This window comes from Kingella denitrificans ATCC 33394, from assembly GCF_000190695.1.
Taxonomy (GTDB): Bacteria; Pseudomonadota; Gammaproteobacteria; order Burkholderiales; family Neisseriaceae; genus Kingella_A; species Kingella_A denitrificans.
Window position 1 is genome coordinate 163,243 of record NZ_GL870929.1, and the last position, 45,160, is coordinate 208,402.

The 45,160-nt window shown below is 53.6% G+C and carries 46 protein-coding genes; 32 read left to right on the top strand and 14 right to left on the bottom strand.

What is annotated here, in order from left to right:
- The first annotated feature begins 371 nt into the window (after positions 1-371).
- From HMPREF9098_RS00780 to HMPREF9098_RS00820, 9 genes are all read left to right on the top strand, one after another.
- Positions 372-692 (top strand): DUF485 domain-containing protein, encoded by a 321-nt coding sequence (locus tag HMPREF9098_RS00780; RefSeq protein WP_003781017.1) that lies wholly within the window; start codon positions 372-374, stop codon positions 690-692.
- A complete protein-coding gene (locus tag HMPREF9098_RS00785; protein WP_003781019.1) occupies positions 689-2,377 on the top strand; it encodes a cation acetate symporter in 1,689 nt (562 codons plus the stop codon). Before HMPREF9098_RS00780 ends, HMPREF9098_RS00785 begins: the two co-directional genes overlap by 4 nt.
- Positions 2,378-2,778: 401 nt before the next feature.
- Positions 2,779-3,213, top strand: coding sequence for a nucleoside-diphosphate kinase (gene ndk / locus HMPREF9098_RS00790; RefSeq protein WP_003781021.1), 435 nt, complete (start codon positions 2,779-2,781; stop codon positions 3,211-3,213).
- 5 nt (positions 3,214-3,218) lie between these two features.
- A complete protein-coding gene (locus tag HMPREF9098_RS00795; protein ID WP_081457140.1) occupies positions 3,219-4,019 on the top strand; it encodes a substrate-binding periplasmic protein in 801 nt (266 codons plus the stop codon).
- A 104-nt stretch (positions 4,020-4,123) separates the two neighbouring features.
- Positions 4,124-5,218 carry a dual-specificity RNA methyltransferase RlmN gene (gene rlmN, locus HMPREF9098_RS00800; RefSeq protein WP_003781023.1) on the top strand — a complete coding sequence of 365 codons (1,095 nt, stop codon included), beginning with the start codon at positions 4,124-4,126 and terminating at the stop codon, positions 5,216-5,218.
- Positions 5,215-6,021 (top strand): type IV pilus biogenesis/stability protein PilW, encoded by an 807-nt coding sequence (gene pilW, locus HMPREF9098_RS00805; protein ID WP_003781024.1) that lies wholly within the window; start codon positions 5,215-5,217, stop codon positions 6,019-6,021. The genes rlmN and pilW overlap by 4 nt, the downstream gene beginning before the upstream one ends.
- On the top strand, positions 6,018-6,836 hold the full coding sequence (locus HMPREF9098_RS00810; protein ID WP_003781025.1) for a helix-turn-helix domain-containing protein: 819 nt from the start codon (positions 6,018-6,020) through the stop codon (positions 6,834-6,836). Before pilW ends, HMPREF9098_RS00810 begins: the two co-directional genes overlap by 4 nt.
- A gap of 94 nt (positions 6,837-6,930) precedes the next feature.
- A complete protein-coding gene (gene ispG, locus HMPREF9098_RS00815; RefSeq protein WP_003781026.1) occupies positions 6,931-8,196 on the top strand; it encodes a flavodoxin-dependent (E)-4-hydroxy-3-methylbut-2-enyl-diphosphate synthase in 1,266 nt (421 codons plus the stop codon).
- A 32-nt stretch (positions 8,197-8,228) separates the two neighbouring features.
- Positions 8,229-8,636: a hypothetical protein gene (locus HMPREF9098_RS00820; protein WP_003781027.1), complete on the top strand. Its 408-nt coding sequence runs from the start codon at positions 8,229-8,231 to the stop codon at positions 8,634-8,636.
- A gap of 52 nt (positions 8,637-8,688) precedes the next feature.
- On the opposite strand, the gene HMPREF9098_RS00825 is transcribed toward HMPREF9098_RS00820, so the two are convergent.
- Positions 8,689-9,609 (bottom strand): pseudouridine synthase, encoded by a 921-nt coding sequence (locus HMPREF9098_RS00825; protein WP_040564548.1) that lies wholly within the window; start codon positions 9,607-9,609, stop codon positions 8,689-8,691.
- Positions 9,610-9,710: 101 nt separating this feature from the next.
- Between HMPREF9098_RS00825 and HMPREF9098_RS00830 the strand changes: the two genes are divergently transcribed.
- The 5 genes from HMPREF9098_RS00830 to der all read left to right on the top strand — a co-directional run bounded on the left by HMPREF9098_RS00830 (position 9,711) and on the right by der (position 15,135).
- Complete coding sequence (locus tag HMPREF9098_RS00830; protein WP_115324730.1) at positions 9,711-10,427, top strand: DUF6585 family protein; 717 nt, start codon at positions 9,711-9,713, stop codon at positions 10,425-10,427.
- Between the two features lie 120 nt (positions 10,428-10,547).
- Positions 10,548-11,840, top strand: coding sequence for a histidine--tRNA ligase (gene hisS, locus HMPREF9098_RS00835; protein ID WP_003781030.1), 1,293 nt, complete (start codon positions 10,548-10,550; stop codon positions 11,838-11,840).
- Positions 11,841-12,434, top strand: coding sequence for a YfgM family protein (locus tag HMPREF9098_RS00840; protein ID WP_003781033.1), 594 nt, complete (start codon positions 11,841-11,843; stop codon positions 12,432-12,434).
- A 57-nt stretch (positions 12,435-12,491) separates the two neighbouring features.
- Positions 12,492-13,523, top strand: coding sequence for a hypothetical protein (locus tag HMPREF9098_RS00845; protein WP_050781208.1), 1,032 nt, complete (start codon positions 12,492-12,494; stop codon positions 13,521-13,523).
- Positions 13,524-13,665: 142 nt separating this feature from the next.
- Positions 13,666-15,135 (top strand): ribosome biogenesis GTPase Der, encoded by a 1,470-nt coding sequence (gene der / locus HMPREF9098_RS00850; protein ID WP_003781036.1) that lies wholly within the window; start codon positions 13,666-13,668, stop codon positions 15,133-15,135.
- A 75-nt stretch (positions 15,136-15,210) separates the two neighbouring features.
- Here der and HMPREF9098_RS00855 read toward each other — a convergent pair whose 3' ends face one another.
- Complete coding sequence (locus HMPREF9098_RS00855) at positions 15,211-15,552, bottom strand: YkvA family protein (protein WP_040564131.1); 342 nt, start codon at positions 15,550-15,552, stop codon at positions 15,211-15,213.
- A gap of 124 nt (positions 15,553-15,676) precedes the next feature.
- Between HMPREF9098_RS00855 and HMPREF9098_RS00860 the strand changes: the two genes are divergently transcribed.
- The gene (locus tag HMPREF9098_RS00860; protein WP_003781038.1) at positions 15,677-16,075 is read left to right on the top strand and encodes a helix-turn-helix domain-containing protein; all 399 of its coding nucleotides are present in this window, start codon (positions 15,677-15,679) and stop codon (positions 16,073-16,075) included.
- 136 nt (positions 16,076-16,211) lie between these two features.
- A complete protein-coding gene (locus HMPREF9098_RS11265; RefSeq protein ID WP_232618033.1) occupies positions 16,212-16,355 on the top strand; it encodes an MAPEG family protein in 144 nt (47 codons plus the stop codon).
- A gap of 32 nt (positions 16,356-16,387) precedes the next feature.
- Here the strand turns inward: HMPREF9098_RS11265 and HMPREF9098_RS11110 are convergent, their stop codons facing one another.
- A complete protein-coding gene (locus HMPREF9098_RS11110) occupies positions 16,388-16,672 on the bottom strand; it encodes an HNH endonuclease family protein (RefSeq protein ID WP_050781209.1) in 285 nt (94 codons plus the stop codon).
- Between the two features lie 223 nt (positions 16,673-16,895).
- Between HMPREF9098_RS11110 and HMPREF9098_RS00875 the strand changes: the two genes are divergently transcribed.
- Positions 16,896-17,279, top strand: coding sequence for an MAPEG family protein (locus tag HMPREF9098_RS00875; protein ID WP_003781041.1), 384 nt, complete (start codon positions 16,896-16,898; stop codon positions 17,277-17,279).
- A 279-nt stretch (positions 17,280-17,558) separates the two neighbouring features.
- On the opposite strand, the gene tyrS is transcribed toward HMPREF9098_RS00875, so the two are convergent.
- The 4 genes from tyrS to yihA form a co-directional block, all read right to left on the bottom strand.
- Entirely contained in the window at positions 17,559-18,857 is a 1,299-nt protein-coding gene (gene tyrS, locus HMPREF9098_RS00880; RefSeq protein ID WP_003781047.1) for a tyrosine--tRNA ligase, read from the bottom strand.
- Positions 18,858-19,023: 166 nt separating this feature from the next.
- Positions 19,024-19,686: a hypothetical protein gene (locus HMPREF9098_RS00885; protein ID WP_003781049.1), complete on the bottom strand. Its 663-nt coding sequence runs from the start codon at positions 19,684-19,686 to the stop codon at positions 19,024-19,026.
- A gap of 95 nt (positions 19,687-19,781) precedes the next feature.
- A complete protein-coding gene (locus HMPREF9098_RS00890) occupies positions 19,782-20,252 on the bottom strand; it encodes a hypothetical protein (RefSeq protein ID WP_003781050.1) in 471 nt (156 codons plus the stop codon).
- A gap of 134 nt (positions 20,253-20,386) precedes the next feature.
- Complete coding sequence (yihA, locus tag HMPREF9098_RS00895; RefSeq protein WP_003781053.1) at positions 20,387-21,049, bottom strand: ribosome biogenesis GTP-binding protein YihA/YsxC; 663 nt, start codon at positions 21,047-21,049, stop codon at positions 20,387-20,389.
- Positions 21,050-21,180: 131 nt separating this feature from the next.
- Here yihA and HMPREF9098_RS00900 point away from each other — a divergent pair, with 131 nt between their 5' ends.
- The 9 genes from HMPREF9098_RS00900 to HMPREF9098_RS00940 all read left to right on the top strand — a co-directional run bounded on the left by HMPREF9098_RS00900 (position 21,181) and on the right by HMPREF9098_RS00940 (position 29,425).
- Entirely contained in the window at positions 21,181-21,807 is a 627-nt protein-coding gene (locus HMPREF9098_RS00900; RefSeq protein WP_040564134.1) for a c-type cytochrome, read from the top strand.
- 74 nt (positions 21,808-21,881) lie between these two features.
- Complete coding sequence (locus HMPREF9098_RS00905) at positions 21,882-22,196, top strand: hypothetical protein (protein ID WP_003781062.1); 315 nt, start codon at positions 21,882-21,884, stop codon at positions 22,194-22,196.
- A 128-nt stretch (positions 22,197-22,324) separates the two neighbouring features.
- Positions 22,325-23,659, top strand: coding sequence for a phosphoglucosamine mutase (gene glmM / locus HMPREF9098_RS00910; protein WP_003781063.1), 1,335 nt, complete (start codon positions 22,325-22,327; stop codon positions 23,657-23,659).
- A 42-nt stretch (positions 23,660-23,701) separates the two neighbouring features.
- Positions 23,702-24,364 (top strand): DedA family protein, encoded by a 663-nt coding sequence (locus HMPREF9098_RS00915; RefSeq protein WP_003781065.1) that lies wholly within the window; start codon positions 23,702-23,704, stop codon positions 24,362-24,364.
- Between the two features lie 144 nt (positions 24,365-24,508).
- Positions 24,509-25,090, top strand: a complete 582-nt coding sequence (locus tag HMPREF9098_RS00920) for a dual specificity protein phosphatase family protein (protein WP_003781067.1) — start codon at positions 24,509-24,511, stop codon at positions 25,088-25,090.
- A gap of 178 nt (positions 25,091-25,268) precedes the next feature.
- Positions 25,269-27,182, top strand: coding sequence for a threonine--tRNA ligase (gene thrS, locus HMPREF9098_RS00925; protein ID WP_003781068.1), 1,914 nt, complete (start codon positions 25,269-25,271; stop codon positions 27,180-27,182).
- 95 nt (positions 27,183-27,277) lie between these two features.
- Positions 27,278-28,129 carry a hypothetical protein gene (locus tag HMPREF9098_RS00930; RefSeq protein ID WP_003781069.1) on the top strand — a complete coding sequence of 284 codons (852 nt, stop codon included), beginning with the start codon at positions 27,278-27,280 and terminating at the stop codon, positions 28,127-28,129.
- 86 nt (positions 28,130-28,215) lie between these two features.
- Positions 28,216-28,860, top strand: a complete 645-nt coding sequence (locus HMPREF9098_RS00935) for a hypothetical protein (RefSeq protein WP_003781070.1) — start codon at positions 28,216-28,218, stop codon at positions 28,858-28,860.
- 58 nt (positions 28,861-28,918) lie between these two features.
- Positions 28,919-29,425, top strand: coding sequence for a hypothetical protein (locus tag HMPREF9098_RS00940; RefSeq protein WP_040564135.1), 507 nt, complete (start codon positions 28,919-28,921; stop codon positions 29,423-29,425).
- A gap of 62 nt (positions 29,426-29,487) precedes the next feature.
- On the opposite strand, the gene HMPREF9098_RS00945 is transcribed toward HMPREF9098_RS00940, so the two are convergent.
- The 4 genes from HMPREF9098_RS00945 to HMPREF9098_RS00960 all read right to left on the bottom strand — a co-directional run bounded on the left by HMPREF9098_RS00945 (position 29,488) and on the right by HMPREF9098_RS00960 (position 35,691).
- The gene (locus tag HMPREF9098_RS00945) at positions 29,488-29,925 is read right to left on the bottom strand and encodes a MarR family winged helix-turn-helix transcriptional regulator (RefSeq protein ID WP_169309619.1); all 438 of its coding nucleotides are present in this window, start codon (positions 29,923-29,925) and stop codon (positions 29,488-29,490) included.
- A 55-nt stretch (positions 29,926-29,980) separates the two neighbouring features.
- Positions 29,981-33,085: an efflux RND transporter permease subunit gene (locus tag HMPREF9098_RS00950; protein WP_003781074.1), complete on the bottom strand. Its 3,105-nt coding sequence runs from the start codon at positions 33,083-33,085 to the stop codon at positions 29,981-29,983.
- A gap of 79 nt (positions 33,086-33,164) precedes the next feature.
- Positions 33,165-34,295: an efflux RND transporter periplasmic adaptor subunit gene (locus HMPREF9098_RS00955; protein WP_003781076.1), complete on the bottom strand. Its 1,131-nt coding sequence runs from the start codon at positions 34,293-34,295 to the stop codon at positions 33,165-33,167.
- A 139-nt stretch (positions 34,296-34,434) separates the two neighbouring features.
- Complete coding sequence (locus HMPREF9098_RS00960) at positions 34,435-35,691, bottom strand: D-amino acid dehydrogenase (RefSeq protein ID WP_040564136.1); 1,257 nt, start codon at positions 35,689-35,691, stop codon at positions 34,435-34,437.
- Positions 35,692-35,995: 304 nt separating this feature from the next.
- On the opposite strand from HMPREF9098_RS00960, the gene HMPREF9098_RS12160 reads away from it, so the two are divergent.
- Positions 35,996-36,121, top strand: a complete 126-nt coding sequence (locus tag HMPREF9098_RS12160; protein ID WP_257004549.1) for a hypothetical protein — start codon at positions 35,996-35,998, stop codon at positions 36,119-36,121.
- Between the two features lie 55 nt (positions 36,122-36,176).
- Here the strand turns inward: HMPREF9098_RS12160 and lpdA are convergent, their stop codons facing one another.
- The 3 genes from lpdA to HMPREF9098_RS00980 form a co-directional block, all read right to left on the bottom strand.
- Entirely contained in the window at positions 36,177-37,976 is a 1,800-nt protein-coding gene (gene lpdA / locus HMPREF9098_RS00970; RefSeq protein ID WP_040564138.1) for a dihydrolipoyl dehydrogenase, read from the bottom strand.
- A gap of 105 nt (positions 37,977-38,081) precedes the next feature.
- The gene (gene folP / locus HMPREF9098_RS00975; protein WP_003781083.1) at positions 38,082-38,921 is read right to left on the bottom strand and encodes a dihydropteroate synthase; all 840 of its coding nucleotides are present in this window, start codon (positions 38,919-38,921) and stop codon (positions 38,082-38,084) included.
- 175 nt (positions 38,922-39,096) lie between these two features.
- Positions 39,097-39,903: an outer membrane protein assembly factor BamD gene (locus tag HMPREF9098_RS00980; RefSeq protein WP_003781085.1), complete on the bottom strand. Its 807-nt coding sequence runs from the start codon at positions 39,901-39,903 to the stop codon at positions 39,097-39,099.
- A 365-nt stretch (positions 39,904-40,268) separates the two neighbouring features.
- Between HMPREF9098_RS00980 and HMPREF9098_RS00985 the strand changes: the two genes are divergently transcribed.
- The 5 genes from HMPREF9098_RS00985 (at position 40,269) to HMPREF9098_RS01005 (ending at position 44,867) form a co-directional block, all read left to right on the top strand.
- Positions 40,269-40,469, top strand: coding sequence for a hypothetical protein (locus tag HMPREF9098_RS00985; protein ID WP_003781086.1), 201 nt, complete (start codon positions 40,269-40,271; stop codon positions 40,467-40,469).
- A gap of 133 nt (positions 40,470-40,602) precedes the next feature.
- Positions 40,603-41,802: a tryptophan synthase subunit beta gene (gene trpB, locus HMPREF9098_RS00990; protein WP_003781089.1), complete on the top strand. Its 1,200-nt coding sequence runs from the start codon at positions 40,603-40,605 to the stop codon at positions 41,800-41,802.
- Positions 41,803-41,874: 72 nt separating this feature from the next.
- Positions 41,875-42,210: a hypothetical protein gene (locus HMPREF9098_RS00995; RefSeq protein ID WP_147285365.1), complete on the top strand. Its 336-nt coding sequence runs from the start codon at positions 41,875-41,877 to the stop codon at positions 42,208-42,210.
- Between the two features lie 233 nt (positions 42,211-42,443).
- Positions 42,444-43,634 carry a hypothetical protein gene (locus HMPREF9098_RS01000; RefSeq protein ID WP_003781094.1) on the top strand — a complete coding sequence of 397 codons (1,191 nt, stop codon included), beginning with the start codon at positions 42,444-42,446 and terminating at the stop codon, positions 43,632-43,634.
- A gap of 54 nt (positions 43,635-43,688) precedes the next feature.
- Positions 43,689-44,867: a hypothetical protein gene (locus HMPREF9098_RS01005; RefSeq protein ID WP_003781096.1), complete on the top strand. Its 1,179-nt coding sequence runs from the start codon at positions 43,689-43,691 to the stop codon at positions 44,865-44,867.
- Positions 44,868-45,160 lie beyond the last annotated feature (293 nt).

Here is a 45,160-nt window from a genome sequence, read left to right on the forward strand (position 1 = left end):
TGCTTTTAATTGAGTGGGCAAAAATGGGTGTGTAGATACAATATACGTCGTTGCTCTAAAAAACAGTTCAACAGAAAGTATTAAATATTTCATTTTTTATGGATTATGTTGTTATTTTTAAAATAAAATTTAAAAAGATGATATTTTTTTGCGAGGTTGCGACAATACGCAATTTAGCATAATTTTTTATCAGAATAGCTATTCGAATAAAGAAATATATGCAAGCCAAAATCATAACACATGTTATTCATTAAGCAGGCTGATGATGTTCATCTGAAAATAAAATTAGCCAAAATGGCCTCTGGGATTTTAAATTTCTCCATACCGGTTTGCCGGCTGAACACAAACACAAAGTAAGAGGAGATTGAAAAATGGATAAGCAGACGACGTCCAAAGTACTGTCGCATCCCAAGTTCCAAACCATGGCCAAACAGAAATCGATTTTGGGCTGGACGTTTTCCGCCGTGATGTTTGCGGTGTATACGTTGTTTGTCGCCTATCTCGGCATCGATCCACAGGCGTTTGCCACGCCCGTGTCCGAGGGCGGGATAACGACTTGGGGGATTTATATCGGCCTGGCCGTGATTATATTTGCGGTGGCGATTACCGGCATTTATGTTTATGTTGCCAACGGCCGTTTTGAAGAAACCACCCGCGAAGTGGTGCGCGAAGTAACGGAGGGGAAAAAATGAAAAAGATGAATAAATTTTATTTTGCCTTTGCAGCCTGCTTGGCCGCCAACGCAGCATGGGCGGCAGACGCTATTTCCGGCGAGGTGCAACAGCGTCCGCTGAATGTTCCTGCGGTGGTGATGTTTTTTATTTTCGTCGGCGCCACGCTGTTTATCACCAAGTGGGCGGCAAAGAAAAACAAATCGTCCAAGGATTTTTACACGGCGGGCGGCGGAATTTCGGGGTTTCAAAACGGTTTGGCGATTGCGGGCGACTTTATGTCGGCAGCGTCTTTCCTCGGCATTTCCGCCATGGTGTTCACGCGCGGGTATGACGGTTTGATTTATTCCACCGGCTTTTTGGTCGGTTGGCCGCTGGTGTTGTTCTTGGTGGCCGAACGGCTGCGGAATTTGGGCAAATTTACCTTTTCCGACGTGGTGGCCTACCGTTTGCAGCAAACGCCGGTTCGCCTTTTGGCTGCTTCCGGTTCGATTCTGGTGGTGATGCTGTACCTGATTGCGCAGATTGTTGGTGCAGGCAAACTGATTCAGTTGTTGTTCGGCATGAATTATCTGTCGGCCGTGGTCATTGTCGGCGTTTTGATGGTGGCGTATGTGTTGTTCGGCGGAATGTTGGCGACCACTTGGGTACAGATGATTAAAGCGGTGCTGCTATTGTCGGGCGCAAGTTTCATGGCTTTCGTCATTTTGAAGGCATCGGGTTTCAGCATGGAGCAGATGTTTGCCAAAGCGGTGTCCATTCATGAAAAAGGCAGCAAAATTTTGGAGCCGGGCGGTTTGGTGAAAGACCCGATTGATGCGTTGTCGCTCGGATTGGCTTTAATGTTCGGTACGGCCGGCCTGCCGCACATCCTGATGAGGTTTTTCACCGTGCCGGACGCGAAGGAAGCGCGTAAATCGGTGTTTGTCGCCACGGGCTTTATCGGCTACTTCTACATCCTGACTTTTATTATCGGTTTCGGCGCCATTATTTTTGTGACCAAGGACAATCCGAATTTCTTCGCGGAAATGGTGAAAGACGGCAAAACCGTTTATGAGATGATAGGCGGCAGCAATATGGCGGCGGTGCATTTGTCCGAAGCTTTGGGCGGCAATATGTTCTTAGGCTTTATTTCGGCGGTGGCATTCGCAACTATTTTGGCCGTGGTGGCGGGTTTGACCCTGTCGGGTGCTTCAGCGGTAAGCCATGACATCTATGCGTCGGTAATCCGCAAAGGAAAGGCCACTTCCCATGAGGAAATGCGGGTTTCACGCGCTACCGTGCTGATTTTGGGTGTTTTGTCGATTATTTTCGGCTTGATTTTTGAAAATCAAAACGTTGCCTTCATGGTCGGCTTGGCTTTTGCCGTGGCGGCTTCGGCCAATTTTCCGATTTTGGCACTGTCGATGTTTTGGAAAGGATTGACCACACGCGGTGCGGTTGTCGGCGGTTATACCGGCCTGCTATTGTCGCTGGTGATGATTATTTTGGGGCCGAGTGTGTGGGTTAGCGTGTTTCATTTCGAATCGCCCGTCTTCCCCTACGGTTCACCCGCCATTTTCAGCATCCCCGCTGCCTTTATTGCGGCTTGGCTGGCTTCAATAACCGACAAATCTGCCCGTGCCGAAGAAGACAAGGCCGGTTATGAAGAGCAGTATGTCCGTTCGATGACCGGTATCGGGGCGGAAAAGGCTTCCGACCATTGATGATGTTGTGCAAAGGCCGTCTGAAAACCGGGATTCAGGGTTTTCAGACGGTATTTTTGTGTAACCGCGATTTAATATAGGTATCTGTAAAGTTGCTTTACTTGTTGTGCAGGCTGAAAAAGGAGAGAGGACGGCATCTGGTGGTGATTCCTGCCTATATTGGAAACTTTGCTAGTGAAGAAGGGGCGTGTGGTTGACATTTTTATTAGTTTTAATTTTTTATATCCTGCCAGAGTGAGCGAAAAAATTCCACCAATTTCGCAAGTTGAGTTCCTGTACCGGAGGATCTATTCCAATCGGTGTATAAGGTTTGAAAATAGCTATTACAGCAGTTAAAATTTTGATAGAATAACTGCCATTTATCTCTAAAACTCTCTCGATAAGTCCCTGAAAGGATTTTTATGGCGATTGAACGCACCGTTTCCATTATTAAGCCCGATGCGGTAAGCAAAAATGTTATCGGCAAAATTTATGACCGATTTGAAAGTAACGGCTTGAAAATCGTGGCGGCAAAAATGAAACATTTGACACGCGAAGAGGCCGAAGCGTTTTATGCCGTTCATAAAGAACGCCCGTTTTTCAACGATTTGGTTGCGTTCATGGTGAGCGGGCCGGTAATGGTTCAGGTGCTGGAAGGCGAAAATGCGGTGGCTAAAAATCGTGAGATTATGGGGGCGACCAACCCGGAAAATGCTGCTGAGGGAACGATTCGTAAAGATTTTGCCCATAATACGAGAGAAAATGCGGTGCATGGTTCCGATAGTCTGGAAAATGCAAAAATTGAAATTGACTTCTTCTTTAATCCGGAAGAGGTTTATGTACGCACAATAGGTTGATTCAAATGACGTTGAGATTAGTATTGTCTGCTTGCGCGTGTGTGGCACTGTTGGCCGCTTGTGATTCATCGAAACCTGCGGCCGAAACGGCTGCACCGGCTGCAAAAAACGGCAAAGTTTACCGTGTGGTAACCGAAAGGGTGAAACCGCCGATGGTGGCGTATGTTGACGGCAAAATTACAGGTTTCGAGTACGATTTGCTGCAGGCGATTGCTGCCAAGAAGGGCATTTCTTTTGAATATCAGGTGGTGGATTCCAAGAAGGATTTGTTGCCTGCGTTGGAATCTGGCAAGGCGGATATTGCAGCAGGTGCGATTACCATCAATGACGAACGCCGTCAGAAAGTGAATTTTTCAGAGCCTATTCTGGATTATTCGGCGGCTGTGCTGGTCGATAAATCTTTGGCAGATGCCAAGAGTTTCGCTGATTTAAAAGGTAAATCGGTGGCGGTGGGGCGTGGCACGGTGTATGACAAGATGGCGGCCGATTATTTGGCTTCCGGCGATGGTAAAAACATAGTGTATTACGATACGGTGTGGGAACAGGTGAAAAATCTGCTCAACCATCAAACGCAGGTGGTGCTGGGTGACAGCCTGATTTTGGAATATTATTTGCAGCAGAACGGCAGCCATCAGGCGGTTTTTGTGCAAAACATTTCGTTCCCAAAAGAGAACTATGGTTTTGCGCTGGCCAAAAATAACACGGAATTGCAGCAGGAAATCAATGACGGCTTGGAAAAAATCCGTGAGGATGGAACGTATGCCAAGATTTATCAAACTTATTGGCAGAAAAACGAACAGCGTTAAAATTGCTTGATAAACAACAAAATAATTATATCTAAAATTTAAAATGACCAACCCTACCAAAGTGCAGGCTGCTTTTGTCTGCCTTTTTTCCAGCGCGGACTATAATGAAAACCAACCTGCTCAATTTTGATTTAAACGCACTCACCGAACACTTCGCGCAAATGGGCGAAAAACCCTTCCGCGCCAAACAGGTAATGCGTTGGATACATCAGGGCGGAGCGGAAAGTTTTGATGAGATGACCGACTTGGCCAAATCCCTGCGTGCCAAATTGCAGGAAAAAGCCGTAGTCGGTATTCCTGTGTTGATGGCGGCCCAAGAAAGCAGGGACGGCACGCGCAAATGGCTGCTGGATGTCGGCACGGGCAACGGCGTGGAAACCGTGTTCATTCCCGAGACCGAACGCGGCACGCTGTGCATTTCATCCCAAGTGGGCTGTGCGCTGGAATGCACGTTCTGTTCCACCGGGCGGCAGGGCTTCAACCGCAACCTCACCGCTGCCGAAATCATCGGCCAGCTTTGGTGGGCGAACAAGGCATTGGGCGTGACGCCGAAAAACGAACGTGTGATTTCCAACGTCGTGATGATGGGCATGGGCGAGCCGATGGCCAATTACGACAACGTGGTTACCGCGCTGTCCATTATGCTGGACGACCACGGCTACGGTTTGAGCCGCCGCCGCGTAACCGTGTCCACGTCGGGCATGGTGCCGCAGATGGACAGGCTGAAAGAAGATATGCCCGTCGCGTTGGCGGTGTCGCTGCACGCCTCAAACGACAAGGTGCGGGACGAAATCGTGCCGCTGAACAAAAAATATCCGCTCAAAGAGCTGATGGCAGCCTGCAACCGCTATTTGACCAAAGCACCGCGCGATTTCATCACATTTGAGTATGTGATGCTGGACGGCGTGAACGACAAACCCGAACACGCGCACGAATTGGTGCAGCTGGTAAAAGACACGCCGTGCAAATTCAACCTTATCCCGTTCAATCCCTTCCCAAATTCGGGGTACGAGCGTTCGAGTAACAAAAATATTAATATTTTCAAAGAAATTTTAATGGAAGCCGGCTTGGTAACCACCGTCCGCAAAACGCGCGGCGACGATATTGACGCAGCGTGCGGACAACTGGCCGGCCAGGTGCAAGACAAAACGAAACGCCAGGAAAAATGGCAGCAGATTTATTTGGAGACAAAACCATGATGAAAAATTTCTTCATCAAGAAACATTGGATTATTGCAGGCTGCATTATCGGCTTGCTGTCCGGTTGCGTTACCGAAGGTCCGGGCGCAACGTTGACCAAGTTCCGCAGTAGGACCAGCCGGGAAAAAAATGACGAGGCGGTGCGCATTAAGACGCAGCTGGCCGTGGAATATATGAATGCGCGTGATTACCGTGCGGCAACCGTGGCGATTGAAGACGCGCTGAAGACCAACAGCCGCTACGATATCGCTTGGTTGATTCGGGCGCAGATTTACCAGTTCCTGAAAGTGTACGACAAGGCGGAAGAGAGCTTCCAGCGGGCATTGTCGCTCAGTCCGAACGGTGCGGAAATCAACAATAACTACGGTTGGTATATTTGCTCAATTAAGAATAATCCGAATGCCGCGATTCCTTATTTTGACCGCGCGCTGGCCGACCCGACTTATCCGACACCTGAAATGGCGTATTTGAACAAAGGGATATGTTCCGCTAAAATGGGGCAGTTTTCTTTGGCAGATGCCTATTTCGAGCGCGCTTTGGGCATGAACCCTGACTTTATCCCCGTGTTTAAAGAACGCGCCAGGGCGAAGTTGCAAAGCGGCGATTTGAGCGATGCCGGTCGTTATTTCCGCATTTATCAAAGCAGGGTCGATCAGTTGGATGCCGATGCTTTGTTGCTGGGTTGGCGCTTATCGAAAGCCGAAGGGCAAACGCAGGCTGCTTTTGAATATGAAGCGCAACTGCGTGCCAATTATCCTTATTCAGACGAATTACACTCAATAAGTTCAGGAAGTACCGAATGACGCAACCACAAACAACAGAACAACCAGTCATCCAAACGCCCCAAGAGTTGGGCATGCAGTTGCGCATGCACCGCGAAAAGAAAGGATTGTCGATTGGCGAAGTGTCCGAGCGTTTGAAATTGCCGACCCGCCAAATCGAAGCGTTGGAAACGGGTGATTACGACTTGCTGCCGGAAACGGTATTCGTGCGCGGATTTTTGCGCAGCTACGGCCGTTTCTTGGACGTGGACGATCAGCTTTTGACGCAGGCGGTGGATAATATTGCCCCGCAAAAACAGGCGCGCTATGCCCCGCAAAATATCTCGTTGGCCGATCGCAAAGAAGGCAAATCTTTCCCGACTTGGATTTTCGGCGTGCTGGCGGCCATCGGCATCGGTTACGGCGTGTTTGTTTGGCAGAACAAATCGCAAACGGAACACAGTAAGCAGGAAGCGGAAAGCACGGTATTGGCGGCAAGCAATCCTTTGGCTGCTTCATCGGCCAGCATCAAAAATGCCAATGTGATTGTTAAGCCGATGGAGGCGAGCACGGCCGAATCGGCATCTGCGGCCAGCGCAACGGGCGTTGCCGGCGAATTGGTGATTAACACGCGTTACAGAACCATGTTGACCGTGACCAATGCTAAAGGCGAAGTGTTGATTAACCAAATCGTGCCGAGCCGCAGCGAACACCGCTTTACCGAAGGCGCGCCGTTTGAAGTGCGCATCGGTTATGCCAGCGGTGCCACCGCCGCGTTCAACGGGCAGGAAATCAACGTGAATGCCGCGCGCAAAGGTGGCAAAACCGCCGTATTTACTGCCGGCGAAATGCCTTAACCGTATCTGACCAGAGTGCAGGCTGCTTTTTGATTCCGCGATTCAAAGCAGCCTGCACTTAATATCATTATCCATCTTCATCACAACACAAACCATGTCCCACATCACCCGCCGCAAAACCCACCAAGTCCAAATCGACCATATTACCGTCGGTTCGGAATATCCGGTCGTCATCCAGTCGATGACCAACACCGACACCGCCGATGCCGCCGCCACCGCCGCCCAAGTCAAAGCGCTGGCGGATGCGGGCTCGGAAATGGTGCGGATTACCGTGAACACGCCCGAAGCCGCGTCCCAAGTGGCCGAAATCCGCCGCCGTTTGGACGATATGGACTGCGCTGTACCACTGGTGGGCGATTTCCATTTCAACGGCGAACGCCTGCTGGCCGAATTTCCCGACTGCGCCAAAGCCTTGTCCAAATACCGCATCAACCCGGGTAATGTGGGCAAAGGTGCGAAGGGCGACGAAAAATTCGCCTACATGATTCGGACGGCCGCCGAACATGATAAAGCCGTCCGCATCGGCGTGAACTGGGGCTCGCTGGACCAAAGCTTGGCCAAAAAGATGATGGACGCGAACGCGGCGGCTGGCAATCCGAAAACGCCCGAGGAAATCATGAAGGAAGCGCTGATTGTGTCCGCGTTGGAATCGGCGCAGAAAGCGGTGGATTTGGGCCTGCCGGAAAATAAAATCATCCTGTCGTGCAAAGTGTCCAACGTGCAGGATTTGATTACCGTGTACCGCGATTTGGGCAGCCGTTGCGCTTATCCGCTGCATTTGGGTCTGACCGAGGCGGGCATGGGCAGCAAGGGCATTGTTGCCAGTACCGCCGCCTTGTCCGTGCTGTTGCAGCAGGGCATCGGCGATACCATCCGCATTTCGCTCACGCCCGAGCCGAACGCATCGCGCACGCAGGAAGTGATTGTGGCGCAAGAGATTTTGCAGACTATGGGTTTGCGCTCGTTCACGCCGATGGTCACCGCCTGTCCAGGCTGCGGCCGCACCAGCAGCACTGTTTTCCAAGAATTGGCGCGCGATATCCAACAATATTTGCGCGAACAGATGAGCGTGTGGCGCTGGCAGTATCCCGGCGTGGAAAACCTGAACGTGGCCGTGATGGGCTGCGTGGTGAACGGGCCGGGCGAAAGCAAATTGGCCGACATCGGCATCAGCCTGCCGGGCACGGGCGAAACGCCGGTGGCGCCGGTATATGTGGACGGCGAGCGCAAGGTCACGCTCAAAGGCGACAATATGGCACAGGAATTTCTTGCCATTGTGCAGGAATATGTGAAAACCAATTACGGCGAAGGCGGCAAAAAACGCGCCAAAGCCAAAGTTATCCCGATACATGCGAAATAACGGATTCAACCGATTGACAAAGAAGGCCGAAAATGGAAGCAGGACAGGAAGATATTCAAAACGATTTGCGCGCATTGCTGCTGAAACTGTATTTGAAAAACAATCCGCAGATTGAACACAAGATTTTTATTTACAGCTATCACGGCGTGGTGGACGTGCAGACGAACCCGTTCCATTTCATCGGCGGCGATTTGTCCCGCGATGTGAAGAAGAGCCTGGTGCTGCAAAACCTGCCTTCCGGCGAGATGATGCAGGCGTTTATCAGCTCGGTCAAAATCGACAAACAGGAAAGTTTTCAGATTGAAAACACGGTGTTGTATGGCAACAAGGCGGGTGTGATTACCGAAATTTCGCTGAAGGGCGAGAAAATCGCCAAAACCGAAAAATACCGCCAATTCTTGCAGTTGGCCAAAAGCCTGTTGCGCCAGTTCAAGGACTGACGGACGATAAAAAGCAGCCTGCACTTTGAAACAACCAAGGTGCAGGCTGCTTTTATAGTGCCTGCCTGCTCTCAAACACGCGTTCTTCGCCCGAAATCGGGTCGATAAACCCAATGCTTTTCGCCAGCAGTTTCAGCGGTTTGGCATAATCTTCCGTGCCGGCGGGCAGCACGTCGGGATACAGCGCGTCATTCAGCAGCGGCATGCCCAGCTTCATCATGTGCACGCGAAGCTGGTGTTTTTTGCCCGTCAGCGGCTTTAATTCGTACAGGCTCACATCTCCGTGCATTTCCAGCAAACGAATTTCGGTTTGCGCGTTGGGCGTGCCGTCCACTTCCTGCGTCAGGAAAAACGATTCGCCGCGCACCAATCGGGATTGCACCGTCAGCGGATAAGGCAAATCTAGCCGTGTCGGGGCGAGCGCGTGGTAGGTCTTTTGCACGGTTTTTTCGGCAAACATCTGCTGGTACGCCGCGCGCGACGCCGGATTGTGCGACAACAGCATCACGCCGGCCGTGTCTTTGTCCAGGCGGTGCACCGGAGTGATGTCCGCCACGTTCAAATGCTGCAAATCCGCACGCAGGCGCAGGCGCGTCAGCAGGGTTTCGCGCAAAAAGCGGCCGCTGGGGATGACGGGCAGGAAATGCGGTTTGTCCACCACAATCAGGTGCTGGTCGATGTGCAGGATGTGCTCGTCAAACGGAATACGCGGCTCGCTTTCACGGCTGGTTTCGCGATAATAAAAAATGGTTTCGCCGGGCTGGAAGGACGCGTGTTCGTTGATGGGGCGGCCGTGCTGATTGACCACCATGCCGCTGTTCAGCCGCGCCTTCCATGCGGCTTCGCCCACGAACGGGAAGCGGGCGCACAAAAAATGCAGCAGCGGCTGGCCGTAGAACTGTTTGTCGTGCGGCAGCACCAGATAGCTCGGCTTCACGCCGTGGAGGAGGGGCAGGGGATTTTTCGCTTTCATGCCGCTCATTTTACAGAAAAAAGGCGGCAATATATAATCACGTTTTCTGTGGTGCAGGCTGCTTTTGAAGTGCAGGCTGCTTTTTTATTAAAAGGATGTTTATGGCGTCGCATTTGGGCGAATACCAATTTTCCATGCGCAAGGGCTATGGCCTGGTGGTGTTCTGGTTCCTGTTTTTCGGATTTCCCAATATTTTCCTGCTGGGCAGCTGGCTGGACGGCAATACCGATGCCCTGTTGTTTGCGCTGCTGCTGTGGTCGCCCGCGTTTTATCTGCTGGCCGACCGCATCCGTTCCCGCGTTCATGTGTATTCGCAGGGCTTGGTGCATCAGTCGCTGTTCACGCGCAAGGTCATTAAATTCACGCCCGCGCTGAAAATGTATATCCGGCGGATTCATGAGACGATATATGGCGTGAATGCGGCGCGGCACGTTTCCGTGCGGCTGGTGCAGAATAAAGTGGAAATGAAAATTCCGTCTTCGTTCCTGCATATGGAAGAGATGGTGCAGGTGCTGTTGGATTATCAGCAGGCATTCATGCTGCCTGCAATGGTGCAGGCGTTTAACGAAGGCAAAACGTTGAATTTCGGCGCGGTGAAGCTCAATCGGAACATGATTGCGGTGAACAACAAAAAATTCCCCTTCGATTTGCTGCGCAGCATTGAAATTGAAAACGGCGTGCTGCGCGTGTATTCCTATACCGATTCCGGCGGCTTGTTTCAAAAAGGCGCGATGTCTGCGGAGCTGTCGCAAATCGCCAATTTCGACATTCTGAATTATCTGATGACACCGCCCGAAGACGGTGTGAAAGTATATTGACCATGCGCAGGCAGCCTGCACACGGAAAACACGGTTGAACCGCCCGTATTCAGCCGTGTTTTCCGTTTCAGGCGGCGGAAAATCGGCTATAATCCGCCTATCGAATTTGGAAATACAAAAATGGGACACAAAATCCAATCCGTCAAAGGCATGAACGACCTTCTGCCCGTTGAACAAAAAGACTTCAAACTCACCGCCGCCTATTGGCAGGCCTTTGACAACGCCGTCCAAGCATGGACGCGCCGCTTCGGCTACGCCCAAATCCGCACCCCGATTGTGGAGCAGACCGGCCTGTTCGTGCGCTCCATCGGCGAAGAAACCGACGTGGTCGGCAAAGAAATGTACACCTTCTCCGACAGCAACGACACACTCAGCCTGTCCCTGCGCCCCGAAGGCACCGCAAGCTGCCTGCGCGCCGTGGTGGAACACAGCCTGCTGCACGCCGCACCGCAAAAACTCTGGTACATGGGCCCCATGTTCCGCCGCGAACGCCCGCAAAAAGGACGCTACCGCCAGTTCCACCAAGTCGGCATCGAAGCGCTCGGTTTTGCCGAACCCGATATTGACGCGGAAATTATTGCCATGTGCGCCGATTTGTGGCGCGAACTCGGCATTGCCGAACACCTCACCTTGGAAATCAACAGCTTGGGCAACCGCGAAGAGCGCGCCGCCCACCGCACCGCACTGGTGGCCTATTTAACGCAACATGAAGACAAACTGGACGAAGACAGCAAACGCAGGCTGCATACCAACCCCCTGCGCGTGCTGGACAGCAAAAATCCCGATTTGCAGGCCATCTGCAACGCCGCCCCGCGCCTGACCGACTACTTGGGCGAAGAATCGCGCCGGCATTACGATACCGTCAAATCGCTGCTGGACGGCTTGGGCATCCGATACACCGAAAACCCGCGGCTGGTGCGCGGCTTGGACTATTACAACCAAACCGTGTTCGAATGGACGACCGACAAACTCGGCGCGCAGGCCACCGTGTGCGGCGGCGGACGCTATGATGGGCTGATTGAAGAGTTGGGCGGCAAACCCGCCGCGTCCATCGGCTTTGCCATGGGCATCGAACGCCTGCTGCTGCTGGTGCGCGATTACGGCAGCCTGCACGCCGACAACGCGCCCGACGTATTCGTGATGCAGCAGGGCGAAGGCAGCACGCTGGCCGCCATGCAGTATGCCGCTGCGCTGCGCCAAGCGGGATTTAACGTTGCCCAGTTTTTGGGCAGCACCAAATTGAAAAACCAGTTCAAACGCGCGGACGACAGCGGCGCAAAATTCGCGCTGATTATCGCCGAGAGCGAGCTGGAAAACCGCCAGGTTACCCTGAAAGATTTACGCGGCGGCAAAGGGCAGGTTACCGTGCCCGCCGCCGAACTGATTACGCAATTAACACAATGGAGTGCATAAATGTCCGCGCATCATGACGAACAACAAGAATTGGAAAATGCCAAACACCTTTGGAGGAGGGGCGGCAAATGGGTTTTCGCCCTGCTGGTGGCGGCGGCGCTGGCGTATTTGGGCAACTCGATGTACCAAAGCCACCTGCGCGGTAAAAACGAAGAAGCCGCAACGGAGGGGATGAAGGTTCAGGGCGATTATGCCAAGCTGACCGAATTGCAAAACCGCTTCAAAGACAGCCCTGCGGCCGCACAAAGCAGCCTGCAAACCGCCTTGGCGCTGTTTAACGCCGGCAAACTGGACGAGGCGGCAAAAGCCTACCAATGGGTGCTGGACACGCAGAAAGAGCCGGTGCTCCAAGTGTCCGCCGCGCAGAATTTGGCGAATGTGCTGGTGGAACAGAAAAAATTTGACGATGCCTTGAAAGTGCTGAATCTGACCGTGCCTGCCGAATTTGAGCCGCTGCTGAACGAGAGCAAGGGCGACGTGTTGGCCGCGCAGGGCAAAAAGCAGGAAGCGGCGGCGGCCTATAAGGCGGCGCTGGACAAGCTGCCCGAAGATTCGCTGAGCCGAGAGCTGGTCGAAGCAAAATTGAGCCAGTAATGCATGTGCAGGCTGCTTTCGATGTCCGAAAAGCAGCCTGCACTTCAAAGGAAGATGATGGATAAAGCCAAACCTTTTTCACCGGACGAAGTGGCCAACATTGCCGATGCCAGCCGCAGGATGCGCGTCACCGTCGATGCGTTCAATCAGGCCATGAACACGGAAGATTTCGATACGGGGCGCGAAATTGCCGAATTTGTGCTGGGCGATGAAATGCCGAACCGGCTGTTCAAAATCGGCTTCCAATGGCATTGCCTGAATTGGCTCACGAATTATTACCGCAACAGCTATGTCCAAAGCGAGGAAGATTCGCCCGAAGCGGACGCGGCGTTGCGCCATTTGCTGAACACGGCATGGAAATACAAATGGGTCGTGCCGAAGCTGCCGTACGACACCACCGTGTCGCGCGAGGAAATCGAGCAGGCCAACCAAGCCATGCGCCAGCTTTACGACGACTTCCAATGCAGCCGCGAGTCGGTGGAAAAAGCATTGACCGAGCAAAGCATCCTGATGGGCGATGTGGCGGCGGCGCGCGAGCATTTCGCCCTTTGGCAGGCTGCCGAAGCCGATGATTTGAGCGACTGTCCCGCCTGCGAACAGGATTCTTTGGTGCAGTATTACCATTTCATCGGCGATTATGCGCAAGTGCTGTCCTGCGCCGAACCGATTTTGTCGGGCGAATTGAGCTGCGCCGAAGTGCCGCACATCACGTATCAATACGTGGTGGACGCGCTGATACGCACCGGCCATCCCGAACAGGCGGAAGAATTGTTGGAGGAAGCCTTTGCGCTGATTACCGAATCGGACGAAGACAACGTGCGCCTGCTGCCGCCGCTGATTTTGGCCGCTTCGCAGTTGGGCAGGCTGGATTGGGCGGAAGACTGGCTGGATGAATACAGCGACGATATTTTCGCTACCATTTCCAACAACGATTTGCCGTATTTCGACTATATTACCTGCATCGTGCCGCTGAAAGACGACGCTTTGGAAAATGCGCAGCAAGTGGCGCAAGAGCTCGACCAGCGCAACGGCAACAGCTATTATCAAGACAAATTGACATTGCTTTTCCAAAAAACGATGTTGCATTAAACCCGAGTGCAGGCTGCTTTTGGCAACTTGAAAAAGCAGCCTGCACCCTCTTTTTTATCAACCCCGTGTTTCCAAAGACAACCGAAACACCTGCTCGCCGCCCGAACCCGCGTTCAGGCAGCCTGACACAGAAAGAACCCCTATGAAACCCACCATCGCCCTAGTTGGCCGCCCCAATGTGGGCAAATCCACCCTGTTCAACCGCCTCACGCGCACCAAAGACGCGCTGGTGCACGACCTGCCCGGCCTCACGCGCGACCGCCACTACGGCCACGGCAAAGTCGGCAGCAAGCCCTATCTGGTAGTGGACACCGGCGGCTTCGAGCCCGTGGTGGATAGTGGCATTTTGCACGAAATGGCGCGCCAAACCTTGCAGGCGATAGACGAAGCCGATGCCGTGATTTTTCTGGTGGATGCGCGCACCGGTCTCACGCCGCAAGACAAAATCATCGCCGACCGCCTACGCCAATCGCCGCGCCCCGTGTATCTGGCCGTGAACAAAGGCGAGGGCGGCCGCCGCGACGTGCTGGCCGCCGAATTTTACGAGCTTGCCTTGGGCGAGCCGCACGTCATTTCCGGCGCGCACGGCGACGGCGTGTATTACCTGATGGAAGAAGTGCTGGAAAACTTCCCCGAAGCCGAAGAAGAGCAGCCGGAAAACAAACACCCCGTGTTTGCCGTCATCGGCCGCCCGAATGTGGGCAAATCCACGCTGGTGAATGCCATTTTGGGTGAAGAGCGCGTGATTGCCTTCGACATGGCGGGCACCACACGCGACAGTATTCACATCGACTTTGAGCGCGAAGGCAAGCCTTTCACGATTATCGACACCGCAGGCGTGCGGCGGCGCGGCAAAGTGGACGAAGCGGTGGAAAAATTTTCCGTGATTAAAGCCATGCAAGCGGTGGAGGCGGCGAACGTGGCCGTACTGGTGCTGGACGCGCAGCAGGACATTGCCGACCAAGACGCGACCATCGCAGGCTTTGCGCTGGAAGCCGGCCGTGCGCTGGTGATTGCCGTGAACAAATGGGATGGCATTTCCGAAGAGCGGCGCAACGACATCAAACGCGACATTGCCCGCAAACTCTATTTCTTGGATTTTGCCAAGTTCCACTACATTTCCGCGCTGAAAGAACGCGGCATAGACGGCCTGTTCGACAGTATTCAGGCGGCTTATGACGCGGCTTTCATCAAAATGCCCACGCCCAAAATCACGCGCGTTCTGCAATCGGCCATCGAACGTCAAGCCCCGCCGCGCGCAGGGCTGGTGCGCCCCAAAATGCGCTATGCCCACCAAGGTGGCATGAACCCGCCCGTGATTGTGATTCACGGCAATTCGCTGTCCGCCATTTCCGACAGCTACACGCGTTACCTCACACAGACCTTCCGCAAAGCCTTCAACCTGCAAGGCACGCCGCTGCGGATTCAGTACAACGTGGGCGAAAATCCGTATGAAGAGACCGCTGAGAAAACCAAAAACAAACCCCTGCGCCGCGCCACGCTGAGCAACCGCATCGCCAAACGCGAAAACCGCAAAGACGAAAAAGTACGCAACAGCGGCGGCAAGAAGAAACAGCGACAGGTGAGCGTGAAGAAACGGCATCAGTCGTGAAGTAGTAGCGATAAAAGGCAGCCTGAAACGGTTTTCAGGCTGCCTCTGTGTTAATGTGTAGCATAAGATTATTATTCAATCAAACCACTGCTTTAATTTTTCTTGTGCAAATTCCTTATGTTCAGGTTTGATATATAAGGACACTGCTGCCAATGCAGCTACTAGTACTCCAACATCATCTGTATAACCTACCGCTGGGATAACATCGGGAATTACATCAACAGGTAAAATAAAATAACCTAATGCGCTATAAATAGTTGTTTTTACCCATGTAGGTATAGGATTTTTAGAATCCTCAGCACAAGCATACAAAGTTAATACAGGACTAAGAACACTCTCCCCTATTGTTTTTGAATATTCTTTTATCTTATTCCACAAACCTTGTTCTGAATATTCGTTTTGATATTGTTCAGACATTTTTAATTCCTTGAAATCAATGATTAAAGGATTATTATAAAAATAAAACAGTACACAATCCATCATCATATGGTTTACAATTTACCCAATTTGTGTATTTTCACCACCACGAAAGAATAAAGAAATGAAAACCTACGAAAAAATCCGTCTAATCCGAGAAATCAAACAATGGTCGCAAGAACAAATGGCGGAAAAATTAGAAATGTCTGCCAATGGTTATGCAAAAATTGAACGAGGCGAAACGAAACTCACTTTGCCACGTTTACAAAAAATCGCTGATATTTTTGAAATGAATTTAAACGAATTGGCTCAGGAAAATGAGCAAAGTTTTATGGTTGTCATTGGTGAAAACAGCACTTATTGCACTAATATTCACACTAGTATAAGTAGTGGAAAAATTAACGAGCTCATTATAGAAATTGAAAAACTTAAACTTATGCTTGCTCACAAAGACGAACTGCTCGCTCAAAAAGAGCGCGAGCTGATTGCCAAAGAAGAAATCATTGCGTTGCTCAAACAATAGTTTTATCCAGTTTAATAGAGATATCAAATTTTCAGGCTGCCTCTGCATCACGCCAAAGGCAGCCTGAAAACTATCCGCGCGCAATATCGGGCGTGCCCACGCGCACGTCGGCGTTTTGGGCGCGATGGCGCAGGGCGTGGTTAATTTCTGGGCGGCGGTGTTTATTCTGTCGCGCGCTGCGTTTGTTTGGTGCTATGTACAGGATAAGGCCACGCTGCGCTCGCTGGTGTGGGGCGTGGGCTTTTTGAGCATTATCGGATTGTTTGTGGCGGCGTTTTAATCGGCCGAAAAAAGCAGCCTGCACTTTATATTTCAAAGTGCAGGCTGCTTTTGGTAAGTGTATTCTGGGATTTTGCTCCTTCCGCTTTGAATCGCTTTTAGCTGCTCAGGCGAGAATTGTGAACGGCTAATTTTTCCAGAATTGATTTGTTCGCGCAAATCCCGCGTTGCCATCCGCATCTGTCCTATGCGGTCAGTTGCATAAAACACTTTCTGATTAAGGCGGGTATCGTGTTTGGCAATATCGTCAAAAATGGGGAATCCTTTATGGTCAAAAACCACGCCGCTATCAGGATGTTTTCTGCCTGCATATCTCACATTGGGTGCAAATGCTTGGATTTCCCGTTGTTATTGCTGTCTTTTTTTGCAGCCTGCGCTGTCGTTACCACGCGCTGCCTGCTAGGTTATCGCGTAATGCACATTCAGGCCGATGAAGTTTGAATGATAATGGCAGGATTTTGTGTTATGCTGGTTGCGTGTACGGATAATAGCGTGCAGGCAGCCTGCACTTTTTTATGTTGATATTTTAAGGAGATATATCATGACTTTTGCGTATTTCAGCATTTTGCTGCTGGTGTTTTTGAACCTGTTTTGCGCGGCGTATGCCAAAAAACGGGCGGGATTCCGCGGTAAGGACAACCATAATCCGCGCGAATTTCTGGCGCAGGTGTCGGGCAAGGCGGCACGGGCAAATGCGGCGCAGCAGAACGGCTACGAAATCTTTGCGCCATACGCGGCGGCGGTCATCATTGCACATGCAACGGGCGGCGCTTCGCAGGGCGTGATCAATTTCTGGGCGGCGGTGTTTATTCTGTCGCGCGTCGCGTTTGTTTGGTGCTATGTACAGGACAAAGCTGCGCTGCGCTCGCTGGTGTGGGGCGTGGGCTTTTTGAGCATTATCGGATTGTTTGTAGCGGCGTTTTAATCGGCCGAAAAAAGCAGCCTGCACTTCAAAACGAAGAAGTGCAGGCTGCTTTTATTTGGGCAGAACACGGTGGAATAGTTATAGTGAATTAAAATCGCAATGATACGGCGTTGGCTCGCCTTGACGTACTACTTGTACGCCTTGCGGCTCGCCGCCTTGTCTCATTTTTATTTTAATCCACTATATTTGCTTGCAATGTGGCATCACAGAAAAGTGCAGGCTGCTTTAAACATACGCCAAAAGCAGCCTGCACTTTCTATCTTTTTGAAATAACGTTGATTATTCCCACACCAGCAATGCGTGATTGCGTTTGCCGCGTTTGATAATCGTGTATTTGCCGAAGCGTTTGTGTGCGTCGGTCAGCGCGTATTTGTCGTCGGGTTTTTCGGGCGCAAAGTCCGGATTGTTTTCCACTGCGGCTTCGCCGTTCAGCAGCACCGCGCCGCTTTGCACGAATCCGCGCGCTTCTTTGTTGGACTGCGCCAAACCGGCTTTCACCAGCACTTCCACCACGTTCGGCGAACCGGAAACTGTGATGCAGGGCAGACCGTCCAGCGCGAGTTGGGCGTAATCCTGTTCGGTCAGGCTGCTTTCGTCGCCGGAAAACAGGCTGTGCGTGATGCGTTGCGCGGCTTCCAGCGCGGCTTCGCCGTGAATCAGGCGCGTCATTTCTTCGGCGAGGATGCGTTGCGCTTCGGGTTTTTTGCCGCTGGCTTTGTCGTCCGCTTCAATCTGGACGATTTGCTCGATGCTCAGGAAGGTGAAGTATTTCAGGAATTTATACACATCGGCATCGGCCACTTTGAGCCAGAATTGGTAGAACTGGTAGGGCGAGGTTTTTTTCGCGTCCAGCCACACTGCGCCGCCTTCGGTTTTGCCGAATTTGGTGCCGTCCGATTTGGTGACCAGCGGCAGCGTCATGCCGTGCACGGTTTTGCCGTTGAGGCGGCGGGTGGTTTCCGTGCCCCAGGTAATGTTGCCCCATTGGTCGGAACCGCCGATTTCCAGTTGCACGTTGTGGCGTTTGTTTAATTCGGCAAAATCATAGCCTTGCAGCAGGGCATAGGAAAATTCGGTGAACGAGATGCCTTGGTCTTCGCGTTCAATGCGCTGCTTCACAGATTCTTTGGCGAGCATGGCGTTCACGGAAAAATGTTTGCCGATGTCGCGCAGAAAGTCCAAGCAGTTCATGCTGCCGAACCAATTGGCGTTGTTTTCCATAATGGCAGGGTTTTCGCCGTCAAATTTCAGGAAGGGTTTGAGCTGGTTGCGGATGCTTTCCACCCAGCCTGCCACGGTTTCGGGTGTGTTCAGGCTGCGTTCGGCGGCTTTGAAGCTGGGGTCGCCAATCATGCCGGTGGCACCGCCCACCAGGGCAACGGGGGTGTGGCCTGCGTTTTGGAAGCGGCGCAGCACCAGCACGGGCAGCAGATGGCCGATGTGCAGGCTGTCTGCGGTGGGGTCGAAGCCGCAATAGAGGGTGATGCGTTCTTGGTCTAATAATTGGGAGAGTTCTTGGATATCGGTGCTTTGCGCGATGAGGCCGCGCGCTTGGAGGTCTTGTAATAATGCGTTCATCGGATACTTTCTGTAAAACGGATAAGGCAGCCTGAACAGCAGAATGTCCGTTGCAGGCTGCCTGAATCATCAAACGGACGGATTTTAGCGGATTTTGAAGTGGCAGGATAGTTTGTGCGGAGTGCAGGCTGACTGCAACGGTTTTACCGCATGGTCGTCTTGGAAATTAGGGTTTTGTTGTTGGCGCGCTGGCATCAAGCTGGTTGTGGTTTAATAATCGGCATTTATCAGTTGTTCCTTGAGACCACTTCCAGCCTATACTAGGAGAAAAAAGATACCCCTGCCCACCGCAACATGCCGTACGGGATAAATGATTGAGCGTTGGGCAGGATTGATGGTGAACAAATGACATATTTGGCAATGTTTCCTTATCCGGCGCATTCTTCAGGTTTAAAAGGTCCAAATAGTTTCGTTCGACCACATCGATTCCGTCAATGCCGTAATCAATAAAAGAATTTTTGCTGTTATTATAAAACAGCAGATTATCGGATACGGACACTTCTATACCTGAAAGGGGCGCCGTGGTCGAGCGATAAAAAATCCTTTCCCTGTCGTTGATTCTGGCAATCACGTTTCTGTTTTGTAAAATGAAAATTTCATTGTCTTTCGCATACAATATTTGAAAACCATTGACATCGACCACCTTCGCCTGCGCCATCGCTTGTTTGGTCTCCTCATCGGCAATCAGGTTGACCATCGATTCAAAATCGGCAATTGTTTTTTGCAATTCCGTTTCTTTGAGGAGGTTGCTGTCTCTAATCTGAACCTGATGCGCGCATGATGCGAGAAGAAAGATGGCAGTTATCAAAAATAGTCGCTTCGGATTCATATTATCCGCCTCCCAATTAAGCCAATTTCATTAGATTGCCTATGCGCTTGCCGATAGCCGCCTGTCGCTTCATGTGAAAGCAGCCTGCAACGGTGCTACTGCATGGTCAGCTCGAAAATCAAGGCTTGGGGGTTGGCACACGAGGTTAGGTCAATGATGCGCGAAAAATACCGATTTTGCTGGCGAACGCGCAGTGAGAACCCTCTTCTGTCCTTTGCTTCGCTAAATGTGCATTCGCTAAGGTCAAACCTCTGCCGCACCCGCCCGAATGCGCCGTACAGAATCAAAGAGTTCGGCGTGGTTTTGGCGAAGGTACGCGTGGTTAGCCCGAACCAATAGTACTCGGTCATCCACAACCAAAACAGGATAAGCGGTATTGAAATCAGCATCTGCCGCACACTGCTCGCATTCGAAAACGACGGTAATAAAATTAGGATAAATCCCATTACGGTAACGACTGTCAGCACGTAAATCGTCATGATTACCGTACCGAATCCGGAAACGCTATAAAACGTACTGTCGCCCTGCACTCGCACACCGCCGAGCTGCATGAGAGCAGCCTGCATAATATCATCAGTGGAGCTGTGGACGGGTTTCGGGGAGTGTGCGGTTTTGCGCAGCTGACGACGGGAACTGGATTTCAGATGATTCATGGCAAATGGAGCGGTAAAAAACGGATTGCGTTGCAACATGCAGATAATTATACGCGATTCGCCGCGCTTTCAGGTTCGGGCGGGCAATCGGATTCGCCCTCTTGCACGGAAGCGGCATGGTCGAACCATGATTGGACAATGTGTTCCACTTCTTCGATGCCTTGTTTTTTCAGGCTGGAGAAAAGCTGCACGGTAACGGTTTGCCGCTCGGTAAAAGGTTTTAATGCTTTTTTGACGGACGACAAGGTTTTGATTTGTTCATTCTTGGATAATTTGTCTGCTTTAGAGAGTAGGATGTGCACGGGGCGTTCGGTTTGGGCGAAAAAGTCCAGCATTTGAATGTCCAGCGGTTTGAGCGGATGGCGGATGTCCATAATCAGCACCAAGCCGAGCAGGGAAGGGCGTGTTTGCAGATAGTCGCCCAGCAGTTTGACCCAGTGCGCGCGGATGGCTTCAGGCACTTGCGCGTAGCCGTAGCCGGGCAAATCGACCATGAAATGCCCGTTGCTCAGCTCGAAAAAATTGATGTGCTGCGTGCGGCCGGGTGTTTTGGAAACATAGGCCAGGCGGACATGGTTGCATAATGCGTTGATTGCGCTGGATTTTCCCGCATTGCTTCGGCCGACAAAGGCAATTTCGGCGGCGGTGTCGGGCAAATCTTTCAGATGATTGACGGTGGTAAAAAATTTTGCGTTGTGAAATAAGTTCATGGCTGGTAAAGTTATGTGAATTTGGTATAGAATACCACGTTTATTCGATTTTCGGTTTATCCGGTTGCGAAACCGGTCAATATAACAATAAAAGCAGTGCAGGCTGCTTTGCTAATTTGGGGGCATTTTCCATGAAACTTTCTCTTATTCTTGCTGCTTTGACATTGGCAGGCGCGGCATCGGCTGCTCCTGTGGATTTGGCAAAAGGCAAACAAATCGCCGAAAGCATCTGCGTGGGCTGCCATGCGGCCGACGGCAACAGCAATATCGCCATGTATCCGCGCGTGGCAGGCCAGCACGCGGCATATATCTTCAAGCAAACGGTGGATATTAAAGCCGGCACGCGCACAACCGGCGCATCTGCCGCCATGGCGCCAATGGTACAAAGCTTGAGCGATGACGACATCCGCAACGTTGCCGCGTATTATGCGCGCCAACAAGCGAAACCGGGCGAAGCGAATCCGAAAGAAAACATTCCTTTGGGCACCCGCATTTACCGCGGCGGTTTGGCACAAAAAGGCGTTCCGGCCTGTATGTCCTGCCACGGCCCGACCGGTTCCGGCACACCGGGCGGCGGTACTGATGTGGCGGCGTATCCGCGTTTGGGCGGACAACACGGCACTTATGTGGCCGACCAGTTGCGCGCATACGCCCAAGGCAAGCGCACCAGCCCGAACAGCATGATGGAAGATATTGCCAAACGCATGAACGAAGATGAAATCAAAGCGGTCAGCAATTTCATTCAAGGCTTGAAATAATTGGAAACATAACGTGCAGGCTGCTTTTGTATATCGCAAAAAGCAGCCTGCACTTTTGTCGGACGGGTTTTATCATGACCACCAAATACCACAACGCGCGCATTTTGAGCATTCAGCATTTGCCCGAGCAGGACAAACTCCTGGTGCGCTTTGCCGACCACGACGACTGGGAAATCGACAGCGTGGTCGATTTTTCTTTCAACGGGTTTTATCCACAAAATATCCTGTTTCATGTAACCGAATACCGCCTGGCCGACCTGCCGGCCAAGATTGCCGCCGAATTCCCCGTGTTGTCCTATTATTTGCACAGCGGCGAAGAATGGCAGATTTTCCATTTGTCGCCGCAGGCCGGGTTGGGCGGCATCATCGTGTGCGCCACATTGGGCTGATGGATCCGGGCGTGGCGGAAAATATAAAAAACAGTAAAGTCGCCCGTAGGAATATGGCGTAAAACGCCGCTTTTCTTTACAATATCCTTATTATTTCCGTTATCACATAACAACAAGGAGCGCAGCGCATGGCAAGAAAATATTTTGGCACAGACGGTATCCGTGGTGAGGTGGGTCAATTCCCCATCACGCCCGATTTCGTGATGAAACTGGGCTGCGCTTTCGGCCGTGCGCTGGTAAAAGCGGATGCCGGCCACACGCCGACCGTGATTATCGGCAAAGACACGCGCATTTCTGGCTATATGCTGGAAACTGCGTTGGTGGCCGGCTTCACGGCGGCCGGCGTGAGCGTGGTGCAGACCGGCCCGCTGCCCACGCCGGGCATTGCCTATCTGACCCGCGCCCTGCGTTTGGACGGCGGCGTGATGATTTCCGCATCGCACAACGCATTTTCCGATAACGGCATCAAATTTTTTGCCGAAGGCGGCGTGAAATTGAGCGACGAAATGGAGCTGGCGATTGAAGCCGAGCTGGACAAGGAAATGCAGACGCTGCCTTCGCGCCAATTGGGACGTGCCAAACGCATCAGCGGCGCGGACGACCGCTATATTGAATTCTGCAAATCCACTTTCCCCGCCAACATGAATCTGCGCGGCCTGAAACTGGTGGTCGATACCGCCAACGGCGCAGGCTACCACACGGCGCCGAAAGTGTTTCACGAGCTGGGCGCGGAAGTCATTTCCATCGGCAGCGAGCCAAACGGCTACAATATCAACGACAAAATCGGCGCGACCTATCCCAAAACCTTGCAGGCTGCCGTGCTGCAACACGATGCCGATTACGGAATCGCGCTGGACGGCGACGGCGACCGACTGATGATGGTCGATAAAAACGGCGTGGTGTATGACGGCGACAAACTGATTTATGTGATTGCCAAAGCCCATGCGGCGCAAGGTTTGGCGTTTGGCGGCGTGGTCGGCACGGTGATGAGCAACCTGGCCATGGAAAAAGCATTGCGCGCCAGAGGCATTGAATTTGCGCGCGCCAAAGTGGGCGACCGCTATGTACTGGAACAGCTTTTCCAACGGCAATGGCTGATTGGCGGCGAGGCTTCGGGACATATCCTGTGCCTGGACAAGCACAACACGGGCGACGGCACGATTTCCGCCTTGCAGGTGTTGGCGTCGCTCAAAATATTGAAGCAAGATTTGCACGAAGCGATTGACTGGCAGCCGTATCCGCAAACCATGATTAACGTCCGCATTGAAAAAGGCCAAGGTTGGCAAACGGCATCGCAGGCTGCTTTGCAGGCGGTGGAACAGGAATTGGGCGAACGCGGCCGCGTGGTGTTGCGCGCATCGGGCACGGAACCCGTGGTGCGCGTGATGGTGGAGGCGGAATCCGCCATATTGGCAGAGAAGGGCGCGGAACGCATTGCGCAGGCCATCCGCGCAGGCAGCTAATCCGCACGTTATCTTCAAACAGATTAAGAACATACACACATTATGCTGGGTTTATTAGAAACTTTTTTCCAACAATTCGGTTATTTTGCGGTCTTTTGGGTATTGGTATTGTGCGGTTTCGGCATTCCGATTCCGGAAGACGTGACGCTGGTGGCCGGCGGTGTGATTTCCGGCTTGGGCTATACCAACGTGCACATTATGTTTGCCGTGGGCATGGCGGGCGTGTTGGTGGGCGACGGGCTGATGTTCCTGCTCGGCCGGCATTACGGCGAACGCATTTTGCGCTCCAAAATCGGCACGCGCCTGATGCCGCCCAAACGCTATGCCCAAGTACAGAAAAAATTCGACCAATACGGCAACCGCGTGTTGTTCGTGGCCCGTTTCCTGCCCGGCCTGCGCAGCCCCATTTTCCTTACCGCCGGCATGAGCGGCCGCATTTCCTTTTGGCAGTGGCTGCAAATGGACGGCTTTGCCGCGCTGATTTCCGTGCCGCTTTGGATTTATCTGGGCAGCTACGGCGCAGAAAACAAAGACTGGCTGATGTTGCAGGTGCACCGTTTCCAGCACGGGTTGTTCGCCGTGTTGGGCGTGGCAGCCGTGTTTTTGATATGGCATTTCTGGCGCAAACGCGGCCAGTTGCTGGAACGCAAACGCGCATTGCTGGAAAAGCGACGCCAACGTAAAGAAAAACGCCGCCAGAAATAAACCCCAAAAAGCAGCCTGCACCTTGTCGAATTCGAGTGCAGGCTGCTTTAACGGTTGATGCGGCAATGCTGACCCGATACGCTGCCCAACTGTCCAAAGCAGCCTGCACTTTTTCCATTTCATAGAAAATATAGAAAGCACCTCATGAAACACACACTCATTTTAAGCCTGATGCTGGTCGGCATGACCGCCTGCACCGCCGCGCCCACGCCCCAAACCTCGCGCCCGGCGCATTGGGCGCAAAGCGTGAAAGCCGATGCCAACCTGCACCGCGTGGACGACAAACTATACCGCAGCGAGCAGCCGATTGCCGACGATATTGCCGCCATCAACGCCGCGCAAATCCGCACCATTGTCAATCTGCGCTATTTTAATCGGAACAGGAACAACGACCTTTTCGCCCAAAATCCGCACATCCGCCTGGTGAACCAGCCACTGCTGACCTGGCGTGTCCGTCCCAAAGATTTGGCCGCCGCCCTGTATCAAATCGAGCAGGGGCAGAAACACGGCGCGGTGCTGGTGCATTGCTACCATGGTGCCGACCGCACCGGCATCGTGATTGCGTTTTACCGCATGATTTACCAAAACTGGACGCTGGCCGATGCCAAAGCGGAAATGCTGCAAGGCGGCTTCGGCTATCACAGCGTGTGGAAGAATCTGGAAAACCTGTTCACCGAAGAAACGCTGGCTGAGGTGAAAACCGAATTGGCCGCATTGCGCCGATAAACAAAGTGCAGGCTGCTTTTGGGCGACAGAAAAGCAGCCTGCACCTGTATTTGCGCGCATCTTTCTTGAAAATACCCCTTGTTTTCCCTATAATTTCGCCTATTCTTTTTCAGACAAACGCAGGCTGCCTGAAACCATTTCGGGCGGCCTGTTCAAATATTCATTTAAAGGACACGATATGCTCAATATTACCCTGCCCGACGGCAGCATCCGCCAATACGAATCCCCCGTCACCGTTGCACAAATCGCCGCATCCATCGGCTCCGGATTGGCCAAAGCCACCGTGGCGGGCAAAGTGAACGGCGTATTGCGCGATGCCTGCGACCCGATTACCGAAGATGCCGCCGTGCAAATCATCACGCCCAAAGACCCGGAAGGTGTGGAAATCATCCGCCACTCCTGTGCGCACTTGGTGGGACATGCCGTCAAACAGTTGTTCCCCAACGCGAAAATGGTCATCGGCCCCGTGATTGAAGACGGCTTTTATTACGACATCGCCGCCGAAAAACCGTTCACGCCTGAAGACATGAAGGCGATTGAAGAGCGCATGAAGCAGCTCATCAACCAAGATTACGATGTGATTAAAAAAATGCTGCCGCGCGCCGAAGTGATTGAAATCTTTAAGCAGCGCGGCGAAGACTACAAACTGCGGCTGGTGGACGACATGCCCGAAGTTACCGAAATGGGCATGTATTTCCATCAGGAATATGTGGACATGTGTCGCGGCCCACACGTGCCCAACACACGGTTTCTAAAGAACTTCAAGCTGACCAAAATGTCCGGCGCATACTGGCGCGGCGACAGCAACAACGAACAGCTGCAGCGCATTTACGGCACGGCTTGGGCCAGCAAAGACGAACTGAAAGCCTACATCACGCGCATTGAAGAAGCCGAAAAACGCGACCACCGCAAACTCGGCCGCCAGCTCGACCTGTTCCACCTGCAAGACGAAGCACCCGGCATGGTGTTCTGGCATCCGCGTGGCTGGACGCTGTGGCAGGTCATCGAGCAGCACATGCGCCGCGAATTGGACGCGGCGGGCTACCGCGAAGTGAAAACGCCGCAAATCATGGACAAAACGTTTTGGGAAAAATCCGGCCACTGGGCGAACTACAAAGACAATATGTTCCTCACCGCCTCCGAAAAACGCGAATACGCCGTGAAACCGATGAACTGCCCCGGCCACGTGCAGATTTTCAACAACACACTGCGTTCCTACCGCGACCTGCCCATGCGTTTGGCGGAATTCGGCTCATGCCACCGCAACGAACCTTCCGGCGCGCTGCACGGCCTGATGCGCGTGCGCGGCTTCGTGCAGGACGACGCGCACATTTTCTGTACCGAAGACCAAATCGCCGAAGAAACACGCAAATTCAACCTGTTGGTGATGAAAATCTATCAGCAGTTCGGCTTCGAACATGTCAGCGTCAAACTCTCGCTGCGCCCCGAACAGCGCGCCGGTTCGGACGAAATTTGGGATAAGGCCGAACAAGGCCTGCGCGACGCGCTCACCGCCTGCGGTGTTGAATGGCAGGAATTGCCTGGCGAAGGCGCGTTCTACGGCCCGAAAGTGGAATACCACATCAAAGACGCGCTCGGCCGCTCCTGGCAGTGCGGCACCATCCAGCTCGACTTCGTGCTGCCCGAACGCTTGGACGCGGAATACGTGGCCGAAGACAACAGCAAAAAACGCCCTGTGATGCTGCACCGCGCCATTTTGGGCTCGCTGGAGCGCTTCATCGGCATCTTGATTGAAGAACACGCCGGCTCCTTCCCGCTGTGGCTCGCGCCCGTGCAGATGGTGGTGATGAACATCACCGAAAAACAGGCGGATTACTGCCGCGAAGTGGTGGAAAAACTCAAAGCCGCCGGCTTCCGCGCCGAAGCGGATTTGCGCAACGAAAAAATCGGCTACAAAATCCGCGACAACAGCCAAATGCGCTATCCCTACCAAATCGTGGTGGGCGATAAGGAAATGGAAAATGGCCAAGTCGCCGTGCGCCGCAAAGGCGAGGATTTGGGCAGCATGAAAGTGGAAGATTTTATCGCGCTGCTGCAAAAAGAGATTGCGGACACGATTGGGAAAGTCTGATTTTGGTTTGATGTTTTCAGGCAGCCTGCACTTGGATGATTCTGGGTGCAGGCTGCCTGAAAACCGATTGGCCGCCGTATAGTTAAGGAGATTGGATGATGAACAGACTATTCATGGGATTGTGCGTTTATGCCGCACTGGCCGGCTGCCACCGGTCGGAAACCCTGCCTGAAAAGGCGGGCGGGACAGCCGTTGCCGAAAAGGCGGAAGAACGCATCCCATCCGATGTGCCGCCCACGCCAAAATCGCTCGGCATCGCATATCCCGAATTTCCCTCCGAAATCACGCTGAGCACTGCCGAAACCTACCGAAGCAGCCTGCAATACCAAAAGACAGACAGGCGCGAAACCGTTTATTTCACACGAAACGGACAGGCGGCAGACAGGCCGCAGCCGAACGGTTACTACCGCGAAGTGTTGGGTAAAACCACAGATGGACGCACGGTGGCAGCAGATTATTACCAAGAGGGAAAAACCTTGCGGATTGCACCGTTTGTCATCCGTGCCAAGGGAGGAATCCTCCGATTCGCGCCGAAGGGCAATGCCGACAGTATGATTGTGCGGTTTGGCAAAAACGGTAGATTGGCGGATATTGAAGAATACCGCGACGGCGTACCCGTTTCGCCGATTGCCTCCTACCATAGCGGCAGGCTGGTGGCGCAGACGAAAGACAAAATACTGACGGCGTATTACGAAGACGGCAAAACAGTGGCAATGGTGTACGATATGGCAGGAGGGGGTGGGCAAGGCGGTAAAATCACCTATTTCCGGCCGGATGGTTCGGCTATCGGCATGATCGAACTGGTGCAAAACGTGCCGGAAATCCGCTTTTCATGGGATGCATCCGGAAGGAAGACCAATCCGGAATCCGTTGCCGCCGAAGCCCGCGCGGCGGAAAAACGTTATGTCGAAGTGGGGCAGCTGGTTCGTGCTTCAATAGAAGAGTGAGAAAGTGCAGGCTGCTTTTCGGGGCGGCAAAACCGCAAAAGCAGCCTACATTGCCGCATGGCAAACCGTATGAAGGATAGCCAACAATGGAAGTCATGATTATCCTGCTCAGCATCCTGCCGTTTGTTCTTGCGCTATGCAGCCTTTGGGTGGTGTGGTGGCGAAACGAGCAGATTGCGCCAACCGACGCAAGCAGGCTGCAAAGGTTTTTGGCAATTTTTTGGGCTGCGGCATCGGCATATCTGTTTTGCCCCGCACTATACAGCACTTTGGCCACCGCCTCGCACCACCCGGGATACAATTCCCATATTAACGAAATCCGTGGGTTTCTCGGCGGATGGCTGTCTGTTCTGCCGTTTGCCGCCTTGCTGCCCGGTGTTCTGGCATTGCAGAATCGTTGGCACGGCGGCCAGGTTTTTGGCAAGCTGGCTGCGCTGTATGCGTGCACGGTCATGCTTGTCATTACTTTTATCACGGGGACGAATATGGGCGGACTGTTGATATCGCAGCTGCTGCCGTCATTATGGGGCTGGTGGGAAATGTTGTTTGAGCAGCACGGCTGGGGTGGGACAATATACGATTTGGAGCATTGCGATTACAGCTTTGGATCTACTGTGCTGTGGATGGCATGGATAGGCATCGTCAGCACCGCCTTGCTGGCCGCATGGTTTTTGTGCGTTTTCCGTGCCAGAATTTCGCGGCTGGTGCAGTGGTTGAAGCAGCGCGGTTAAAGGTTGAAATTAGGGTGCAGGCTGCTTTTGCCCATGCCGGACTGTGAAAGGAAGAACGATGAAAATATATTTAACGGCAGCATTGCTGCTTTTATCTGCCTGCCGCAGCGGAGAGCCGCCGCTGGTGAAGCATGAGCTGTCGCTGCCGGAAGCCGTGCAGGGGCAGGGTTATTATGCGGAAGTGAAGTTGCCGTTTTCCCATTTGGATAAGCGGTGGACGGTGCCGTTGAACAGCGGTTTTGCGCTGTCTTCGTTGAATTCGGGCGGTGGCACGCGCATCGCCCTGAGCCACAGCGGCACGCAGCCGTATCACGAATTGGAAGAGCGGCTGACGCTGAACGGCAGCACAGGCGGCGGCAGCCTGTATGAACGCCATCAAGCGGAGTTGTATGTGAAAGTGCATCGCGCGGACGACCCGGAGTTGCAGCATTGCACGCCGCTGCGCCCCAAACCGAATGTGCTGATGTACGATTGCAGCGCGCAAAACCGCCGCTACGCACAGGCGCGGCAGGACGGCACGCTGTGCGAAAAATACCCAGACCAATGCCGTTTGAAGGTCGATTAAAGCGCCAAAAGCAGCCTGCACTTGGATTGTTCCGTGTGCAGGCTGCTTTTTTGCGTTTGGCTTCACGCGCGCATATTGTCCGCCAACAGGTTGAGCAATATACGGATTTGGCGAATCAGCTCCGTGCAGTTTTCCTTGCCGAACTGCTGTGCGGTCTGCGCCTCAATCGCGCTTAATTTTTCCACCATCGGCAGGGTAACGCTTTTGCCGTGCGCCGTCAGCGAGAGGCGCTTCTCTCGGCGGTCTGCCGCGCCCGGGCTGTGTTGCAGCAAACCTTTGGTGTGCAGCTGCTTGCAAACGGCGGACACGGTCTGCTTGGGCAGCGACCATTCTTCGGCAATCTCTTGCTGCGTGCTGCCGCTGCGCATGCTCAAATAATAAAGCACATAAAATTCGTTGGCGGAAAACCCGTTTTGCTTGGCCCATTGGGCATACAGGTTCTGGCCGAGGGTGCACAGCTCGCAGAGTTCGTCAAATTCGGATATCGGGGATTTGTTCATAAGTGTTTGTGTTTCCATATTGTTTTAAAGTGCAGGCTGCTTTTGCCGTGCACAATCATCGGTCGGGTAATTCCGCCGCATCGCGGTCTTGCTGTGTGACGCTGGTAAGCCGTCCCAGCTTCGGCGCCATCCAGCCGCGCAAATCGTCCATCAGCGTATAAACCACGGGCACGAATACCAGGCTCAGCAGCGTGGACGCAATCAGCCCGGAAATCACGGTAATCGCCATCACGGCGCGGAAGCCGTCGCCCGAACCACCGGCAAACACCGCGGGCACCATGCCGGCCACCATCGCCAGCGTGGTCATGATAATCGGGCGCGAGCGCTCTTTGCCCGCCTGCAACAAGGCTTCCTGCCGCGCAATGCCGTGCCGGCGTTTTTCAATCACAAAATCCACCAGCAAAATGGAGTTTTTGGTCACAATCCCCATCAGCATGAGGATGCCGATGACGGAAGCCAAGTCCAGCGCGCTGCCCGTGAGCAGCAGCCCAGCCACCGCGCCGCCGATGGACAGCGGCAGGGCGACCAGAATCGTGAGCGGTTGCAGGAAATCGGCAAACAGCAAAATCAGCACCACCAGCACCATCATAATGCCGAAGCCCATGGCTAGCGCGAATTGCTCGAACATTTCCGTCATAAATTCCGCGTCGCCCGTTTCGGCTTTGCGCACGCCGGCGGGCAGGCTTTTCCACACGGGCAGCGTGTCGATTTCGGCCAGCACTTCGCCGATGGTGCGGCCGGGCGCCAAATCGGCTTCCACGGCAATGCGGCGGGCGCGGTCGAAACGCTCCAAGCTGGCCGAGCCTTGCGACAGGGTAATGTCTGCCACGCTGGCCAAAGGAACGCTGCCGCCCTGCGCGGTAGGCACGGCAAGGCGTTTGATGGCTTCGATGTCGTTTTTGGCCATATCGTTCAGCAGCACGCGGATGGGGATTTGGCGGTCGGGCAGGTTGAACTTGGCGGAGGCGGATTCCAAATCGCCCACGGTGGCAATCCGCAGCAAATTGCCCACCGATGCGGGCGTGATGCCCAGCCGTGCGGCTTCTTCCTGCCGCAGTTTCACTTGCAGTTCGGGTTTTTGCAGCGGTTCGTTCAGTTGCACGTTGGCAATGCTGCCGATTTTCTGCATTTGCGCTTTCAAGGTATGTGCAGCCTGCGTTAAGGCTTTGGGGTCGGAACCCGTCAGCACGATGGACACGTCGCGTTGTGCGAAATCGTTTTGGAACGAGAAGCGTATGTCGGCAAACTGTGCCAAATCCTGCCGCATTTTCGCTTCCATTTCTTTTTGGCTCAATTCGCGTTCTTTGGCGGGCACCAGCGATACCAGCAGCGTGCCTTTATACACTTCGCCGCTGCTGCCGGCTTCGGAATATACGTTCACCACTTCCTTGTGCCGGCGCAGCCGGGCGGCGATTTGCTGCAATTTTTCATCGGTCTGGTTCAGCGTGCTGCTGGGGGGCAGGGTGATGGACACCGTGCTTTTGCCGATGTCGCTTTGCGGCACGAAGCCGGTGGGCAGCAGCGGCACCATCAGCGCGGAAAGCAGCAGCACGCCCAATCCGGCGGCCAGCGTGGTTTTGCGCCAATGCAGGGCGGTGTCCAGCAGTTTCAAATAAAGCGACAGGAATTTGCCGTTTGCTTGGGCGGGGGCTTCATGTGCAGGCTGCTTTTGGGTGTGCGGCAGCGGTTTGAGGATGTAGGCCGCCAACAGGGGTGTGGCCATGCGCGCCACCAGCAGGGAAGCCGCCACCGCCGCCGACACGGTAACGCCGAATTGGCTGAAATACTGACCCACCACGCCGCTGATAAAGCTTACCGGCAGGAATACGGCGATAATCGTGCCGCTGATGGCCACCACCGCCAAACCGATGGCGTCCGAAGCGTCAATCGCCGCCTGAAACGGGCGTTTGCCCATGTGCAGGTGCTGCTCGATATTTTCAATTTCCACAATCGCATCGTCCACCAGAATGCCGATGACCAGCATAATCGCCAGCAGGGTGATGCTGTTGAGCGTGTAGCCCAGCAGCTGCATGACGAAAAAGGTGGGGAGCACGGAAAGGGGCAGGGCAAGCGCGGCCACCAGCGTGGCACGCCAGTTGCGCAGAAACAGCATCACCACCAGCACGGTGAGCAGTGCGCCTTCCAGCAGCGTGTTCATGGTAACGCGGTAATTTTCGCGCGTGTTTTCCACCGAATTGTGGACGATGGAGATTTTGACGTCGGGGTTTTCCGCCGCCAGTTTCGCCACCGCCTGTTCCACGCCTTCGGCCACCACCGTGTCGCTCGAACCTTTGCTGCGCAATACGTTGAAGCCGATGACTTCTTTGCCGTTCAAACGGGCGCGGTCACGAACCTGCTCGCTGCTGTCGCGCACGGCGGCCAATTCGGACAATTTGACGAACCGTCCGCCGCCCAGCGAAATCGGTGTGTCGGCAAGCTGTTGCAGGGTTTGTGCGCTGTTCAGCACGCGGATGGATTGTTCCTGCGCGTTGGAAATGGTGCGGCCGGCGGGAATATTGGCGTTGGTTTGCGCCAGTTGCGCGTTCACTTGTTCGGCGGTAATGCCCAGCGCGTTCAGGCGTTCGGGTTTCAGGGCGACGTGGATTTCGCGTTTCGCACCGCCGATGCGCGTTACCTGTTGCACGCCGCGCACGGCCAACAGTTCGCGGCTCACCGTGTCGTCAATAAACCATGACAGTTCGGCCGGACTCATGTTCGGTGCTTGGACGACATAGTTAATCAGCGCGCCGCCTTCGGTATCCAGCCGCTCCACCACGGGCTCGGTAATGCTTTGCGGCAGGTTGCTGCGGATTTGGGCGATGGTGTTGCGCACGTCGTTCACGGATTTGTCGATGTCGGTGCCGAGCGCAAATTCCACGGTGGTGGAAGACGCGCCGTCGGTAATCGTGGAGGTGATGTGGCGCACGCCGGTCATGCCTGCCAATGCGTTTTCAATCCGCGTGGTCACGGATTTTTCCATTTCGTCGGGCGATGCGCCGGACTGTGCCACGGAAACGGTAACAATCGGGAAGCTGACGCTTGGGTCGGCGTTGATGGGCAGCCGTTGGAAGGAGAGGGTGCCGATAACGGTCAGCACGATGAACAGCACGATGGTAAATATCGGCTTGCGGATGGCCCATGAGGAAATTTTGAAATTCATGTGAAACCTGTGTTGTGTTGGCAATGTGGATTGGGCGGTGTGCAGGCTGCTTTTGGGAAGGATGAAAAGCAGCCTGCACTTATTTCTGCGGCTCGGTAACGGGAATAATCAAATCGCCATCGCTTACAAACGCCGCTGCATTTCTCACCACACGCGCACCGGCATTCACGCCCGATACGATTTCCACCCATTCCGCGTTCTGCCGCCCTATGTTCACCGCCTGCCGCTTCACGCGGTTGTCCGCGCCCACCAGCATCACAAACGCCTGTCCGTCGTCGGCAAACGACACGGCCTGAACGGGCAGTGCGGCGGCGGATTCCTGCGTCGGCAGTTGCACTTCGGCTTCGCCATACGCGCCGTTTTGCAGTGCAGGCTGCTTTTCCAACGCAATCCGCACCGTGCCCAAGCGCGTGCCGCTGTCCATTTGCGGCGAAATCAGGCGGATGCTACCCGAAAGCGGTTCATGCTGCCCGCGCACGCGCACTTTGGCCGGCATACCCGTTTTCAGCACCGACAATTCGTCTGCCGTGGCATTGGCCGCCAGTTCCATTTCGCCGTCTTGGATGATGTGGAACAGCGCGTCGCTGCCCGTCAATGCGCCGGCCTCTGCCGCACGCTGGCTGATAATGCCCGACACGGGGGCGGTGATTTCCGCTTTCGCGCGCTGGTGGCGGCTGTCGGTGAGCTGCGATTGCAGCTGTGCAATTTCCGCGCGGGCAGCCTGCACATTCGCCTGCGCCGATTCCAAACGCAAACGCTGCTGGTCAAGTTCCTGCGGCGTGACTGCGCCTTCGTTGGCCAGTGGACGGTAGCGGTTGAACGTGGCTTGAGCCTCACGCCATTCCGCCTGCCGCGCATTCAGGTTCGAGCGCGCCTTGGCCAGCGCCATTTCGCTTTGCCGCAAAGCAGCCTGCACATTCACGCTGTCCAGACGCGCCAGCACTTGCCCTTTTTCCACGCGCTGCCCGACATCGGCATTCACTTCCAAAATCTTCAAGCCGCTCAAAGCCGTGCCGACTGCCACGTCTTCTTTGGCGGCCACTGTGCCCGTCAAGTGCAGGGTCGGTGTCGCCGTCTGTTTGCCCACGGCCACCACGTTCACGCGCATGGCGGCATCGGGCGTGGAGGCTTGGGTATTATCTGCTTCGGGTTGTGAGCAGGCGGATAATCCGAAAATGGCGCATAAAATCAAAGGATAAATGGGTTTCATTGTGTCGTCTGCATAAAAATAGTCCAATAAGCGACCGATTATAGTCGTTTATTGGACTATTAACAAGCCGGCAAAAAGTGCAGGCTGCTTTTCAATAACGCAAAAAGCAGCCTGCACTTTTGTCCGCGTGTTCAACGCATCAGCAGGAATACCGCGCCATGCTCAAATCATCGGTGCGGATTTCGGCTTTGCCCGAATGCAGCAAATCGACGGTGGTTTTGCCCGAACCGAGCGACATGGTCCAGCCCAGCGTGCCGTGCCCCGTGTTGGTGAACAGGTTTTCAAAGCGGGTGGCGCCGATAATGGGCGTGCTGTCGGGCGTGACGGGGCGCAGGCCGCTCCAATATTCGGCTTCTTGCAGGCTGCCGCTGCCGGGGAAAAGTTCGTTGGTCACCTGCATCAGCGTTTCGCGGTGGACTTGCGGCAGGCGGATTTCATAGCCCGACAACTCGGCCATGCCGCCCACGCGGATGCGCTTGTCGAAGCGGGTGAGGGCGACTTTGTAGGTTTCGTCCAGCACGGTGGATTGCGGGGCTTTGCTTTCGTCGGTGATGGGGATGGTCAGCGAGTAGCCTTTGATGGGGTAAATCGGCAGTTTTAGCCCCAGTTGCGCCAGCATCGGGCGGCTGAAGCTGCCCAGCGCGCAGACAAAAGCGTCGGCGGTGTGGGTTTCGGTGCGTGTTTGCACGCTGGTAATGCGGTTGCCGCTGGTGTTGAAGCCGACAATGGTGCGGTTGAATAGGAAGTTCACGCCGCGCTCTTGGCACAGCTGCGCGAGTTTTTGTGTGAACAGGCGGCAGTCGCCCGTGCTGTCGTTGGGCAGCTGGAAGGCACCGGCAATTTGGTGGCGGATGTGGGCGAGCGCGGGTTCGAACTGTATCGCGCCGTCCGCATCGAGCTCTTGGTAGGGAACGTTGAAGCTGTCGAGCACGCCCATTTGTTTTTGGTGTTGGGTAAACAGTTCTTTGTCGCGGAACAGGTGCAGCGTGCCTTTGTGCCGTTGTTCGAAATTCAGGCCTTCTTCGGCTTCGAATTGGTGCAGCAGGTGGCGGCTGTATTCGGAAATCCGCATCATGCGCGATTGGTTGCGGGCATAGGCCGCGCTGGTGCAGTTGGCGGTCATTTTGGCGAGCCATTCCAGTTGGAACAGGCTGCCGTCGGGTTTGATAATCAGCGGAGAATGCTCTTTGCCCAGCCATTTGAGTGCTTTCATCGGCACATTGGGGGCGGCCCAAGGCGTGGTGTAGCCGAACGATAACTGTCCGGCATTGCCGTAGCTGGTTTCGTCGGCAACGCCTTGTGTGCGGTCAATCACGGTAACTTGGTGGCCCAGTTTGTTGAGATAGTAGGCGGTGGCGGTGCCCACGACACCTGCGCCTAATACGATAACGTGCATGACGGTCTCCTTGTTGGGTAGTGATGGCAATGTGCAGCGTGCAGGCTGCTTCGAGTGATTGGAAAGAGCAAAAAAAACAACGGGGAAAACAGGAGTTGCGATGTGCAGGCTGCTTTTTGTCATGCAGCACGAATAGTCAGATATAGTGGATTAAAATGGCAATGATACGGCGTTGGCTCGCCTTGACGTACCACCTGTACGCCTTGCGGCTCGCCGCCTTGTCTCATTTTTATTTTAATCCACTATATTGGGATAAGAATAGTGTCAAGATAACCAATTTGCCGGGATTTGGCAAGCTGTTTTCATGTTCGGGCGCGTCAATGCTGAAATCGCGCAAATGGTGCTTGCCCGACAAAACGTGCAGGCTGCTTTTGGCTTGCGGAAAAAGCAGCCTGCACGTTCCGAATGCGGCATAAATAAGGCTGCTTGAAAATATCCTGAACATTCAGCATATTCCAAGCAGCCTGCATTAAATGCGGATTACATTATTTCTTTTTCTTTTGCGGCGGCAAGTCGGTGCAAGTGCCGTTGGCCACTTCCGCCGCCATGCCGATGCTTTCGCCCAAGGTCGGGTGCGGATGGATGGTTTTGCCGATGTCTTCCGCATCGCAGCCCATCTCAATCGCCAGGCAGATTTCGCCAATCATATCGCCCGCGTGCGTGCCGACGATACCGCCGCCGATGATACGGCCTGTTTCCGCATCAAAAATCAGCTTGGTGAAGCCTTCGTCGCGGCCGTTGGCGATGGCGCGGCCGCTGGCAGCCCACGGGAATACGGCTTTGGTGATTTTGATGCCGTCGCGTTTGGCGATTTCTTCGGTAACGCCCACCCAAGCCACTTCGGGGTCGGTGTAGGCCACGCCCGGAATCACGCGCGCGTCGAAGTAGGCTTTGTGGCCGGCGCAGTTTTCGGCAGCCACATGGCCTTCGTGCACGGCTTTGTGCGCCAGCATGGGTTGGCCGATCACGTCGCCGATGGCGTAGATGTGCGGCACGTTGGTGCGCATTTGTTTGTCCACTTCAATAAAGCCGCGCTCGGTAACGGCCACGCCGGCTTTTTCGGCGGAGCAGAGTTTACCATTCGGCGCACGGCCGGCAGCCACCAGCACCAAGTCGTAGCGTTGCGGCTCTTTCGGCGCTTTTTCGCCTTCAAAGGTGACGTAGATGCCGTCTGCTTTGGCTTCCACGGCCACGGTTTTGGTGTTGGTCATGATGTTGTCGAAGCGGTGGGCGTTCATTTTCTCCCACACTTTCACCAAGTCACGGTCGGCACCCTGCATCAGGCCGTCCATCATTTCCACTACATCCAAGCGTGCGCCCAGCGTGCTGTACACGGTGCCCATTTCCAGGCCGATGATGCCGCCGCCGATAACCAGCATTTTTTCCGGCAGTTTGCCGCCGTTTTGGCGCAGTTCCAGCGCACCGGTGCTGTCCACAATGCGTGGGTCTTCGGGGATGAAGGGCAGTTTCACCACGCGGCTGCCGACGGCGATGATACAGTTTTTGAAGGCGACAGTTTTTTTCGCGCCGGTTTCTTTGGCTTGTTCGTATTGTGCGGATTCGGTGAGCGATACTTCGATGTGGTTTGCGCCCACGAATTGGCCGTTACCTTGGATGATGTCCACTTTGCGGGCTTTGGCCATGCCTGCCAGGCCGCCGGTGAGTTTGGCGATGACTTTTTCTTTATAACCGCGCAGTTCGTCCACATTGATTTCGGGTTCGCCGAATTTGATGCCGTTTTTCACCAAGTGTTTCACTTCGTCAATCACGGCGGCGTTGTGCAGCAGTGCTTTGGACGGGATGCAGCCCACGTTCAGGCACACGCCGCCCAAGGTGCTGTATTGCTCGATGATGGCGGTTTTCAAACCTTCGTCGGCTGCGGCGAAGGCAGCGGAATAGCCGCCGGGGCCGCCGCCCAATACCACCACGTCGTATTCGGCATCGGCAGAACCGGCAAATTGTGCAGCCTGCGGTGCGGGCGCAGCGGCTTTAGGGGCTTCTTGGGCAGGTGCTGCGGCAGCTTTCGGCGCTTCGGCAGCGGCAGACGCACCGGCGGCTTCGATTACGGCAATCACGCCGCCTTCGGAAATTTTGTCACCCACTTTTACTTTCACTTCTTTCACCACGCCTGCGGCTTCGGCCGGCACGTCCATGGTGGCTTTGTCGGTTTCCAATGTAATCAGCGTGTCGTCGATGGCGATGGTGTCGCCTGCTTTGATTTCTACGGCAATAATATCGACATTTTCATGCCCGCCGATATCGGGTACTTTCAATTCAATGGTCATGGGGTAAACCTTTCTGGCTTTATCAATAGAAATTATGCGGACAAAAGCAGCCTGCACTGAACAAAATGGCAGTATTATAGCCCTGATTTGCCGCTTTGACTAATCTTATGCAGCAGGCGCGAGCGTTTGCCACACTTTAAGCGCGTCTGCCGTTTCGCGGACATCGTGCACGCGCACAATAGCGGCGCCCTGCGTGTAAGCGAACAGGGCGGCGGCCACACTGCCGGACACGCGCTCCATCGGGTCGGTGCGGCCGGTGATTTCGCCAATCATGCGTTTGCGCGACACGCCGGCCAGCACGGGATATTCGTCGACAAATTCGCGCAGGTGCCGCATGAGCTGGAGATTGTGCGGCAAATCTTTAGCAAAGCCGAAGCCCATGTCCCACACGATGCGTTCGCGCTCAATACCGGCCTGCGTGCAGATTTCGGTGCGCTCGCGCAGGTATTGCTTCACTTCGGCAACGGTGTCGCGGTATTGCGCGTGGGATTGCATATTGTGGGGCCGGCCTTTCATGTGCATCAGGCAGATGCCGGTATCGGCAGACTGTGCGAGCAGGGCCACCGCGCCTTCGTCTTCCAGCGCCTGCACATCGTTCACGATGTCGATATAGCCGTGTTCCAAAGCAGCCTGCATCACGGAAGTGTGGCGCGTGTCTAAGCTGACGGGCACGTTCCAGCGCGATACTTCCGCCAGCACGCCGCGCACGCGCTGCCATTCGTCTTCGGGCGACACGGGCGCGCTGCCCGGGCGGGTGGATTCGCCGCCGATGTCCAAAATATCCGCACCGTCGCGTAGCAGCTGCTCGGCGTGGGCGCAGGCAGCCTGCACATTTTGGTTATAGCGGCCGCCGTCCGAAAAAGAATCCGGCGTTACATTAACAATGCCCATTATTTTGGGCGTGCTCAAATCGATGGGAAAGCGGGTGGTCTGCCAAACGGCCATTTCCAGTCCTTTCAATATAGTGGATTAAAATAAAAATGAGACAAGGCGAGCCAACGCCGTATCATTGCAATTTTAATCCACTATAAGGTTGATTCGGGGGACGAAAAAGCAGCCTGCACGAATGGGGCGTTCGCCAAGTGCAGGCTGCTTTTGAAGTGCTTGAATGATATGTCGTTTATTTCCACCAGCGCCACCAGGGGATATCGTCCGGCTGCCAAGATTTGGCCAGATAAGGGCTGTTGGCAAAGTTTTGCTGCAACACGCGGCGCGTATCGTCCGCCAGTTGCGTATTGCCCATTTTTTCGTAGCTGAAAATCATGATGGCCAAGGCTTCTTCTACATAGCGCGTGTTCTGATATTGCTGCAACACGCGTTGCGCGCGGTTGTTGGCCGCCACATAAGCATGGCGTTTGGCGTAATAACGCGCGATGGCGATTTCGTGGCCGCCCAAAGCATCCACCAGCTGCGCCATGCGGCGGCGCGAATCTTCCGCATATTTGCTTTGCGGGAAGCGATTGACCAACTGCTCAAACACACGGAACGCACGGCGGTTGGCTTCCGGGTCGCGGTCGGACCAGTCTTGCGATGCCAGTTTGCGCAGGAAGGATTGGTCTTCCGCGAAGAAAATCAAGCCTTTCAGATACAAAGCATAATCCATGTCCACACTGGCCGGATAATTGCGTTCGAAACGCGACAGAAGCGCCAAAGCCTGTGACATTTCTTCATTTTTGTAATGCGCGTATGCGGAATCCAGCAACGATTGCTCCGTGTAGCGGCCGTCCGGCTGGCGGGCGCGCAATACGCCGTACAACGCATTGGCATGGCTGTAGTTCCCGCTGTTCAAAGCATTCCGCGCTTCGCTATACAGGCGGTCGTTCGACCAGTCTTTGCTCATTTGCGCGTCTTTGCTGACCGTGGCGTTCGGTGTGGCGCACGCCGAAAGTATTGCCATAACAATGGAAGCGGCAACGATTTTTTTCATAAATCACGTTCCTTTATGAACCAAAATGAAGGATAACGGGCGCATTTTACTGTTTTTGTCTTATTTCGGGAATACTTAAATTGCACGGCGCAAAACAAACACTTGCGGCGGAACCGCGCAACGTTGCTAAAACAAGACAATATTTTTGATTTGAATCAAAAAATAATTTTTAAATTTTAAATAGATACCTATTTTTATTATAAAAACGATTGACCGCCCGCATAAAAATTGGGCAATATAGGGAAGTTTAGATAATCTGCCTTAAAGACAGACCGTTTGATTGCAAACAGCGGATTTTCGATGGGCGCGGTTGCACCGCCGTCCGACTGATTTCGTTTTTAACCGTTTATTTAAAGGAAAATATCATGGCTCAAACAAAAATCGCCGTATCCGGCATGGCTTCAAAAAATGATGCCGACAAATTGGTAGCAGCAACCGACAGCGTTACCGGCGTGAAATTTGTGAATGCAAACGTGGAAGGCGGCTATGTGGTGGTAACGCACGGCGACAACTTTGACGAAGCGGCATTCAAAGCAGCGGTGGCCGCCGCCGGTTTCAGCGCATAACCCAACGGATGTTTCAAAAGCAGCCTGCACCTTATAATTTATGGTGTGCAGGCTGCTTTTTTGTGGCAAAAATCCGGGCGATTCGCTATATAATGGCATCCCTATTTGAAAGAACATTCGAGGACGGCGTTTTATGAATTACCAAGCACCTGATAAAAGCGGATTTTTCGGCGAACACGGCGGCGTGTACGTTGCCGAAACCCTGATTCCCGCCCTGCAAGAATTGGCAGCGGCCTACCAAGCCGCGAAAAACGACCCCGCGTTTTGGGAAGAGTTCCGCCACGATTTGAAACACTACGTCGGCCGCCCCAGCCCCGTTTACCATGCCGCGCGATTGTCAGAGCATCTGGGCGGCGCGCAAATCTGGCTGAAGCGCGAAGACTTGAACCACACCGGCGCGCACAAGGTCAACAACACCATCGGTCAGGCATTGCTCGCCCGCCGCATGGGCAAAAAACGCGTCATCGCCGAAACCGGCGCGGGTCAGCACGGCGTGGCCTCCGCCACCGTTGCCGCCCGCTTCGGTATGGAATGCCATGTTTACATGGGCGCGGACGACATCATCCGCCAAGCGCCGAACGTGTTCCGCATGAAATTATTGGGCGCGAACGTGGTCAGCGTGGACAGCGGCAGCCGCACGCTGAAAGACGCGATGAACGAAGCCATGCGCGAATGGGTCGCCCGCGTGGACGACACGTTCTACATCATCGGCACCGCCGCCGGCCCCGCGCCGTATCCCGAAATGGTGCGCGATTTCCAATGCGTTATCGGCAACGAAGCCAAAGAGCAAATGCAGGCTGCCATCGGCCGTCAGCCTGATGTTGCCGTGGCCTGCGTGGGTGGCGGCTCGAACGCCATCGGCCTGTTCCACCCGTATATCGGCGAAGAAAACGTGCGCCTTGTCGGCGTGGAAGCCGGCGGACGAGGCACGGACACCCCCGACCACGCCGCGCCGATTACCAGCAAAGCCCCCATCGGCGTGCTGCACGGCTTCCGCAGCTACCTGATGCAGGACGAAAACGGCCAAGTCTTGGGGACGCACTCTGTTTCCGCAGGGCTGGACTACCCCGGCATCGGCCCGGAGCACAGCCACCTCGCCGACATCGGCCGTGTGGAATACCATGCGGCGAATGACGACAAGGCTTTGGAAGCGTTTGATTTGCTATGCCGCTTTGAAGGCATCATCCCCGCGCTGGAATCCAGCCACGCCGTGGCTTGGGCGGTGGAAAACGCGCCGAAGATGGGCAAAGACCAGGTGATTCTGGTGAACCTGTCGGGGCGCGGTGACAAGGACATCAACACGGTGGCGAAGTTGAAAGGGATTGAGTTGTAAGGCGCATGTGCAGGCTGCCTGAAAGGTTGGAAACGGCTTTTCAGGCAGCCTGCAAACTATATGGGGAACATTATGAAGATGGTTACTAAATTCTTCGCCTTTTTGATTTTACTGTGGCTGATACTGGCGTTTTTCGCACCTTATAATAACGTTGCAGGGGTTGTGATTTTGCTTGCGGTAATTGTGTCCGGCATTGTTTTTATTCTGGTGCCCTATGTAACGGTGCGGTTGGCGTATTGGGTTTATGTGGTGGCTGCCCACTTTTTTCACGGCAAAGAAATAAAAAAACCGGATGACCTTTCGATGCTGCTGGATATTCTCCTGTTTCCCCTTGCTGCATACATACTGTATTACTTGCATACTGATCATCGGTGGTATCGCCTTCTTGAGTTGTGGGATAAATTGTAGCAAGTGCAGCCTGCATGAGCAGGGTATGGGGGAACGTAGGCAGTTTTCAGGCAGCCGCCTGAAAATACAAATTTAAAAAAGTGCAGGCTGCTTTCAAAGCCCTCAAACGGTTCAAAAAGCAGCCTGCACATTCAAAAACACACAGAAAAGGCCGTTTGGCAACAACGCAGCAGCCGTAGGTTGGGCCGATAAACCCACGCTTGCAGGCAGCCTGCACTTTATTGGAGAACACCATGAAAATAGTGACCAAAACCCTTGCGCTTTCAGTTTTTATGCTGCCGGCATTGGCGTTTGCCGAAGCAGTTGGCGGTATGGGGGAAACTCTCATAAGCATTATTTTGATACTGGGCGGTGTCTATTTTATTTTGTTGCCTTATGTAATGACGCGGTTGGTGTATTGGATATTGGTTATCTGCCTTGCTTCCGGCAAAAAAACAGAAAAACTGAATTCTGGTTGGATTCTGTTGGATATTTTCATGTTTTCTCTGGCGGGATATTGGTACATTAGTTTTGTACTTTTACCCCAACGGGAAAGCAGGGAGCGTGAACGTCTTGAACAATTGAGCCAAATCACGCTGCCTGCGCCGCAAACCGTTGCGGGTATCGCCATGCCGGCCGGAACATATCTTGAAACCGAGATTGCAGAACGCACGCACTCCGAACCCGACAAATTTATTAATGCAAAATTTCCTCAACCGGTTGTGTGGAACGGCATTCCTATTACGGTTATGGAAAGGAAATTGAGCGATCAGGATGACTATTGGCGGGATAGTACAATTTATACCGAGTCTAAAAAACCGGTCAGTATCGGGCAATGGCTTTGTGAGGGTAAAGATTTGGAATGGCGGCTTATCCCGCAAGCCAATGGCAAGCCACCGGAGATTCCTTATAACCAATCGGTAGAGCCTTATGTTTATTTGTCCAGCTGTTTTTTGGAGAAAGTGCAGACCGCATTGCTGCCCGAATTCGGCGCGATGTTTAAAGTGAGGTTCATCCGTCGGGACAACGACAAATATCGGGATGCTGCCAAAGGGTTTTGGCGTACCGGAGCATCCAGATACAGCGAAGAATCGCGTGAATCCGGCAGAATGGATTTCCGCTCTTTGGGTTTGTCGGTGGACACGGCGCGGGTGGTACACGAATTTGCCGCCGAACTGGGAGACAATCCGAACATGAATTGCCAAATGCCCGAGCATACTTTTTTGGTGTGGCAAAAGTCCCGGCCGGAAGTGATTTTGGCAGCCAGCCCCGAACCGAAGAGAATCCCGAAAAAATGCTGGGGCAAAACGATTGTGCCGACACCGATTGAAGCGCTTTCCAAGCAGCTTGGGCCGAATTACGCATCCTTTTTTGATGGAGCAGAGCAATATTTCAAGCAAGCACAGGCGGTAAGCAGTGAGCAGAAAAATGCTGCGAAACCTTAACCTGCGCTGAAAATCCGCCCCAAAAGCAGCCTGCACTTTGAATTGGAGGACATTATGAAGATGATGACCAAAGCCATTGCACTTTCGGTTTTCATGCTGCCGGCATTGGCGTTTGCTACGCCTTATTTTGATGGTTTTTTGGGAGTGTTTTTTATTGCGATTGGAGTGATGCTAGCTGCAATTTTTTCTTATGTCGTGATGCGGTTAATGTATTGGTGCTATGCGGCTGCCTGCTTTTTTTCCGGCCAGAAATTAGGAAAAATAGGACTTTGGCTGATTATATTGGATATTCCTGTATTTTATTTTGCCGCATATCTCTACCATACTTCTATTGAGAGTGAACGGGAGGAAAAGCGCCTCGAGCAGTTAAGCCCAATCACGCTGCCTGCGCCCCAAACCGTTGCAGGTATTGCCATGCCGGCAGGAACATATCTTGAAACCAATATTACAAAGCGCAAGCAACCCGAACCCGACAAATTTGTTTATGCAGGATTTTCACAACCGGTTGTGTGGAATGGCATTCCCATTGTGCGGATGAAAAGGGATTTAAGTATTGGCGATGAATATTGGCAGGATCGTACAATTTATACCGAGCCTGAAAAACCGGTCAGCATCGGGCAATGGATTTGTCAGACTGGGCTATATTTGGAATGGCAGCTGCTCCCGCAAGCTGATGGCAAGCCACCGGAGATTCCTTCCCACCAATCGGCAGAGCATTATGTCTATTTGTCCGACTGCACTTTGGAGGAAGGGCAGACCGCATTGCTGCCCGAATTCGGTACTGTTCTTGAAGTGGGGGCTATCCGTCGGGAAAACGACAAATATCGGGATGTTACCAAAGGGTTTTGGCGTACCGGAGCATCCGGATACGGCGAAGAATCGCGGAAATCCGGCAGAATGGATTTCTATTCTTTGGATCTGTCGGTGGATGCGGCACGGATAGTGCACGAATTTGCCGCCAAGCTGGAAGACAATCCGAACATGAATTGCCAAATGCCCGAGCATACTTTTTTGGTGTGGCAAAAGTCCCGGCCGGAAGTGATTTTGGTAGCCAGCCCCGAACCGAAGAGAATCCCGAAAAAATGCTGGGGCAAAACGCTTGTGCCGACACCGATTGAAGTACTTTCTAAGCAGCTTGGGCCGAATTATGAATCCTTTTTTAACGGGGCAGAGCAATATTTCAAGCAAACGCAGGCGGCAAGCAGTGAGCAGGAAAATGCTGCGAAACCTTAACCTGCGCTGAAAATCAGCCCCCAAAGCAGCCTGCACCCTGAAACCAAAGTGCAGGCTGCTTTTGAATTGCAGACGAAATGAAATCAATACAACGCCAGCCTGTTGCCCGAAAATTGCCAGCCGATATAACCATCCTTTGGCAGTAACATATTCATACAAAAGAACTATTGACTTTAATCGGTCAATCATGAGATTTTTCGCGGTTAAAAAATCAGCGGCTGTGGATAGGGCGGATATATCGGTATTCCGTCATTTTATCCGCCGCCATTACCCAATCTCTACACAAGGAGAGA

What these genes read in the sequence shown, in the direction of transcription:
- HMPREF9098_RS00780 (WP_003781017.1), top strand. Translation starts at nt 372, where the DNA reads ATGGATAAGCAGACGACGTCCAAAGTACTGTCGCATCCCAAGTTCCAA.
- HMPREF9098_RS00785 (WP_003781019.1), top strand. Translation starts at nt 689, where the DNA reads ATGAAAAAGATGAATAAATTTTATTTTGCCTTTGCAGCCTGCTTGGCC.
- ndk (WP_003781021.1), top strand. Translation starts at nt 2,779, where the DNA reads ATGGCGATTGAACGCACCGTTTCCATTATTAAGCCCGATGCGGTAAGC.
- HMPREF9098_RS00795 (WP_081457140.1), top strand. Translation starts at nt 3,219, where the DNA reads ATGACGTTGAGATTAGTATTGTCTGCTTGCGCGTGTGTGGCACTGTTG.
- rlmN (WP_003781023.1), top strand. Translation starts at nt 4,124, where the DNA reads ATGAAAACCAACCTGCTCAATTTTGATTTAAACGCACTCACCGAACAC.
- pilW (WP_003781024.1), top strand. Translation starts at nt 5,215, where the DNA reads ATGATGAAAAATTTCTTCATCAAGAAACATTGGATTATTGCAGGCTGC.
- HMPREF9098_RS00810 (WP_003781025.1), top strand. Translation starts at nt 6,018, where the DNA reads ATGACGCAACCACAAACAACAGAACAACCAGTCATCCAAACGCCCCAA.
- ispG (WP_003781026.1), top strand. Translation starts at nt 6,931, where the DNA reads ATGTCCCACATCACCCGCCGCAAAACCCACCAAGTCCAAATCGACCAT.
- HMPREF9098_RS00820 (WP_003781027.1), top strand. Translation starts at nt 8,229, where the DNA reads ATGGAAGCAGGACAGGAAGATATTCAAAACGATTTGCGCGCATTGCTG.
- HMPREF9098_RS00825 (WP_040564548.1), bottom strand. Translation starts at nt 9,609, where the DNA reads ATGAAAGCGAAAAATCCCCTGCCCCTCCTCCACGGCGTGAAGCCGAGC.
- HMPREF9098_RS00830 (WP_115324730.1), top strand. Translation starts at nt 9,711, where the DNA reads ATGGCGTCGCATTTGGGCGAATACCAATTTTCCATGCGCAAGGGCTAT.
- hisS (WP_003781030.1), top strand. Translation starts at nt 10,548, where the DNA reads ATGGGACACAAAATCCAATCCGTCAAAGGCATGAACGACCTTCTGCCC.
- HMPREF9098_RS00840 (WP_003781033.1), top strand. Translation starts at nt 11,841, where the DNA reads ATGTCCGCGCATCATGACGAACAACAAGAATTGGAAAATGCCAAACAC.
- HMPREF9098_RS00845 (WP_050781208.1), top strand. Translation starts at nt 12,492, where the DNA reads ATGGATAAAGCCAAACCTTTTTCACCGGACGAAGTGGCCAACATTGCC.
- der (WP_003781036.1), top strand. Translation starts at nt 13,666, where the DNA reads ATGAAACCCACCATCGCCCTAGTTGGCCGCCCCAATGTGGGCAAATCC.
- HMPREF9098_RS00855 (WP_040564131.1), bottom strand. Translation starts at nt 15,552, where the DNA reads ATGTCTGAACAATATCAAAACGAATATTCAGAACAAGGTTTGTGGAAT.
- HMPREF9098_RS00860 (WP_003781038.1), top strand. Translation starts at nt 15,677, where the DNA reads ATGAAAACCTACGAAAAAATCCGTCTAATCCGAGAAATCAAACAATGG.
- HMPREF9098_RS00875 (WP_003781041.1), top strand. Translation starts at nt 16,896, where the DNA reads ATGACTTTTGCGTATTTCAGCATTTTGCTGCTGGTGTTTTTGAACCTG.
- tyrS (WP_003781047.1), bottom strand. Translation starts at nt 18,857, where the DNA reads ATGAACGCATTATTACAAGACCTCCAAGCGCGCGGCCTCATCGCGCAA.
- HMPREF9098_RS00885 (WP_003781049.1), bottom strand. Translation starts at nt 19,686, where the DNA reads ATGAATCCGAAGCGACTATTTTTGATAACTGCCATCTTTCTTCTCGCA.
- HMPREF9098_RS00890 (WP_003781050.1), bottom strand. Translation starts at nt 20,252, where the DNA reads ATGCAGGCTGCTCTCATGCAGCTCGGCGGTGTGCGAGTGCAGGGCGAC.
- yihA (WP_003781053.1), bottom strand. Translation starts at nt 21,049, where the DNA reads ATGAACTTATTTCACAACGCAAAATTTTTTACCACCGTCAATCATCTG.
- HMPREF9098_RS00900 (WP_040564134.1), top strand. Translation starts at nt 21,181, where the DNA reads ATGAAACTTTCTCTTATTCTTGCTGCTTTGACATTGGCAGGCGCGGCA.
- HMPREF9098_RS00905 (WP_003781062.1), top strand. Translation starts at nt 21,882, where the DNA reads ATGACCACCAAATACCACAACGCGCGCATTTTGAGCATTCAGCATTTG.
- glmM (WP_003781063.1), top strand. Translation starts at nt 22,325, where the DNA reads ATGGCAAGAAAATATTTTGGCACAGACGGTATCCGTGGTGAGGTGGGT.
- HMPREF9098_RS00915 (WP_003781065.1), top strand. Translation starts at nt 23,702, where the DNA reads ATGCTGGGTTTATTAGAAACTTTTTTCCAACAATTCGGTTATTTTGCG.
- HMPREF9098_RS00920 (WP_003781067.1), top strand. Translation starts at nt 24,509, where the DNA reads ATGAAACACACACTCATTTTAAGCCTGATGCTGGTCGGCATGACCGCC.
- thrS (WP_003781068.1), top strand. Translation starts at nt 25,269, where the DNA reads ATGCTCAATATTACCCTGCCCGACGGCAGCATCCGCCAATACGAATCC.
- HMPREF9098_RS00930 (WP_003781069.1), top strand. Translation starts at nt 27,278, where the DNA reads ATGATGAACAGACTATTCATGGGATTGTGCGTTTATGCCGCACTGGCC.
- HMPREF9098_RS00935 (WP_003781070.1), top strand. Translation starts at nt 28,216, where the DNA reads ATGGAAGTCATGATTATCCTGCTCAGCATCCTGCCGTTTGTTCTTGCG.
- HMPREF9098_RS00940 (WP_040564135.1), top strand. Translation starts at nt 28,919, where the DNA reads ATGAAAATATATTTAACGGCAGCATTGCTGCTTTTATCTGCCTGCCGC.
- HMPREF9098_RS00945 (WP_169309619.1), bottom strand. Translation starts at nt 29,925, where the DNA reads ATGAACAAATCCCCGATATCCGAATTTGACGAACTCTGCGAGCTGTGC.
- HMPREF9098_RS00950 (WP_003781074.1), bottom strand. Translation starts at nt 33,085, where the DNA reads ATGAATTTCAAAATTTCCTCATGGGCCATCCGCAAGCCGATATTTACC.
- HMPREF9098_RS00955 (WP_003781076.1), bottom strand. Translation starts at nt 34,295, where the DNA reads ATGAAACCCATTTATCCTTTGATTTTATGCGCCATTTTCGGATTATCC.
- HMPREF9098_RS00960 (WP_040564136.1), bottom strand. Translation starts at nt 35,691, where the DNA reads ATGCACGTTATCGTATTAGGCGCAGGTGTCGTGGGCACCGCCACCGCC.
- HMPREF9098_RS12160 (WP_257004549.1), top strand. Translation starts at nt 35,996, where the DNA reads ATGTTCGGGCGCGTCAATGCTGAAATCGCGCAAATGGTGCTTGCCCGA.
- lpdA (WP_040564138.1), bottom strand. Translation starts at nt 37,976, where the DNA reads ATGACCATTGAATTGAAAGTACCCGATATCGGCGGGCATGAAAATGTC.
- folP (WP_003781083.1), bottom strand. Translation starts at nt 38,921, where the DNA reads ATGGCCGTTTGGCAGACCACCCGCTTTCCCATCGATTTGAGCACGCCC.
- HMPREF9098_RS00980 (WP_003781085.1), bottom strand. Translation starts at nt 39,903, where the DNA reads ATGAAAAAAATCGTTGCCGCTTCCATTGTTATGGCAATACTTTCGGCG.
- HMPREF9098_RS00985 (WP_003781086.1), top strand. Translation starts at nt 40,269, where the DNA reads ATGGCTCAAACAAAAATCGCCGTATCCGGCATGGCTTCAAAAAATGAT.
- trpB (WP_003781089.1), top strand. Translation starts at nt 40,603, where the DNA reads ATGAATTACCAAGCACCTGATAAAAGCGGATTTTTCGGCGAACACGGC.
- HMPREF9098_RS00995 (WP_147285365.1), top strand. Translation starts at nt 41,875, where the DNA reads ATGAAGATGGTTACTAAATTCTTCGCCTTTTTGATTTTACTGTGGCTG.
- HMPREF9098_RS01000 (WP_003781094.1), top strand. Translation starts at nt 42,444, where the DNA reads ATGAAAATAGTGACCAAAACCCTTGCGCTTTCAGTTTTTATGCTGCCG.
- HMPREF9098_RS01005 (WP_003781096.1), top strand. Translation starts at nt 43,689, where the DNA reads ATGAAGATGATGACCAAAGCCATTGCACTTTCGGTTTTCATGCTGCCG.